Source organism: Cupriavidus gilardii (genome assembly GCF_013314895.1).
Taxonomy (GTDB): Bacteria; Pseudomonadota; Gammaproteobacteria; order Burkholderiales; family Burkholderiaceae; genus Cupriavidus; species Cupriavidus gilardii_C.
Genome location: NZ_JABTYE010000029.1, coordinates 1 through 57,671 on the forward strand (window position 1 = coordinate 1; position 57,671 = coordinate 57,671).

47 protein-coding genes (1 of these 47 running past the window's edge) are annotated in these 57,671 nt (G+C 68.1%); 21 read left to right on the plus strand and 26 right to left on the minus strand.

The features are described from left to right. Positions 1-81: 81 nt before the first annotated feature. Positions 82-1,314, minus strand: coding sequence for a CaiB/BaiF CoA transferase family protein (locus HTY53_RS21795; RefSeq protein ID WP_174108679.1), 1,233 nt, complete (start codon positions 1,312-1,314; stop codon positions 82-84). Positions 1,315-1,351: 37 nt separating this feature from the next. Then, positions 1,352-2,200 (minus strand): enoyl-CoA hydratase/isomerase family protein, encoded by an 849-nt coding sequence (locus HTY53_RS21800; protein ID WP_438820982.1) that lies wholly within the window; start codon positions 2,198-2,200, stop codon positions 1,352-1,354. 120 nt (positions 2,201-2,320) lie between these two features. Here HTY53_RS21800 and HTY53_RS21805 point away from each other — a divergent pair, with 120 nt between their 5' ends. Together HTY53_RS21805 and HTY53_RS21810 are read left to right on the plus strand one after the other, a co-directional pair. Next, positions 2,321-3,145 carry a GntR family transcriptional regulator gene (locus tag HTY53_RS21805; protein ID WP_174108681.1) on the plus strand — a complete coding sequence of 275 codons (825 nt, stop codon included), beginning with the start codon at positions 2,321-2,323 and terminating at the stop codon, positions 3,143-3,145. A gap of 270 nt (positions 3,146-3,415) precedes the next feature. Then, positions 3,416-3,724: a hypothetical protein gene (locus tag HTY53_RS21810; RefSeq protein WP_174108683.1), complete on the plus strand. Its 309-nt coding sequence runs from the start codon at positions 3,416-3,418 to the stop codon at positions 3,722-3,724. Between the two features lie 156 nt (positions 3,725-3,880). Here the strand turns inward: HTY53_RS21810 and HTY53_RS21815 are convergent, their stop codons facing one another. Both HTY53_RS21815 and HTY53_RS21820 read right to left on the minus strand, forming a co-directional pair. After that, the gene (locus HTY53_RS21815; RefSeq protein ID WP_174108685.1) at positions 3,881-4,324 is read right to left on the minus strand and encodes an HU family DNA-binding protein; all 444 of its coding nucleotides are present in this window, start codon (positions 4,322-4,324) and stop codon (positions 3,881-3,883) included. Between the two features lie 217 nt (positions 4,325-4,541). Further along, positions 4,542-5,450 carry a DMT family transporter gene (locus tag HTY53_RS21820; RefSeq protein WP_174108687.1) on the minus strand — a complete coding sequence of 303 codons (909 nt, stop codon included), beginning with the start codon at positions 5,448-5,450 and terminating at the stop codon, positions 4,542-4,544. A 407-nt stretch (positions 5,451-5,857) separates the two neighbouring features. On the opposite strand from HTY53_RS21820, the gene HTY53_RS21825 reads away from it, so the two are divergent. Next, positions 5,858-7,360, plus strand: coding sequence for a sensor histidine kinase (locus tag HTY53_RS21825; RefSeq protein WP_174108689.1), 1,503 nt, complete (start codon positions 5,858-5,860; stop codon positions 7,358-7,360). Between the two features lie 43 nt (positions 7,361-7,403). Here the strand turns inward: HTY53_RS21825 and HTY53_RS21830 are convergent, their stop codons facing one another. Next, the gene (locus HTY53_RS21830; protein ID WP_174108691.1) at positions 7,404-7,901 is read right to left on the minus strand and encodes an acyl-CoA thioesterase; all 498 of its coding nucleotides are present in this window, start codon (positions 7,899-7,901) and stop codon (positions 7,404-7,406) included. A gap of 336 nt (positions 7,902-8,237) precedes the next feature. Here HTY53_RS21830 and HTY53_RS21835 point away from each other — a divergent pair, with 336 nt between their 5' ends. From HTY53_RS21835 to HTY53_RS21860, 6 genes are all read left to right on the plus strand, one after another. Next, complete coding sequence (locus HTY53_RS21835) at positions 8,238-9,005, plus strand: GntR family transcriptional regulator (protein ID WP_174108693.1); 768 nt, start codon at positions 8,238-8,240, stop codon at positions 9,003-9,005. Between the two features lie 73 nt (positions 9,006-9,078). Continuing rightward, a complete protein-coding gene (locus tag HTY53_RS21840) occupies positions 9,079-10,665 on the plus strand; it encodes an acetolactate synthase large subunit (protein WP_174108695.1) in 1,587 nt (528 codons plus the stop codon). A gap of 248 nt (positions 10,666-10,913) precedes the next feature. Further along, entirely contained in the window at positions 10,914-11,321 is a 408-nt protein-coding gene (locus HTY53_RS21845; RefSeq protein WP_174108697.1) for a Zn-ribbon domain-containing OB-fold protein, read from the plus strand. A gap of 4 nt (positions 11,322-11,325) precedes the next feature. Then, a complete protein-coding gene (locus HTY53_RS21850) occupies positions 11,326-12,498 on the plus strand; it encodes a thiolase (protein WP_174108699.1) in 1,173 nt (390 codons plus the stop codon). A 416-nt stretch (positions 12,499-12,914) separates the two neighbouring features. Further along, entirely contained in the window at positions 12,915-13,928 is a 1,014-nt protein-coding gene (locus HTY53_RS21855; protein WP_174108701.1) for a hypothetical protein, read from the plus strand. Positions 13,929-14,211: 283 nt separating this feature from the next. Further along, positions 14,212-15,195, plus strand: coding sequence for a Bug family tripartite tricarboxylate transporter substrate binding protein (locus HTY53_RS21860; RefSeq protein ID WP_438820983.1), 984 nt, complete (start codon positions 14,212-14,214; stop codon positions 15,193-15,195). 158 nt (positions 15,196-15,353) lie between these two features. On the opposite strand, the gene HTY53_RS21865 is transcribed toward HTY53_RS21860, so the two are convergent. From HTY53_RS21865 to HTY53_RS21880, 4 genes are all read right to left on the minus strand, one after another. Further along, positions 15,354-16,238 (minus strand): FAS1-like dehydratase domain-containing protein, encoded by an 885-nt coding sequence (locus HTY53_RS21865; protein WP_238511973.1) that lies wholly within the window; start codon positions 16,236-16,238, stop codon positions 15,354-15,356. 83 nt (positions 16,239-16,321) lie between these two features. Then, positions 16,322-17,701, minus strand: a complete 1,380-nt coding sequence (locus tag HTY53_RS21870; RefSeq protein WP_174108750.1) for an MmgE/PrpD family protein — start codon at positions 17,699-17,701, stop codon at positions 16,322-16,324. Between the two features lie 120 nt (positions 17,702-17,821). Further along, entirely contained in the window at positions 17,822-18,991 is a 1,170-nt protein-coding gene (locus tag HTY53_RS21875; RefSeq protein WP_174108703.1) for an acyl-CoA dehydrogenase family protein, read from the minus strand. 152 nt (positions 18,992-19,143) lie between these two features. Continuing rightward, the gene (locus HTY53_RS21880; protein ID WP_174108705.1) at positions 19,144-20,046 is read right to left on the minus strand and encodes a LysR family transcriptional regulator; all 903 of its coding nucleotides are present in this window, start codon (positions 20,044-20,046) and stop codon (positions 19,144-19,146) included. Positions 20,047-20,194: 148 nt separating this feature from the next. On the opposite strand from HTY53_RS21880, the gene HTY53_RS21885 reads away from it, so the two are divergent. The 4 genes from HTY53_RS21885 (at position 20,195) to HTY53_RS21900 (ending at position 27,256) form a co-directional block, all read left to right on the plus strand. Then, positions 20,195-21,145, plus strand: a complete 951-nt coding sequence (locus HTY53_RS21885) for an SDR family NAD(P)-dependent oxidoreductase (RefSeq protein WP_174108751.1) — start codon at positions 20,195-20,197, stop codon at positions 21,143-21,145. A 1,205-nt stretch (positions 21,146-22,350) separates the two neighbouring features. Next, complete coding sequence (locus HTY53_RS21890; protein ID WP_006576790.1) at positions 22,351-24,273, plus strand: PrkA family serine protein kinase; 1,923 nt, start codon at positions 22,351-22,353, stop codon at positions 24,271-24,273. A 38-nt stretch (positions 24,274-24,311) separates the two neighbouring features. After that, positions 24,312-25,592, plus strand: a complete 1,281-nt coding sequence (locus HTY53_RS21895) for a YeaH/YhbH family protein (RefSeq protein WP_174108707.1) — start codon at positions 24,312-24,314, stop codon at positions 25,590-25,592. Positions 25,593-25,720: 128 nt separating this feature from the next. Beyond that, the gene (locus HTY53_RS21900) at positions 25,721-27,256 is read left to right on the plus strand and encodes a SpoVR family protein (RefSeq protein WP_174108709.1); all 1,536 of its coding nucleotides are present in this window, start codon (positions 25,721-25,723) and stop codon (positions 27,254-27,256) included. A gap of 117 nt (positions 27,257-27,373) precedes the next feature. On the opposite strand, the gene HTY53_RS21905 is transcribed toward HTY53_RS21900, so the two are convergent. Continuing rightward, on the minus strand, positions 27,374-29,671 hold the full coding sequence (locus HTY53_RS21905; protein ID WP_254600066.1) for a mechanosensitive ion channel domain-containing protein: 2,298 nt from the start codon (positions 29,669-29,671) through the stop codon (positions 27,374-27,376). Between the two features lie 265 nt (positions 29,672-29,936). On the opposite strand from HTY53_RS21905, the gene fusA reads away from it, so the two are divergent. Continuing rightward, positions 29,937-32,042, plus strand: a complete 2,106-nt coding sequence (fusA, locus tag HTY53_RS21910) for an elongation factor G (RefSeq protein WP_174108713.1) — start codon at positions 29,937-29,939, stop codon at positions 32,040-32,042. A 16-nt stretch (positions 32,043-32,058) separates the two neighbouring features. Here fusA and HTY53_RS21915 read toward each other — a convergent pair whose 3' ends face one another. Together HTY53_RS21915 and HTY53_RS21920 are read right to left on the minus strand one after the other, a co-directional pair. After that, positions 32,059-32,928, minus strand: a complete 870-nt coding sequence (locus HTY53_RS21915) for a crotonase/enoyl-CoA hydratase family protein (RefSeq protein WP_174108715.1) — start codon at positions 32,926-32,928, stop codon at positions 32,059-32,061. 32 nt (positions 32,929-32,960) lie between these two features. Further along, entirely contained in the window at positions 32,961-33,641 is a 681-nt protein-coding gene (locus HTY53_RS21920; protein WP_174108716.1) for a histidine phosphatase family protein, read from the minus strand. 131 nt (positions 33,642-33,772) lie between these two features. Here HTY53_RS21920 and HTY53_RS21925 point away from each other — a divergent pair, with 131 nt between their 5' ends. Further along, a complete protein-coding gene (locus HTY53_RS21925; protein WP_174108719.1) occupies positions 33,773-35,383 on the plus strand; it encodes a pentapeptide repeat-containing protein in 1,611 nt (536 codons plus the stop codon). Here HTY53_RS21925 and HTY53_RS21930 read toward each other — a convergent pair. From HTY53_RS21930 to HTY53_RS21940, 3 genes are read right to left on the minus strand one after another with little or no spacing between them, the layout of a single operon-like run. Next, positions 35,329-36,333 (minus strand): Bug family tripartite tricarboxylate transporter substrate binding protein, encoded by a 1,005-nt coding sequence (locus HTY53_RS21930; protein WP_174108721.1) that lies wholly within the window; start codon positions 36,331-36,333, stop codon positions 35,329-35,331. The genes HTY53_RS21925 and HTY53_RS21930 overlap by 55 nt on opposite strands. Then, positions 36,320-36,472, minus strand: coding sequence for a hypothetical protein (locus HTY53_RS21935; protein ID WP_174108723.1), 153 nt, complete (start codon positions 36,470-36,472; stop codon positions 36,320-36,322). Before HTY53_RS21935 ends, HTY53_RS21930 begins: the two co-directional genes overlap by 14 nt. Beyond that, positions 36,469-37,146 (minus strand): TetR/AcrR family transcriptional regulator, encoded by a 678-nt coding sequence (locus HTY53_RS21940; protein WP_174108725.1) that lies wholly within the window; start codon positions 37,144-37,146, stop codon positions 36,469-36,471. The genes HTY53_RS21935 and HTY53_RS21940 overlap by 4 nt, the downstream gene beginning before the upstream one ends. Positions 37,147-37,386: 240 nt before the next feature. On the opposite strand from HTY53_RS21940, the gene HTY53_RS21945 reads away from it, so the two are divergent. The 4 genes from HTY53_RS21945 to HTY53_RS21960 all read left to right on the plus strand — a co-directional run bounded on the left by HTY53_RS21945 (position 37,387) and on the right by HTY53_RS21960 (position 42,810). After that, positions 37,387-38,193, plus strand: a complete 807-nt coding sequence (locus tag HTY53_RS21945; protein ID WP_174108727.1) for an IclR family transcriptional regulator — start codon at positions 37,387-37,389, stop codon at positions 38,191-38,193. Positions 38,194-38,292: 99 nt separating this feature from the next. Next, the gene (locus HTY53_RS21950; protein ID WP_174108729.1) at positions 38,293-40,464 is read left to right on the plus strand and encodes an acetate--CoA ligase family protein; all 2,172 of its coding nucleotides are present in this window, start codon (positions 38,293-38,295) and stop codon (positions 40,462-40,464) included. A gap of 20 nt (positions 40,465-40,484) precedes the next feature. Then, complete coding sequence (locus HTY53_RS21955; RefSeq protein ID WP_174108731.1) at positions 40,485-41,798, plus strand: DUF1254 domain-containing protein; 1,314 nt, start codon at positions 40,485-40,487, stop codon at positions 41,796-41,798. A 10-nt stretch (positions 41,799-41,808) separates the two neighbouring features. Continuing rightward, positions 41,809-42,810 (plus strand): Bug family tripartite tricarboxylate transporter substrate binding protein, encoded by a 1,002-nt coding sequence (locus HTY53_RS21960; protein ID WP_174108733.1) that lies wholly within the window; start codon positions 41,809-41,811, stop codon positions 42,808-42,810. Positions 42,811-42,860: 50 nt separating this feature from the next. Here the strand turns inward: HTY53_RS21960 and HTY53_RS21965 are convergent, their stop codons facing one another. Further along, on the minus strand, positions 42,861-43,751 hold the full coding sequence (locus HTY53_RS21965) for a LysR family transcriptional regulator (RefSeq protein WP_174108735.1): 891 nt from the start codon (positions 43,749-43,751) through the stop codon (positions 42,861-42,863). Positions 43,752-43,871: 120 nt separating this feature from the next. On the opposite strand from HTY53_RS21965, the gene HTY53_RS21970 reads away from it, so the two are divergent. Further along, positions 43,872-44,510, plus strand: coding sequence for a glutathione S-transferase family protein (locus tag HTY53_RS21970; RefSeq protein WP_174108737.1), 639 nt, complete (start codon positions 43,872-43,874; stop codon positions 44,508-44,510). A gap of 28 nt (positions 44,511-44,538) precedes the next feature. After that, on the plus strand, positions 44,539-45,531 hold the full coding sequence (locus HTY53_RS21975) for a pyridoxamine 5'-phosphate oxidase family protein (RefSeq protein ID WP_174108738.1): 993 nt from the start codon (positions 44,539-44,541) through the stop codon (positions 45,529-45,531). Here the strand turns inward: HTY53_RS21975 and HTY53_RS21980 are convergent. The 10 genes from HTY53_RS21980 to HTY53_RS22025 form a co-directional block, all read right to left on the minus strand. Next, a complete protein-coding gene (locus HTY53_RS21980) occupies positions 45,522-48,026 on the minus strand; it encodes a TonB-dependent siderophore receptor (RefSeq protein WP_254600068.1) in 2,505 nt (834 codons plus the stop codon). The two genes, HTY53_RS21975 and HTY53_RS21980, sit on opposite strands and share 10 nt — an antisense overlap. Before the next feature lie 222 nt (positions 48,027-48,248). Further along, positions 48,249-49,355 (minus strand): FecR family protein, encoded by a 1,107-nt coding sequence (locus HTY53_RS21985; RefSeq protein WP_174108739.1) that lies wholly within the window; start codon positions 49,353-49,355, stop codon positions 48,249-48,251. Continuing rightward, positions 49,352-49,924: a sigma-70 family RNA polymerase sigma factor gene (locus HTY53_RS21990; protein ID WP_174108740.1), complete on the minus strand. Its 573-nt coding sequence runs from the start codon at positions 49,922-49,924 to the stop codon at positions 49,352-49,354. The genes HTY53_RS21985 and HTY53_RS21990 overlap by 4 nt, the downstream gene beginning before the upstream one ends. A gap of 301 nt (positions 49,925-50,225) precedes the next feature. Then, a complete protein-coding gene (locus HTY53_RS21995) occupies positions 50,226-51,695 on the minus strand; it encodes an amidohydrolase family protein (protein WP_174108741.1) in 1,470 nt (489 codons plus the stop codon). Continuing rightward, a complete protein-coding gene (locus HTY53_RS22000; RefSeq protein WP_174108742.1) occupies positions 51,692-52,486 on the minus strand; it encodes an ABC transporter permease in 795 nt (264 codons plus the stop codon). The genes HTY53_RS21995 and HTY53_RS22000 overlap by 4 nt, the downstream gene beginning before the upstream one ends. A 31-nt stretch (positions 52,487-52,517) precedes the next feature. Continuing rightward, entirely contained in the window at positions 52,518-53,378 is an 861-nt protein-coding gene (locus tag HTY53_RS22005) for an ABC transporter ATP-binding protein (protein ID WP_174108753.1), read from the minus strand. Between the two features lie 108 nt (positions 53,379-53,486). Next, positions 53,487-54,524, minus strand: a complete 1,038-nt coding sequence (locus HTY53_RS22010) for an aromatic ring-hydroxylating dioxygenase subunit alpha (protein ID WP_174108743.1) — start codon at positions 54,522-54,524, stop codon at positions 53,487-53,489. Positions 54,525-54,615: 91 nt separating this feature from the next. Beyond that, positions 54,616-55,659: an ABC transporter substrate-binding protein gene (locus HTY53_RS22015; RefSeq protein ID WP_174108744.1), complete on the minus strand. Its 1,044-nt coding sequence runs from the start codon at positions 55,657-55,659 to the stop codon at positions 54,616-54,618. A 440-nt stretch (positions 55,660-56,099) separates the two neighbouring features. Next, entirely contained in the window at positions 56,100-56,429 is a 330-nt protein-coding gene (locus tag HTY53_RS22020) for a hypothetical protein (protein WP_254600069.1), read from the minus strand. A 253-nt stretch (positions 56,430-56,682) separates the two neighbouring features. Next, positions 56,683-57,671: the 3' portion of a 3'-5' exonuclease family protein gene (locus tag HTY53_RS22025; RefSeq protein WP_174108746.1), read on the minus strand. 616 nt of this gene lie beyond the right edge of the window; 989 of the gene's 1,605 nt are visible here — the last part of the coding sequence; the start codon falls outside the window, past its right edge; the stop codon is at positions 56,683-56,685.

Consider the following 57,671-nt stretch of genomic DNA (forward strand, 5'->3'; position numbering starts at 1 on the left):
CTCCCCCGCTCCTCCCCCGCCCCTCTCCCGCAAGCGGGAGAGGGGCGGGGGAGGAGCGGGGGAGAGGGCAAGCGGCGCTCGCTAACCCTCCGCCCCAGTAACGTCCCGAACCACACCGGCCCGCAGCATCCGGGCAATCTCCGCCTCCCCATACCCGCACTCGGCCAGCAACGCCCGCGTGTCCTCGCCCAGCCGCGGCGACGGTCGCACGTACCGCGCCGGCGTCTCCGACAGCTTGATCGGCAGGCCGATGCTCTTGACCGGCCCGGCCTCGGGATGCTGCTGCTCGACCACCATCTCGCGCGCCAGCGTCTGCGGGTGCGACAGCGCCTCGCCGATCGAATGCACCGGCCCGGCGGGCACCCCGGCCTCGTCGAAAACCGCCAGCCACTCGGCCGACGGCTTCGTGCGCAGGATTTCCGCGATGGCCGGCAGCAGCGTGTCGCGATGGCGCATGCGGTCCGAGTTCCGCCGATAGCGCGGATCGCTCAGCCACTCTGGTTTGCCCAGCACCTGCGCGATCCGTTCCCAGTTCTTCTCGTTGGCGCCGCCGACGATGATGTGCCCGTCCTGCGTCGGAAACGCCTGGTACGGTGTGGCCAACACGTGCGCCGAGCCGCTCGGGCCCGGCGATTCGCCGGTAGCGAAATGGATGGCCGCATGCCAGTACAGCTGCTGCAGCCCGGCCTCGATCAGCGAGGTCTCGACGATCTGGCCGCGCCCGGTCTTCTGCTTGTGCTGATAGGCGGCCAGGATGCCAACCGCGGCCAGGATGCCGGCGTTGATGTCGGCGATCGAGTTGCCGGTGCGCAGCGGCGGACCGCCTTCCTCGCCGGTGATGCTCATCAGCCCGGTATAGCCCTGCGCGATCAGATCGAAGCCGCCCTTGTCGGCGGCCGGGCCGGTGCGGCCATAGCCCGAGATCGCGCAATAGATCAGGCCGGGATTGATTTCCGACAGCACGTCGTAGCCGAGCCCCAGCTTCTCCATCGTGCCCTTGCGGAAGTTCTCGATCAGCACGTCGGCATCGCGCACCATCCGCAACAGCACCTCTCTGCCTTCGGGCGTCTTCAGATCCAGCGCGATTGCGCGCTTGTTGCGGTTCAGAATCAGGAAGGGCGCCGACACGCCGTTGATGCGCGGATCCTGATAGCCGCGCGCATCGTCGCCGCCGTCGGTCTTCTCGATCTTGATTACGTCGGCGCCGAGATCGGCCAGCATCATGCCGCAGGTCGGACCGGCCATGATCTGCGCCAGTTCGAGCACGCGCATGCCGGACAGCGCGCCGGCCTGGGGAGAGCGATCGGAGTGCATGGAAGATGCCATCACCGTCCTTCGAAATGAATGCCGCTCAGCGGCCGTGGAACTCGGGGGTCTGCTTGGCGAGGAAGGCGCGGTAGCCGGTGCGGAAGTCCTCGGTGTCGAAGCAGTCGAAGGCTTCGTCGCGCTCGCGCTCGCCCAGCGGCGTGCCGGCCGCCAGCTGGCGCGCGAACTTCTTGTGCCAGCGCGCCACCAACGGCGCGCCGCTGGCGATGCGCTGCGCGGTCGCGGCCGCTTCGGCGGCGACCTGATCGTCGGGCACCACGCGCGACACCAACCCCATGCCATGCGCCTCGTCGGCGCCGACGATCCTGCCTTCGAACAGCAGCTCCAGCGTCCGCGATTCGCCGATCAGCCGGATCAGCGGGGCCATTTCCGCATGGGCCATCACCAGCCCGAGATTCTTGATCGGCGCGCCGAAACGGCTGCCCTGGCCGCAGATGCGGATATCCGCCATCGCCGCGATCTCGAGTCCACCGCCGACGCAGATGCCATGGATCTGCGCGACCACGGGATGCCGGCAGTCCTGCAGCGCCTGCGCGGTGGCGTGCATCACCTTGCCGTAGGCGGTGGCCTGCGCCTTGTTCGAGCGCGCCTGCGCGAACTCGCCGATATCGTTGCCGGGCGAGAAGGCCCGCTCGCCGGCGCCGCGCACGATCACGCAGCGCACGCTGTCGTCGGCGGAGAGGGTGCGGAAGGACTCGCCCAGTTCCTGCCACATCGACAGCGTCATCGCGTTGAGCTTGGCGGGGCGATTGAGCACCACGGTGGCGATGGCGCCGTCGCGGATCGTCAGCACGGGGCTGTCGTCGGCGCTGTCTTGCTGGGAAGCGAGAGAAGCGGGGGAAGCGGGGGAAGCGGAGGCGGACATCGCGGTCATGGAAGGCGCTCCTGGCGGGTTGGTGGACTCGGCTGCGGGCCGCAGACCGGCCGTCTTGCCTTGGCATTGATTTGGTATACCATATCCCAAATCAATGCCATCACAAAGGACGCATCGCCCATGGTTTACCCGGAAGACCTGCCGGAAATTGCGCCGGAAGACGCGCCGGCTACGCTGGCGCCGGCCCTGCCACCGGCACGCAGCGGCGGCGAACGCGGTCGCCGCACCGGCACCGCCGCGGCGGCAGCCGGCCTGTCGGCGCAGGGTGACGACCCCCTCGCGATCGCCCACCCGACGCTGGCCGCCGTGGTCGCCGAGCGGCTGCGGCAATTGATCATCGACGGCACGCTGGTGCCCGGCGTCTGGCTCAACGAGCGCGATCTGTGCGAGCGGCTGCGCGTCTCGCGCACGCCGCTGCGCGAGGCCTATCGCATCCTGGCCGCCGACGGCCTGGTGATGCTGCTGCCCAAGCGCGGCGCGCAGGTGATCGCAATGTCGGAGAAGGACGTGGCCGACCTGTTCGATGTGCTGGCCGTGCTGGAAGGGCTGACCGGACGGCTCGCCGCGGAGAAGGCCAGCGACGAGGAGCTCGCGCAGATCGGGCGCCTGCATCGCGCGATGCTCGACGCCTATGCCGCGCGCGATCTGCACGCCTACTACGAGGCCAGCATGGGCACCCATCTGGCGATCAGCGCGGCGGCCCATAACCCGACGCTGGCCGACACCCATCGCCGCCTCAATCTGCGCGTGCAGAACCTGCGCTTCCGCTCGAATCAGGACCGGGACGAATGGGCTCACGGGGTGGAAGATCACCAGCGCTTCGTCACCGCCTTGCTGGCGCGCGATGGCGCTACGGTCGAGACGCTGATGCGCGGGCATGCGCTGCAGAAGAAGGCGTTGGCGATGCGCGAAGCGCGCGAACGCGAGGCCGCGGCGGCGCGATAGAACGCAATCAGGTATTTCGGCTGTAACGCCGCATTACGCGGCAAGCACGGCCGTCCGGCCGGCAGCAGGGTGGAAAGGCCGGCATGAAGGCCGCCAGCCTCGCGCCGGCAAGGGCATCCGTGATGGCAGGCACCACGTCGGCACCGATACCGGGCGCGCGATGCTTGTGAGACGGCCTTACAACTGCATCCGTTCGAGACCGCGACGCATCGCTACAGTCGAGCCATGTTCAACGCGCCGCCAAGCCCGGCCGCGCATCAGGAGAAAAACATGACTCGCCAATGGCTGATCGCACTCGGAACCCTTGCCGCCGGCGCGATGTTCGGGCTGGTCTCGCCCGCCCAGGCACATTCGGACCGCCACGATCATCGGCATGGATACGAACGGCACGAGCACTATCGTCCGGCCCATCCGCATGCGCGACATCACTATCGTCATGATCGCTATCGCCACCATGCCCGTCCGCACTATGGCCACGGCCACTACGTGTCCCGCCCGGGACACCGCTATGTGCCCGAGCGCTGGGTCCGGGACTCGCACGGGCATGTGGTGCGCCGGCCGGGGTATTGGACGCGCTAAGACGGTGCGCGGTGTCATCGGCTGGCAGCTTGCGGCCGATGGCCGATAGAAAGCCGCCAATGGAACGCCGCCAATAAAAAACCCTCGTCTCAGTGAGGCGAGGGTTTTTGCATGCCGGCGCGGGATACGCGCCGGGGCAACTGCAAGGGCAGCCTCTTACAGCGCCGCGTCCTTCAGCTTCTTCAGCGCGCGGACCTTGACCTTGACCGACGCCGGCTTGGCAGCGAACCACTGCTCTTCGCCGGTGAACGGGTTCTTGCCGAAACGCTTCTTCGTGGCGGGCACCTGCACGGCGGTGATCTTCAGCAGGCCGGGCAGCGTGAATTCGCCTGCGCCCTTCTTGTTCAGCGCGCCGATCATGGTGCTTTCCAGCTGGGCCAGCACGGTCTTGACCGTCTTCGGATCGAGCTCGGTCTGCGCGACCAGGTGCGACACCAGGCTGGACTTGTTGAAGGTGTCCTTCAGCGGCTTGGGCGTCGGCGCTGCTGCCGGCGCCGCCTTCTTTGCGGCCTTCACCGGAGCGGCGGCCTTCTTGGCGGGCGCCTTGGCGGCGGTCTTGGTTGCTGCAGTCTTCGCGGTCGGTTTAGCTTTGGTGGCCATATCGATGTCGTGAACAGGTTCAATGTTGGAGCGCGGGACCGTCGGAAACCGCCGGGCAGCGCCGCGCACAGAATAGCAAAATGGGCGAAGGGTGCCTATTTTCAAGGGGTTTTCGGCGCGATTTCGCGATTGGGTCGCGCAATCTGTCGCGCGGATGCCACCATCTTGGTGTCCGTCGCCGTGGTCATGATGCAGACGGCGCGATGCCAGGCACCGATCAGCGGCGCTGCGAGACCCAGATGCCGGCCACGATCGCAGCCAGTCCGACGCCGTGATACCAGTTCGGCCACTCGCCCAGCAGCAGCGTGGAGAGGATCGCGGCGAAGGCCGGCGTCAGCGTGACGAAGAACACCGGCAGCTGCGCGCCGGCACGCGCCACCGCGCGATCCCAGGCGAAATACGCCAGCAGCGACGGCACCGTGGCGACGTAGGCCAGGATGCCGACCGTCTTGCCACTCCAGACGATGGTCTGGCCCGCGATGCCCAGTTCCCAGGCGACGAACGGCACGCTGACGATCACGCCGGCGACGATCTGCGCGTACAGCAGCACGATCAGCGGCAGCGCCGGCCGCTGCTTGCGCAGCAGCCACGTATAGCCGCTCCAGGCCAGCGTGGCCGCCAGCATGAACAGATCGCCGGGCACGAAGTCGAGCTGGGCGAGCCGGCCGAGTTCGCCGCGCACCAGCACGAAGGTCACGCCGACCAGGCAAAGCAGCGCGCCGCTGATATGGCTGCGCGTGGCCGGTTCGCGAAAGAAGGTCACGCCGACCGCCAGCAGGAACAGCGGCATCGAGGCGCCGATCAGCGTCACGTTGATCGGCGTCGACGTCGTCAGCGCCAGATATTGCAGCGCGTTATAGCTGGCGATCGACAGCACGCCCAGCGCCAGGATCAGACCTGCATGGCGCCGCAGCGCGGCCGCATGCTGGCGCACGCCGTTCCAGGCCAGCGGCGTCAGCAGCAGGCCGGCCAGCAGCCAGCGCAGGAAGTTCAGCGTGATGGGCGGCACGGCGCCGGCGGCCAGATGGCCGACGATGGCGTTGCCGGCCCAGCTCAGCGGCGGAAAGGCGAGCAGGAAGAGGGTCAGCCAGCCGGCCCGCGAGCCGGCGATCGGAGAGGAGGGCATGCGTCTGGAGTGCGCGAAGGCACGGTCGTCGGTGACGGCGGCGCAGGCGGGGAGCGGACATATCGGCCGGGGCGCAGCGTCGCCAACCGCCGTTGCCGTCGGCGCGGTGGCGTAGCAAGTGGAGCGCGCATTATGCAGTCAACGGCCGCTGCGGATACGCTCGGCCCCGGTTTTGCAGGGGGTATTGCGGGCAGTATTGCCGGGGTGTTGCGGCAGAATTGCAGGCAGTATTGCGGGCGGTATTGCCGACGTCAGGGCCTGCAACCCTACCGGCGTGCTACCCCCGATCGGGGATGGCGTATTCAACCCCGGTTACCGCAGAGTGCAACCGAAATCAGTACGGCGGCGGAGCGTTAGGGCATACCATGTCCGCTTTCCGCCGGTCTGGCAGCTCAAACGGTCCCGCCATGTACGCCATCCTGCCCGCCTTCGTCTCGTCGATCTTTCTCGGTTACGGCCTCTATGTGCTGGTGACGAAGGGCGTCACGCGTCTGACCATCACGTTCTTTCTGATGTGCGCGACCACGTTCGCGTGGCAGGGCACCTGGGCCTTCCTGTTCCAGACGACGCATCCCGACGTGGCGCTGCTGCTGGCCAGGGTCGGCTATCTGTTCATCGTCTTCCTGCCGACCACCTTCTATCACTTCATCACCGAGGTCACCGAGCGCCGCGGCGAGCGGCCGTGGCTGCTGGTGTCGTACGGCGTGTCGCTGCTGCTGGCGGTGGTGCTGCTGACTTCCGATCGGCTGGTTTCCGACTACTACCTCTACAGCTTCGGCAACTACCCGCGCGCGGGCAGCCTGCATCCGCTGCATGTCGTGCAGACCGTGCTGCTGGCGCTGCGCAGCGGCTGGCTGCTGCTCGATGCGCGCCGCACCGCGGTCGGCGAGAAGCGCAAGCGGCTGACGCTGTGCCTGTGGAGCCTGGGCCTGTATTCGCTGGCGGCGATCGACTATGCGGTCAACTACGGGCAGGACTTCTATCCGCCCGGCGTGGTCTTCATCGCCGTGAGCCTGGGCATCATCGCGCTGTCGATCGTGCGCTACGACCTGATGCATCCGTACTCGCTGGCCGCCACCGTGGCCCACGAGGTGCGCACGCCGCTGGCGACGATCCGCATGCAGACGCAGGAACTGGCCGTAGCCTGGCCCACGGTGCTGGACGGCTATCGCCGCGCGGTGGAGCACGGCCTGATCGAGGACCGGTTGCGTCCGGGCCAGCTCGAGCGGCTGCCGATGCTGCTGGGCGCGATCCGCAGCGAGGTCGACGGCACGCAGGCCGTGATCGAGATGGCGCTGGCCTCGATCACGCTGGAGCGGCTCGACCGCGGCAGCTTCGTGCCGCATGGCGTGGCGCAATGCGTCGACTCCGCGCTGGAGCGCTATCCGTTCCGCGCCGGCGAACGCGAGCGCGTGTCGGTGCAGCAGATACCGGCAGGCTGGCGTTTCCGCGGTTCCGATACGCTGCTGGTCTATGTCCTGTTCAATCTGCTGAAGAATGCGCTGCAGGCGATGCGCGCGCAGCAGGGCGAGGCCGGCGGCCGGATCGAGATCTCGGCGCGCGAGTCGGGCGGTTTCTATCAGTTGCGCGTGCGCGATACCGGCCCCGGCATCCCGCCGGATGTGCTGCCGCGCATTTTCGATCCCTTCTTCTCCACCAAGCCGCACGGCAGCGGCGCCGGCATGGGCCTGGCGTTCTGCCGGCGCGTGATGGAGGCCTTCGCCGGCCGCATCGAATGCGAATCGGCACCCGGCCGCCATACCGTCTTCACGCTGCATCTGCCGGCCGCGGTGCTGGCGGACCCGCCGGAGCCGGCGAGTCCCGCCGCCACCATCGGCACGCTGGAAACGCGCGAGCCGATTCAGCCCATCCAGTCGATCCAGCCGCTCGGCCAGGGCACGGCCGCCTGAGACGGCGGCCGTGCCACGGGGGTCGGCCGAGTGGCCGGCCCGGCTAGTTGGCCAGCACCGGCGCGGTCACCTCATACTCCTTGACCCGCTCGACGATCTCCTTCGGGAACCGTGCGATTCGCTTTTCCTTGTCGGCGAACACGATCTGCTGGTAGCCCAGCGAGACCGGCCGCTCGTCGACGCAAAAGCGGAACAGCAGATACGCCGAGCACTGCTTGACCTGGAACGTGTTCAGGTAGCAGTCCACACGCTGGAACGGGAAGGTTTCCTCGACATATTCCTGGTGCGCGCGCTTGGTCACGAAGACGCCGCCCGCGGCCAGCAGATTGCCGTGGATGCATTCGTGGAACCAGCGCTCGCGGCAGATGCCCTGCCACTCGAAATAACGCGCGAAGTAGGTGTTCATGAAGGCGTTGGAGTCCTTCAGATAGATGTCGATCGTGTGGTGGAACGTCTTGCGGGGAGGGGTCTCGACCCGATCCTGCGCGAGCGGGTTGGTGCCGCGGTTCAGGATGTGGGGGATCACGTCTCGCATCAGCATGGAAATAACTCCTGGATGGGTGGCTGCGAGCGGCAGCCGCGCTTGCCCCGGGGGAGAGGGGGCATGCCGCATTCTGGCCGCAGACCCCGCACGGACGTCACCCAACCTTTGCGGGTAGACGCGGGCCGGCGCACGTAAGCAGAACTTGCCATTGGGGCCCGTCGCTGACTGCGGGATGGCGCACCAACCCGCGGTAAACCCTAGTGGTATAGGTAACTAGACCTTATTACAGTGGCAGTTCGCCGAGCCCCCTTTCGGGGGGCGCCCGGCGTTCGTTTGTCTCGCGTCCATCCGCGGCCTGGCGCCGCACACCGGCCCCTTCGTCTGCCGCCTTCGATGCCTGATTCCCTGTCCTCGACCGAACTGCTGTCGCGCAGCCGCGAACCGGTCTATCTGCAACTGGCGACCATCTTTCGCCGCCGCATCGAGAGCGGCGTCTGGCGTCCGGGCGAACGTATCCCGTCGCTGGAGGATCTGTGCCGCCAGTACGGGGTCGCGCGCATGACGATGCATCACGCGCTGACGGTGCTGGACGACGAAGGACTGGTCGCGCGCTCGCGCGGGCGCGGCACCTTCGTCAAGGGCGGTGGCAAGCGGCGCCGGCCGGTGTCGCTGCCGGTCACATGGGGCCAGGCGGTCGAGGTCGGCGAACAGCTCGGCACCGAGGCGCTGGTCGAGTCGTCGGGCAGCGTGCCGTTGCCGGACGAACTCGGCATGCCATGCGAAGCCGAGCGCGCGCCCGCCTACCATTTCCTGCGCCGCCTGCACCGGCTCGACGGCCGTCCCTTTGCGCTGGGCGAGGTCTATATCGAGGAAACGCTGTTCGCGCGCAATCCGCGCGCGTTCCGGCAGGGCGCCTCGATGCCGGTGCTGGACCGCTTTCCCGGGCTGCGGGTATCGAGTGCGCGCCAGCGCCTGTCGATCATCGCCGCCGGCGCGGAATCGGCCGCGGCTCTCGCACTGCCCGTCGGCGCGCCGGTGGCCGAACTGCGGCGCCATGCCTGCGCCGACGGCGTGATCGTCTATTACGCCCGCATCGAATTTCCGACCGAATACGTTTGCCTCGACTTCGACCTGCTCGATCCGGGCGGCGTGGCGGGCTGAGGCCGAACGCATGCAACACCCGATCCCCACCTGATTTCGAATCGACCGACCTGAGAACAAGGAAGCGCGCAATATGGACACGAACCGATCCCAGCAACCCGGGCAGACGCTCAACGGCGCCGAAAGCCTGGTCAAGACCCTGCTCGCCTGCGGCGTCGATACCTGCTTCGCCAACCCGGGCACCAGCGAAATGCATTTCGTCGCGGCGCTCGACCGCATTCCCGGCATGCGCTGCGTGCTGGGTTTGTTCGAAGGCGTGGTGACGGGCGCGGCCGACGGCTATGCCCGCATGGCGGACAAACCGGCGGCGACGCTGCTGCATTGCGGACCGGGCCTGGCCAACGGCCTGGCCAATCTGCACAACGCGCGGCGCGCGCAGACGCCGATCGTCAATATCATCGGCGACCAGGCGACCTACCACCGTCCGCTCGATGCGCCGCTGACCGCGGACACCGAGGGCTGGGCGCGTCCCGTCTCGGTGTGGACCCGTACTGCGCAGCGCGCCGATCAGGTCGGCGCCGATGCCGCCGCCGCGGTGCAGGCGGCCTGCGCCGCGCCCGGTGGCGTGGCCAGCCTGATCCTGCCGTCCGATGTCTGCTGGGACGAGGGCGGCCAGGTGGCCGCGCCGATGCCGCCGCTGGCCGCGCCCAAGGTTTCGCCCGACGCGATCGAGCAGGCCGCGCGCTGGCTGCGCTCGGGCCGGCCGACGCTGCTGGTGCTGGCCGGCACGGCGCTGCGCGAGGCGCCGCTGGCCGATGCGCATCGCATTGCTGCCGCCACCGACGCGCGCCTGATCACGCCGATGTCCAACGCGCGCGTGTCGCGCGGGCGCGGCCGTCTTGCGGTGGAGCGCGTGCCCTATTCGGGCGACGTGGCGCGCGGGAAGCTGGCCGGCATCCAACAGGTGATCCTGGTCGGCGCGCCGCCGCCGGTGACGTTCTTTGCCTACCCGGGCAAGTCGCCGCGCCCCTATCCCGAGGACGCGCAAATCCATGTGCTCGCGCGCCCTGAGCAGGACCTGGCCGATGCGCTCGCCCGCCTGGCGGACGCACTCGGCGCGCCGGCGGTGCCGGTGCCCGATGGCGCCACCCCGGCCGCCACCCCGGCCGGCATTGCCAAGGGCGCGGTGACCTCGGAAGCCGTCGCACAGACGCTGAGTGCGCTGCTGCCCGAGCAGGCGGTGGTGGTCGAGGAAAGCGTCAGCTTCGGCCGCGCGTTCTATCCCGGCACGGTGCATGCCGCCCCGCACGACTGGCTGCAGCTGACCGGCGGCGCGATCGGCGCGGGGCTGCCGCTGGCGGTCGGTGCCGCGGTGGCGGTGCCCGATCGGCGCGTGGTCGCGCTGCAGGCCGATGGCTCCGGCATGTACACCGTGCAGTCGCTGTGGACGATGGCGCGCGAGCAGCTCGATGTCACGGTGGTGGTGCTGGCCAATCGCAAGTACGCGATCCTGCTGGGCGAACTGGCCGGCGTCGGCGCGAACCCGGGCAAGACTGCGCTCGACATGCTCGATATCGGCAATCCCGATCTCGACTGGGTCAAGCTCGCCGCCGGCATGGGCGTCGAGGGTGCGCGTGCGGTCGATATGGAAAGCTTTGCCGATCTGTTTGCGATGGCGAACAAGCGCAAGGGACCGTTTTTGATCGAGCTGGTGATTTGACTGTAGCGGTGGCGCGGGGCTTGCCCTCTCCCCCGGCCCCTCTCCCGCAAGCGGGAGAGGGGAGCAAACCGCCGCGCTGACGAACGGCCGACGGTGTTCTCCCTCTCCCGCTTGCGGGAGAGGGCCGGGGAGAGGGTAAGGGCGCCCCCCTTCGCGACGAAATAATCCAGCCTTCCGGACAAGCGAATTGCACAAGCGCCAATGACTGCGGCAAGCTGCCCGCGGAAGGCATCGAGCCAGGAGACAGCATGACAACACCAACGAGCGCGGCGGAGCCCGATCAGGGGCCCGACCGGGTCTACGCCGCCCTGTTGAACGAAGGGCGCTTTCGCATTCAGCACTGTCGCGACTGCGACCGTCACGTGTTCTATCCGCGCAATATCTGCCCGCACTGCGGCGGCGAGGCGCTGGACTGGACCGAGCCGAAGGGCACCGGCACCGTCTATTCGACCAGCGTCGTGCGCCGCAAGCCGGAAGCCGGCGGCGACTACAACGTGGCGCTGATCGATCTGGACGAAGGCGTGCGCATGATGAGCCGGGTGGAAGGCGTGGCGCCGCAGGCGGTACGCATCGGCATGCGCGTCAAGGCGCGCGTGGCGCCCGCGGCGGGCGATGGCGTCCCGGCCATGGTGGTGTTCGATCCGATGGAGGGCTGACGCGATGCCAGCACAATCGTTGCGCGGTGGCGTCGCCATCGTGGGCGTGGGACAGGCCGGACTGGGCGAGGCCTACGGCAAGACCGAAATGGAAATCCTGGTGGAAGCGGCCAAGGCCGCGGTCAAGGATGCCGGCATGTCGATGCGCGAGATCGACGGCATTGCCACCGCCAGCGTCGGCGCCACCATGTGGGTGATGCCAGTGGCCGAATATCTCGGCATCCATCCGAAGTTCGTCGACAGTACGATGATCGGCGGCTCCAGCTTCGTCGCCCATATGCTGCCCGCCATGCTGGCGCTGGAGGCCGGCCTGTGCGATGCGGTGCTGGTCTGCTACGGCAGCAATCAGCGCACCTCGACGGTCGGCCGCGCCGGCATCGCCAAGGTGCGCTCGGTGCTGGATCCGCAGCCGTACGAGAACCCTTACCAGCCGATGCAGCCGATCACCTCGTACGCCCTGGCGGCGGCGCGGCATATGCACCAGTACGGCACCACGCGCGAGCATCTGGCCGAGGTCGCGGTGGCCGCGCGCCAGTGGGCGCAGATGAATCCCGATGCGCTGATGCGCGATCCGCTGAGCATCGACGACGTGCTGAACGCGCGCATGGTGTCGGACCCGCTGTCGGTGCGCGACTGTTGCCTCGTCACCGACGGCGCCGGCGCCTATGTGATGGTGCGCGCCGAACGCGCGAAGGATCTCGCCAAGCCGCCGGTCTATGTGCTCGGCAACGCCACCGCGACCTGGCACCGGCAGATCTCCAGCATGCCGGACCTGACCGTCAGCGCGGCGAAGGAATCGGGCGAGCGCGCCTTCGCAATGGCGGGCGTCAGGCCGGCCGATGTCGACGTGCTCGAACTGTACGACGCGTTCACCATCAACACGCTGCTGTTCCTCGAAGACCTCGGCTTCTGTGCCAAGGGGGAGGGCGGGCCGTTCGTCAGCGGCGGCGCCATCGCCCCCGGCGGCCGGCTGCCGGTCAATACCAACGGTGGCGGGCTGTCGTGCGTGCACCCGGGCATGTACGGCATGTTCATCACCATCGAGGCGGTGCGGCAGTTGCGCGGCGAATGCGGCCAGCGCCAGGTCGCCGGTGCGGAGATTGCGCTGGTGCATGGCAACGGCGGCACCTTGTCGAGCCAGTCGACCGCAATCCTGGGGACTGCGGCGGCGCTGTAACGGGGCCGGCATCGAACCGGTGCTGCGACGGCATGCCGCGGCAGGCGGCAAGCAGGAAAGCGGACACGCAAGGCAATGCGGACGAACGTCTTAACGCGTTCGTCCGCATTTTTTGTTTGGCGACACCAAACGGGCCAAAGCCTCGCGAAACCGGCCGCTACCGTCAACTCGCGCGCTGCGCCATTCGTCTAGAGACTGTGGTGGCGATCCGCAGACCGGCAAGGTGGTGTTTCCCGGCGGTGGGTCGTCCACGCGCCCTTGCCTTGCCCTTCGAGTCTGTCCGCACCATGACGCTTACCGCCCGCGCGACCCCTTCGCTTCTTCCCGCAGCGCCGCGTATTCACGATCCACGATCCCGCTCGGGGCAGCCGCCGCTGCGGCCGCGCAACGCCGCGCAGGTGGCGCGCACCGCGACCATGCTGTTCCTCGGCGCGGGCAGCATCGAAGTGCGATTGGCGGCCGATTCCGGCCGGCGCTTGCGGTCGATCTTCGCCGACCTTGCACGCGAGTACCGCTTCGGCCAACGCCGCTGCGACCGCGCCCCCGATCCCATGGCAGCACATGCCGCGCTGGAGACCGAGATGGGCATCAAGGTACTGATGCGGCTGAGCGATTGCCTTGGCGCCCTGTTTGGCCTACATGGCGCTGTGGACGATGGCCCACGAAACCGCGATGCTGCCAGGCGCGCCGCGCTGATGGAGTGCGCCGCCGCGATCGCCGACGAGGCGCTGGTTTGCCGCGACGAGCGCTCGGTGAAGGCCGGCGCCCCACCGGTGCAGCGCAGCCTGACGATTGCCGCGGACGCCGCCGGCAACATCCACCTGCACAAGTTCTCTCGCTGGCAGGCGGCCTCCATTCGAGAGAACGCCGCGGGGGCCGACCGCGCCGAAATCGCGGCCGACAGCGGCGGGCCGGGAGGACAGGATAGTGCGGCCGCACCCGCAACGGAGGTCAGCGCGTCCCTGGCCTTCCGGATCGAGCCCTGGCGCCGGACCGCGCGTCCGCATGGCGGCGACCCGCAGCGCGTACTGCTGCGCTGCCGGATGCGGCCGGTGCGCGTGGGCGACGCGCGGCGCATGCACGAGGCGGTGCCGTTACCCGGCCCTGGCGTGCGCGACAGGCTCGCGGCCGGCGACTGGCGCGGTGCGCTGCTGGGCCTGCTGATCCGGCTGTTTCGTCCGTCGATGCTGCCATGTCGCGGCGAGATCGCGGGCAGGGCTCAGCTGAAGGTCTATCCGATGCCGCGCGACGGGCGCGCGCCGGTGATCGTGCGCGTCGGCAACCATTGGCCGCGCCGGGAAGGGCATCGGGCGGCGATCCACGGCGTCGAAGCGCTCACACGCGAACTGGAAGCAAAGCGGCGTCTTCTGTTGCCGGCTCCGACAGCGGCGCCGGCATGGCCCGACGACGATGGGGTGCGCTGCTATTGAGCGGCGTGGTGTAGCCGGTACGAAGGCCGCCGATTTGCCGCGGCGCACCCACGGCCAGGCGAAAGGCCGCCTTAGCCAAATCCAAATGGCGAGCGTTCCGGCGCGCCCACACACTGCGGTGATGGCGTAGGCAGGAGCGCCGGGCTTCCGTCGCCCGCGCGTCCCTCTATATGTATACGGACAAAGCGTGCGCAAAACAGAAAATGTGCGCCGGCCGCGCCAGACCGTTGATCACAGGAGGAGACGCATGGCAACGAAGCAAACACGATGGCGGCCGGCCGGCATGCTGGCGACCGTGCTTGGCGCGCTGGTTCCACTGGCCTGCGTGGCCTCGCTGGCTGCGAGCGCAGGCGCCACGGCCGCAGAGCCGTATCCGTCGCGGCCGATCAAGCTGATCGTTGGCTATACGCCAGGCGGCCCGGTCGATACCGCGGCGCGGGTCTATGCCGATTACCTCGGACGGGTGCTGAAACAACCGGTAGTCGTCGACAACCGGGCCGGCGCCAGCGGCGCGATCGCCGCCGAGCTGACCGCCAAGGCCCCGCCGGACGGCTATACGCTGTACTTCGTCGCCAGTCCGACCATGACGATGACGCCGCTGATCCAGAAGGCGGTCAACTTCGATCCGACCCGGGACTTCAGCTACATCGGGCTGATCACCGACTACACCAACGTGCTGCTGATCAACAAGGACTTCCCGGCCCGCAATGTGGGCGAACTGGTCGAGTACGCCCGCAAGCACCCGCAGGGGGTGGCGTTCGGCTCGGCCGGCGTTGGTGCGTCCAACCATCTGTCGGCCGAGCTGCTGGCGCAGATGAGCGGTGTCAAGATGCTGCACGTGCCGTACAAGGGCAATTCGCCGGCGATGACCGACGTGATCAGCGGCAAGATCGCCTTCATGTTCGACATCACCGGCACCGCGATCGGCCATATCCAGGGCGGCAAGGTGCGGCCGTTGGCGGTGACGTCGAAGGAGCGCAATGCCGCGCTGCCCAATGTCCCGACGATGGTCGAGTCCGGGCTGAAGGACTATGCGGTGACCGGCTGGTACGCGCTGATCGGGCCGCCCAAACTGCCGGCAGAGGTGGTCGACACGCTGGTCAAGGCGCAGCGGACCGTGGGCGACGATCCAGCCTTCCGCCAGCGGATGACGCAGGGCGGCTACGACCTGAACATCACCGGACCGAAGCCGCTGGCGGAGCGGATCGAGCGCGAGCTGAAGCTGTGGGGCGGGGTGGTGAAGACGGCGAAGATCGAGGTGGAGTGAGCGCGCCGTCGAAGAGGGAGAGAACCGATGTATCGTTCCTGCGCAGGCGGGAACCCAGCGTCTTCGAAAGCCGCTGCGTCCCCGCTTTCGCGGGGACGTCGACTTCCCGAGCGACGAATGCGCGGTTGAGCGCCCGGAGGAGCGCGCGGTTGACCGTTTTACTCCTCCACCACCGCCCATCCTTCCATCGCCTGCCCGCCCGCATCGTCGCCGGTCCACAGCAGCACGCGCCCGGGCTGCTGCGCATCGCGGCGGCCGCCGACCGTGACGAGGTCGTGGTCGAACAGCGGCGCCATGCCGCGAAAGCCGAAGCGCCTGACGTTCGCGCGCGGCAGCTCGCGCACCAGCAGGTCCACCATCAGCACCGCCTGCAGCGGACCGTGGACGACCAGGCCGGGATAGCCTTCGACATCGCGCACGTAGTCGTGGTCGTAGTGGATCCGGTGGCCGTTGAAGGTCAGCGCCGAGAAGCGGAACAACATCACCGGATCGGCATGCAGCTGGCGCTGCCATTGCGGTTGGTGGGGCAGCCGCGGGCGCGGCGGCTGGGCCTGACCCGGCTGCGGCATTTCGCGATAGACGATGTCGTGGCGCTCGCTCAGCGCGGTCTCGCCGCCGACGGTCAGCACGTGGCGGACCGAGACGAACCACAGCTCGCCGCTGCGCCCGGTTTTCTGCTGCACGTCCTCGATGGTCGAAGTGCGCGTCACGGTGTCGCCGACCCGCAGCGGACGCTGAAACTCCAGCTCGCTGCCGGCCCACATCCGGCGCGGCAGCGGTACCGGCGGCAGGAAGCCGCCCAGCACCGCGTGGCCGTCGCGGCCAAGCTTGCGCTGCGGCGCGCGCGGCAGGAAATAGAGCCAGTGCCACAGCGGCGGCAGCGGGCCGCGCGCAATCGCGTCGCCGTCCAGGTCGAGCGTGGCGGCGAGCCCGAGCACGGGCTCCGGCGCCAGCGTTTCGGTGCGGCTTTCGCTGCGGCCGATCCATTGGCGCAGCGCTTCCAGGCTGGTATCGGCCGGATTGGCAGTAGGTTGTTGGGCCACGGTTGGGATGTCCTCTTGTCTCTTGTGTTGTGGGGAACGGCGAGGCTGGCAGTCGAGAGCGCCGTCCATGCGAGCGTAGGAGCTCAGGCGGCGGCCGGCAACCAGTCGGCCACGCTGTCCATGTGGTCCAGCGACCAGACCCGCGCGATGATCGCGCGCATCTCCGTTTCGCTGGCGCCCTGGCGGAAGGCCGCCAGCTGCAGTGCCTTGGCTTCGAGCTCCGGCCGGCTCAGCGTATTGTCCGGATCGCCCTTGGGCACGTCGACGCGCGCCTCCAGCGAGCGGCTATCGGTGGTCGTCACGGTCACGCGGCCGATCCACTGGCGCGGATAGGCGGCGTTGATCTCCGGGTCCAGCGCCATCGCGACCTTGCCGCGAAAGGCCGCCACGCGCGCATCGCGCAGCGCGTGCTGCTCGAATTCGCCCAGGCCGGCGTGGCCATGCCAGGCGACCAGCCCGAGCACCGTGCCCATCGAGAACTTCGCTTGATGGATCGTCACCGGATCGACCACGGGCCCCAGTACGTCGATCGCGCCCTGGTGCACGTGCGCGGTCACGCTGGCGATCTGCTCGGCGGCCAGGCCCTCGCGCTGCATCAGCGCCTTCAGCGCGTCGGCAGCCGGGTGGGTGTGCCGGCACGAGGCGAAGAACTTGAACGAGGTCTCGGCGGTGGCCCAGCGCGTGCCGAGGCCATCGGTCAGCCGCGCCGGATCGGCGTCGCTCGACATGCCGGCCGCCATCCCTTGCGCGCCTTCGAGAATGCGGCGGGCGCCGGTGAAGCCGGCCCGCGCCAGATGGGCCGACATCAGCCCGTCCGCGGCGGCCTTGGCGGTATGCAGCTGCTTGGAATCGGCGGCATCGCGCAGGAATTCCCACAGCCCGGCCGCTTGCGTGCCGGCCGAGCCGAGCGCCTGGTTGATGCCCTCGGCATCGAGCCCGTACAGCTTGGCCACCGCGGCCGCGGCCGCCAGCGTGCCGACCGTGCCGGTGGTATGGAACACGCGATAGTGCGAGCGGCCCATGAATTCGCCGATGCGGACGCCGGCCTCGTAGCCGGCGATCGCCGCGGTCAGCAGCTGTGCGCCGCTGTTGCCCTCGGCCTGGGCCGCGGCCAGCACGGCGGGAAACACCACCGCGGCCGGATGCAGCACCGAGCCGTTGTGCACGTCGTCCTGCTCGACCACATGCGAGGCGGCGGCATTGACCAGCGCGGCAAACCACGGCGAGGTGCGGCGACGGTCGACCAGCACCTCGGCCGGGCCCTGCTGCGGGCCCATCGCCACGGCGAATTCCTGCAGCCGGCGGATCGCCGGGGCGTCCTTGCCGGCGATCGCCGAGGCGATCCAGTCGAGGAACAGATCCTTGGTGCGCTCGACGACCGGCGGCGGCACGTCGGACAGCGTGAAGCCGGCAAGGAACTCGCAGAGTTCGCGGGTGGGATAGGAGCTTGAGGAGCTGGGCATCGGCTTGGCGTGGATCGGCTGGGTGTGGATCGGCTCGTTGCGCAACGGCTGGGCGCCGAGAACGGTGGAGGCGGTGGAGGTAGTGGAGGCGGTGGAGGCAGACAGGGTCGGCACGACCGGCTAGAACGAGCGCGGCAGCCCCAGCACGTGCTCGGCCACATACGACAGGATCAGATTGGTCGAGATCGGTGCCACCTGGTACAGACGCGTCTCGCGGAACTTGCGCTCGATGTCGTATTCCGCGGCGAAGCCGAACCCGCCATGGGTCTGCAGGCAGACGTTGGCCGCTTCCCACGAAGCATCGGCGGCCAGCAGCTTGGCCATGTTGGCCTCCTTGCCGCAGGGCTGGCCCGCGTCGAACAGTTCGGCGGCCTTGTAGCGCATCAGGCTGGCGGCCTCGACATTGACGTAGGAGCGGGCGATCGGGAACTGGATGCCCTGGTTCTGGCCGATCGGCCGGTCGAACACCACGCGTTCGCGCGCGTAGCCGCTGGCGCGCTCGACGAACCAGTAGCCGTCGCCGATACATTCGGCGGCGATCAGGATCCGCTCGGCGTTCAGCCCGTCGAGGATGTACTTCAGGCCCTTGCCTTCCTCGCCGATCAGGTTTTCGGCCGGGATTTCCAGGTTGTCGAAGAACAGTTCGTTGGTCTCGTGATTGACCATGTTGCGGATCGGCTGGACCGTCAGGCCGTTACCGATCGCCTCGCGCAGGTCGACCACGAACACCGACAGGCCTTCCGACTTGCGCTTGACCTGGTCCAGCGGCGTGGTGCGCGCCAGCAGCAGCATCAGGTCCGAATGCTGCACGCGCGAGATCCAGACCTTCTGGCCGTTGACGACATAGCGGTCGCCCTGGCGCACCGCGGTGGTCTTGAGCTTGGTGGTGTCGGTGCCGGTGGTTGGCTCGGTCACCGCCATCGACTGCATGCGCAGCTCGCCGGCGGCGATCCCCGGCAGCCAGCGCTGTTTTTGCGCCTCGGAGCCGTGCCGCAGCAGGCAGCCCATCACGTACATCTGCCCATGGCAGGCGCCGGAATTGCCGCCGCTGCGGTTGATCTCCTCCATGATCACGGAGGCGGCCGTCAGCGGCAGGCCCGAGCCGCCATAGCTTTCCGGGATCAGCGCCGACAGCCAGCCGGCCTGCGTCAACGCCTGGACGAACTGCTCGGGAAAGGCGTTCTGCTCCTCGACGCGCTGCCAGTAGGCGGAATCGAAGCCGGCGCACAGGTCGCGCACGGCCTCGCGGATTTCGGGGTAATGCGCATCGCGCGCTTGATCGATGGTCATCGGGGTGCCCTTCGCAGGGGAATCACGGGAATGCGGCCATTATTCCCGAGCCCGCCGCGCACCGACATTCGCATTTGCCAAAGAGCGGCTTAGGGCGCGCCTTACCTCGGCCGGACCGTGCCGCGGCCGCCGGGGAAGGGGCGTGCGGCGGCTCAGACCGGCTCGCGCGCCGCGTCGATCAGGTAGTGCACCAGGGTCTCGGCGAACTGCGGCAGCTCGCGGCCGGGCCGGCGCACCAGGCGCAGCTCGCGCTTGGCCCAGTCGTCCTCGAGCGTGATGAAGCGCAGCACCTTGCGGCTGGCGTAGCGGCGCGCGCAGCTGTTGGGCACGATCGCGATGCCGGCGCCGGCCTCGACCATGCGGCAGACCGCGTCGAAGCTGCCGACCTGGATGCGCAGGCTGATGCGCTTGCCCATGCCGCTGGCGATGCGGTCCAGAAACGACTGGATCGCGCTGAACTGGTTCAGGCCGACGAAGCGGCAGGTATCGAGCAGATCGGCGAAATGCAGCCGCTTGAACTGCGGCAGCGGGTGGTTGACCGGCGCGATCACGATCAGCTCGTCGCTGCACAGCTGCATCACGTCCAGGTCCTCGGTGGCGACCTCGCCGGCGACGATGCCCAGGTCCGCCGCCCCCGCGCCGATGGCCGAGACGATCTCCTGCGACAGGTGTTCCTCCAGCTCGATGTCGACGTCCGGGTTCTCCGACAGGAAGCGCGACAGCGCGCTGGCGAGAAAGGAATTGGTGGCGGTGGTGTTGGCGAGCAGCCGGACCTTGCCCTTGACGCCCTTGGCGTAGGGGCGCAGATCGGCATGCAGGCATTCGAGCTCGCGAAACACCTCGCGCGCGTGCCGCAGCAGCGCGTCGCCGGCCGGCGTCAGGCGCACCCCCTTGACCTGGCGGATCAGCAGCTGGGTCTGGAACGCTTCCTCCAGCTGCTTGATGCGGGTGCTCGCCGCCGGCAGCGACAGGAAGCTGCGTTCGGCCGCGCGCGTCAGGTTATGGGTTTCCCCTACGTTCAGAAACAGGCGCAGGTCGGTCAGATCGTAATGCATCGCGTCATGATGGGTTTGGCGGGATAGAACGGAGGGTTTCGGCAGGCGGAAGGCGTCTTTTGGGATTGGCGAATTCCACTTTCGCTGCCGGCAATTTATCGTATATGCCGCTTCAATAGAACCTCGAAGGTGGGACAGGAGACCGATGATGACGGCGAAGGTGGAAGGATCGGCCGCAGGCAAGACGGCAGGCACGATGGCTGGCAAGGTCGCGGTAGTGACCGGCGCGGGAGGCGGTATCGGCCGCGGCATCGCGCTGGCGCTGGGCGCCGCGGGTGCGCGCGTGGTGGTCAACGATATCGGCGTGTCGCTGAGCGGCGAGGGCGGCGATCCCGGGCCGGCGCAGCGCGTAGTCGACGAGATTCAGGCGGCGGGCGGCGAGGCGGTGGCCAACACCGACAGCGTGTCGACCTGGCAGGGCGCCAACGCGATCGTCCAGTGCGCGCTCGACCGGTTCGGCCGCATCGACGCCGTGATCAACAACGCGGGCAATCTGCGCGACCGCATGTTCTTCAAGATGAACGAGGAGGAATGGCGCGCCGTGATCGACGTGCATCTGCACGGCACCTTCTTCGTCAGCCGCGCGGCCGCCCCCTACTTCAAGGACCAGCAGAGCGGGGCCTATGTCCATATGACGTCGACCTCGGGTCTGATCGGCAATTTCGGCCAGGCCAACTACGCCGCCGCCAAGCTCGGCATTGCGGCGCTGTCCAAATCGATCGCGCTGGACATGGCGCGCTTCAACGTGCGCTCGAACTGCATCGCGCCGTTCGCCTGGAGCCGGATGACCAGCTCGATCCCGTCGGAGACGCCCGAGGAGCAGGCGCGCGTGGCCAAGCTGCAGAAGATGGAGGCGGGCAAGGTCGCGCCGATGGCGGTGTTCCTCGCCAGCGATGCGGCGCGCGAAGTCAACGCGCAGATCTTCGCGGTGCGCGCCAACGAGATCATGCTGATGAGCCAGCCGCGGCCGGTGCGATCGGTGCATGCCAGCGAAGGATGGACGCCGGAGACGATCGCCGAGATCGCGATCCCGGCGATGCGCAACAGCTTCTATCCGCTCGAGCGCTCGCCCGACGTCATCAACTGGGACCCGATCTGACGATCGGACGATCGGACCATCGGATACTCCCCGCTGCCGGCAGCGCGCTGGCAGCACGACGTGCCGGGTGCTGACGTCCGGCGCTTCGACCGGGCAGCGCGTGGTCGCGGCCCTTCGACGGCGCATGTATCGCTGTCTCGCTTGCCTTCCTCCCGTTCCTTCCCCCGCGTCTCTCTTCGACTCTCTCCTCGATCTTCTTCTCGACTTTCTCCTCGACTTTTTTCGTCCCGCTTCTACCGGTTCATTCGATCGATTTTCGTCGACGCGTACGCCGTCGCGCATTGCGGTTTCCCCTCATCGTTGCTGCCAGCGCGGGCGGCTGCCGACCGCATCGGCCCAGTCGCCGGATGTGGCCCGCAACTTGCTGGTGTACCGACAACGGTGGCCGACGATTGCCGCCGCGCGGGCAACCGCGACAGGGACGCAGCGCCGCGTTGGACACGATCGATACGCTCGATGCGGTGGAACCTGTAGCGGTTTCGGCATTCCAATGGGCACGCACCCGCACGGTGCGCGCCACGATTCCAGAAGGGGAGACGCGATTGCCTGGACGGTGCATGGAGTCAACCGGCGAACGATGCTTCGCCACACCCGGGCCGACAGCAGGCCAAGGCCCGGGCCGATGGGTTAACCCTGCTTTTTTGCAGCGCGACGCGCGATGTCGCGGCGCTCCGTTTTCATCTCGCTTCGATCCCCACTTCGATCCCGGTCTCGCGCACGGCGAACACGACAGCAGCGTGTCGTCGAACGTTGCGCGCGAGGCCTTCGCAGCAGCAGCGATGCAGGATGTGCCAACGTACGACCCCACCCGTTCCAAGGTTTTGCAGTCCCGGTATGTCGACGATGCTCGTCGGAAGCAATCGTTACAAACAGGGCAGTGCAGCACCAAAGGGAAAGGTGTAAGGTGTGTCCGGGAACATGGTCGCACCGCCCAGTGCGAACCGGTCAGCGTGCCGCTCAGTCGCACGCAGCCAGGACGCAGTTTTCACGAGCAGGACAGCGCCGTTGCGAGTGCGCAATGCGCGTCAACAAGCTCTCCCCACTGGGCGTTATTTGACTATGATGAAGTAAAGACTTCGCAACATGGTCAGTCTTCCGCCAAGCCGGGGTGGCGGTATTCAAAGGCTGATACGTGGAATGAGGCAGGGTACCTACCTGCAGACGGACTGCGTTCGCCTCGGACGAGACTCTGACGGGAGTGAGGTATGGACATTTTCGGCCACTACGCCACGCGCTTCGAAGCTCGCAAGGAAGAGGAATACAGCATCCAGGAGTATCTGGAGATCTGTAAGAAGGACCCTACTGCCTATGCGACCGCGGCCGAGCGCATGCTCGCCGCGATCGGGCAGCCAGAGCTGGTAGACACGCACCACGACCCGCGACTGTCGCGCCTGTTCTTCAACAAGGTCATCAAGATCTATCCGGCCTTCCGCGAGTTCTACGGCATGGAGGACACGATCGAACAGATCGTCTCGTTCTTCAAGCATGCCGCGCAGGGTCTCGAGGAACGCAAGCAGATCCTCTATCTGCTCGGGCCTCCCGGCGGCGGCAAGTCCTCGCTCGCCGAGAAGCTCAAGTCGCTGATGGAGCAGATCCCCATCTATGCGCTCAAGGGCTCGCCGATCCATGAATCGCCGCTCGGACTGTTCTCGCCCGAGGAGGACGGCAAGATTCTGGAGGAGGACTACGGCATCCCGGTCCGCTATCTGAACACGATCGCCTCGCCATGGGCGGTCAAGCGCCTGCACGAGTTCAACGGCGACATCACGCGCTTCCGCGTGGTCAAGCTGCGGCCCTCGGTGCTGTCGCAGATCGCGATCGCGAAGACCGAGCCGGGCGACGAGAACAACCAGGACATCTCCTCGCTGGTCGGCAAGGTCGATATCCGCAAGCTCGAGGACTATCCGCAGGACGACCCGGACGCGTACTCGTACTCCGGCGGGCTGTGCCTGGCCAACCGCGGCCTGCTCGAGTTCGTCGAGATGTTCAAGGCCCCGATCAAGGTCCTGCACCCGCTGCTGACCGCGACGCAGGAAGGCAACTACAAGGGGACCGAAGGCTTCGGCGCCATTCCGTTCGACGGCGTGATCCTGGCCCACTCGAACGAGGCGGAATGGCAATCGTTCAAGGCCGACAAGAACAACGAGGCCTTCCTCGACCGGATCTACATCGTCAAGGTGCCGTACTGCCTGCGCGTGTCGGACGAGGTCAAGATCTACGACAAGCTGCTGCGCAGCAGCTCGCTGTCGGCTGCGCCATGCGCGCCGAACACGCTGAAGATGATGGCGCAGTTCGCGGTGCTGACGCGGATCAAGGAACCCGAGAACTCGAACATCTTCTCGAAGATGCGGGTCTACGACGGCGAAAGCCTGAAGGACGTCGACCCGAAGGCCAAGTCGTACCAGGAGTACCGCGACTACGCCGGCATCGACGAGGGCATGAGCGGGCTGTCGACGCGCTTCGCGTTCAAGGTGCTGTCCAAGGTCTTCAACTTCGACAACACCGAGGTCGCGGCCAATCCGGTGCACCTGCTGTACGTGCTCGAACAACAGATCGAGCGCGAACAGTTCCCGCCGGAGCAGGAAGCGAAGCTGCTGTCGTACATCAAGGAATACCTGACGACGCCCTTCGTCGAGTTCATCGGCAAGGAGATCCAGACCGCGTACCTGGAGTCGTATTCCGAATATGGTCAGAACATCTTCGACCGCTACGTGGTGTTCGCCGACCTGTGGATCCAGGACCAGGAGTACCGCGATCCGAATACCGGCGAGATCCTCGACCGCAACGCGTTGAACGACGAGCTGGAAAAGGTGGAAAAGCCTGCGGGTATCTCGAACCCGAAGGACTTCCGCAACGAGATCGTCAACTTCGTGCTGCGTGCGCGGGCCAACAACGGCGGCAAGAACCCGAACTGGACCAGCTACGAGAAGCTGCGCATGGTGATCGAAAAGCGGATGTTCTCGACGACCGAGGACCTGTTGCCGGTCATTTCCTTCAATGCCAAGTCCTCGCGCGAGGATCAGGAGAAACACGAGAACTTCGTCAACCGCATGGTCGAGAAGGGCTATACGCCCAAGCAGGTCCGGCTGCTGGTGGAGTGGTACTTGCGCGTTCGAAAATCATCGTAACGGCGCCTGCACGGGGCCTCTGAACGAGGGCAACCAATATGGCCACGGTCATCGATCGGCGGGAGAATGGCGGCAACAAGAGCGCGGTCAACAAGCAACGTTTCATCAAGCGTTACCGCGAGCAGATTCGGCAAGCCGTAGCGAAGGCGGTGTCCGGCCGGAAGATCATGGACATCGAACAGAGCGGGCAGGTGTCCATTCCGGTCAAGGACATCTCCGAGCCGATATTCCACCATGGCCAGGGTGGCAAGCGCGAGTGGATCCACCCCGGCAACAAGAAGTTCGTCCGCGGAGACAGTTTCGACCGCCAGCAGCAGGGGGCAGGCGGAACCGGCTCCCGGGCGAGCGACTCGGGCGAGGGCGAGGACGATTTCGTCTTCACGCTCTCGCGCGAGGATTTCCTCAATTTCTTTTTCGAGGACATGGCGCTGCCGGACATGGCCAAGCGCCATCTGGCCAAGATCGCGGAGGTCCGCAAGGTGCGCGCGGGCTTCTCGATCGACGGCACGCCCTCGAATCTGTCGGTGCTGCGCACCATGCGCAGTTCGCTTGGCCGGCGCATCGCGCTGTCCGGGCCGTATCAGCGGCGCCTGCATGCGCTGGAGCAGGAGTACAGCGAGGTCCTGGAACAGGAAGGCCCCTACACGGCGCGCGCGCAGGAGATGATGAAGGAGATGCGCCATCTGCGCGCCTGCATCGACCGCGTGCCCTTCATCGAGAAGCTGGATCTGCGCTACAACAACCGCGTGCTGAAGAAGCGCCCTCAGGCGCAGGCGGTGATGTTCTGCCTGATGGACGTGTCCGGTTCGATGGACGAAAGCCGCAAGGACCTGGCCAAGCGTTTCTTCATGCTGCTGTATCTGTTCCTGAAGCGGAACTACGAACGCATCGACGTCGTGTTCATTCGCCACCATACGGTCGCCAAGGAAGTCGACGAGGAAGATTTCTTCCACTCGCGCGAATCGGGCGGCACGGTGGTCTCCAGCGCGCTGAAGCTGATGGTCGACGTGATCCACAATCGCTATCCGGCCAGCCAGTGGAACATCTACTGCGCGCAGGCATCGGACGGCGACAACTGGGCCGGCGACTCGGAACTCTGCGGCCGGCTGCTGCGCGATTCGATCCTGCCGCTGGTGCAGTACTACGCCTATGTCGAGGTCGCGTCGGAAGAGCCGCAGAATCTGTGGGAAGAGTACATGACGGTCAAGAGCGCGCACGAGAACTTCGCGATGCAGCGGATCATCGGCGCGGACGAGATTTATCCGGTGCTGCACGACCTGTTTCAGAAGAAGGCAGCCTGGCCGAGCGCAGGGCGCTGACGCATCGCTGCGCCGCTGCGCGGACCTGGACCTTGCTGCGGTGAAGCCGCGCAAGATGCCGCATCGAAAGACAGGCCTTGGCTAACCGGCGGAGACGCGATGGCGATCCGCCGACATGGGGGTGGGAAATGGCATACCTCTCTACCGGTTCGGAGTGGACCTTCGAACTGATCCAGCGGTACGACCGTGAGATCGCACGCATCGCGGCGGATTTCGGCCTCGATACCTATCCCAACCAGATCGAGATCATTACCGCCGAGCAGATGCTCGACGCCTATGCGTCCGCCGGTCTGCCGGTCGGCTACAGCCACTGGTCCTACGGCAAGCACTTCCTGGCGTCCGAGCGCAGCTACCAGCGCGGCCATATGGGCCTGGCCTACGAGATCGTGATCAACTCCAATCCCTGCATCGCCTATCTGATGGAGGAGAACACGATGCCGATGCAGGCGCTGACGATCGCGCACGCCTGCTACGGACACAACTCGTTCTTCAAGGGCAATTACCTGTTCCGCACCTGGACCAACGCAGACGCCATCGTCGACTATCTGCTGTTCGCCAAGAACTACATCGCCGAATGCGAGCAGCGCTATGGCGAACAGGAGGTCGAACTGCTGCTCGACTCCTGCCATGCGCTGCAGAACTACGGGGTGGACCGCTACAAGCGGCCGAAGAAGCTGTCGATCACCGAGGAGCAGGCGCGCCAGGCCGAGCGCGAGAACTATCTGCAGATGCAGGTCAACGATCTGTGGCGCACGTTGCCGAAGCACCGCTCGCATGCGCTGGTGACCGAAGACGAACCGCCCGAGACCGAGGCGACCTTCCCGCCTGAGCCGCAGGAGAACCTGCTGTACTTCATCGAGAAGAACGCCCCCAAGCTGCAGCCGTGGCAGCGCGAGATCGTCCGCATCGTGCGCAAGATCGCGCAGTACTTCTACCCGCAGCGGCAGACCAAGGTGATGAACGAGGGCTGGGCCACGTTCTGGCACTACACCATCCTGCATGAACTGTACGAGCAGGGGCTGGTCAACGACGCCTTCATGATGGAGCTGCTGCAAGCGCATACCAACGTTATCTACCAGCCGCCGTACCATAGCCCTTATTACAGCGGGCTCAATCCTTACACGCTGGGCTTCCTGATGTTCCAGGACCTGCGCCGCATGTGCGAGCGCCCCGACGAGGAGGATTATCGGTGGGCGCCGGAGATCGCCGGCACCGACTGGCGCAAGACGCTGGACTTCGCCATGCGCAACTTCAAGGACGAGAGCTTCCTGCTGCAGTTCCTGTCGCCGCGCGTGATTCGCGAGCTCAAGCTGTTCTCGGTGCTCGACGACGACCGCGAAAGCAAGCTGCGCGTGACCGCGATCCACGACGACGAAGGCTATCGCCGCATCCGCCAACTGCTGGCCAGCCAGTACGATCTGTCCAATATCGAGCCGAATATCCAGGTGACCAACGTCGATGTCGGCGGCGACCGCTCGCTGACGCTGCGCCATCTGCAGAGCGATCGCCGGCCGCTGGCGCAGAACTTCGAAGAGGTGATCCGCCATGTCACGCGGCTATGGGGCTTCACCGTGCGGCTCGAGGTGGTCTACGAGGACGGCCGGCACGAGATCAAGTACGAATGCCGGCCGGAGCGCAAGCACCATCACCGCAAGGCCGCGTGAGCCGACGGCAACGGCGCGATAGCGGCCGGACGACCGAAGCGAGGTAAGGCAGGAGCGGAGATTTCAGCGCTGAAATCCCCGCTCGTTTCGTCTGGGGCAGGCGCCCGACGCGGGCACTTACGCCGTCCCGGCGCTCCCCTCGATCAGCGGCTTGACCTGCGCCGCGCCGCCGCCATCGAGCTGCAGCGTCATATATGGCGAGGCCATGCGGATGCCCGCCGCGTCGAACTTCTGCTTCAGCGTTGCGTTGAACGCCCGCGTGATCTCGAATTGAGCCAGCGGCAGCGTCTTGAACTGGGCCAGCACCACAGGGCCCGAAGGATCGAAGCGGTCCAGCCCCAGGATGTCCAGCCCCGACAGCAGCCGATGCGTGAAACGGATGTCCTGCGCGATCTCGTCGCCGGCCTCGCGGATCAGCGCCAGCGCGCGGTCCAGGTCGCTGTCGTAGCGCAGGCCGATATTGAACACCGCGAACGCATGGCCGCGCGACAGGTTCTTGATCGCCTTGATCTGGCTGTACGGCAGCACATGCAGCGCGCCCTTGCCGTCGCGCAGCTTGATGGTGCGGATCGTCATGCCTTCGACGGTGCCGCTGTGGTCGGGCAGTTCGACCACGTCGCCGATCGCGATCGAGTCCTCGAGCACGATGAACAACCCGGTGATCAGGTCCTGCACCAGCGTCTGCGCGCCGAAGCCGATGGCCAGGCCCACCACGCCGGCGCCGGCGATCAGCGGCGTCACGTTGACGCCGAGGTTGGCCAGCACCGCGATCAGCGCCATCACCAGCAGGGCGACGAAGACCGCGTTGCGCAGCAGCGGCAGGATGGTGCGGGCCCGCATGCTGGGCGGCTGCCCGCGCCCATGCCCCGGCGCCAGCGCCTGCGTGATGGCGGTATCGATCACCAGCCAGAACAGCCACGACAGCAGCACCGCGGCCAGCGCGCCGAATACCGCGTCGGCGAAGCGGCGGCCCAGCGCCGTCGAATGCATCAGATGCAGCAGCGAATTGCCCCAGACGCGGCTGGCCAGTTCAAAAAAGCCCAGCCAGATCACCAGGCGCAGCAGCGTGACCGCGAAGCGGGCGAAGCGCGCCAGATAGGCCGAGCGCCGCTGCCAGCGCTGCGGATGGTCGCGCTGGTGGGCCTGCGGCGAGCGCCCGGTCACCACCGTCAGCGCCAGCGCGGCGACCAGCAGCGCGACCGTCAGGATGGTGCGGCCAAGATAGTCGTCGGCGTGGCCGGCCGCCAGCAGCGTACCGACCACCGAGGCGAACACCACCGCCATCACCGGCAGATGCCAGGTGCCGCCCGCCAGCCGCAGCACATCGGTGATGGCCGGATGGGCCTGGCGGAACGCCAGCGGCCGGTTGGCGATCAGATGGCCGATCTGCCGGCGAAAACGCAGGCAGAACCAGGCCATCAACAGCGCTGCGGCAATGTTCGACAGATTGGCCGTTACGGCGGACAGGTTGATGCCGAGCGCGGCGACCACGCGGGCATTGGTCGCGGCGTCGCCCAGCGCTGCCAGCGAGCCGATCGCGAACAGCACCGGGCGCGAGTGCTGATGCAGGTCGTGGACGGCGTGCCGCCGGTGGGCGGTATTGAAGACCGCAAACAGCGTCTGCGATACCGCCGACAACACCGCGCCGGCGATCAGCGCATAGGCCATCGTCAGCGCTGCGACCCCGGCCGGCACCAGATGCAGCGACAGGCTGCGCACGATCCAGATCGCTACGCCGAAGGCGACCGCCCACGGGCCGACCCGGCGCAGCATGAAGATGCCGACGTCGGTCCAGGAGGGCACGGTGGGCAGCCGGACACGATCGACGGGCCGCATCAGCCGTCCGCGCACGCGCCGGGCGACTTCGTGCAGCAGCCAGCCGCCGACGGCCCAGCCGATCAGCACCGCGGCGAACAGCTGTGCCGATCGCAATGCGCTGCCGCGGCCGCGATCGGTCAGCGCCTGTTGCCATTCCTCGCCGGCAAAGCGCAGACGCCAGCTCCAATAGCGCCACGGTCCCTGGTCCTTGCCGAGCCGGTCGTCGACCTGCTCGACCGCCTCGGCCAGCGCCCCGACCAGTCCGCCGGCCTCGGCCTCCGACGCTGGCGCGACGGCCACGGCTGACGCACCGAGGCCGTCGCGGACGGCCCGCAGCTGACCGACCAGCGCGGCGCGCTGCTGGTCGTTCTGCAGCGTTTCGATGACCTGGTCCAGCGATTGCGCCAGCGGCGCGCTGGCCGCGGCCTCCGACGCCGGCGCGGACGCGGCGGTAGAAGTGCCGCCGGCAGGCTTGCCCAAGGGCGCCGCCGCGCCCGCGACCGGCATCGCGCCGATCGCGCATAGCCAGATCAGCGCCAGCCATAGCAGATGACATCGCCATTTCATCGTCGCGGGAGCCTCGTCGAAAGCGGTCATCGGCCCCGGGGCTGGGGCCGCCATGGGCGCACTGTAACCGATGCCCAGGCCGGCCACGACCCGTCTCCGTCTGACGCCACAGGGAGGGGGCCCCCCGGTCGCCATGGCGGCACCGTCGGCGCACTATCGGCGCCCCATCGGCGCCCATCAACGCACCAAAAGCGGCGCCGCACGCAACTTGGCCGATAGTGCTACTCTAATTCCCCTCTTTTCTCCGACCCCTTTTCGTCAGGTTCTACTCAGGCCCCTAACTCAGGAGATTGTCGTGGCCCGCAAAACTCCCATCGAGCGCTATCGCAACATCGGCATCAGTGCGCATATCGACGCCGGCAAGACGACCACGACCGAACGCATCCTGTTCTACACGGGCGTCAGCCACAAGCTGGGCGAGGTGCACGAAGGCGCCGCCACCATGGACTGGATGGAGCAGGAGCAGGAGCGCGGCATCACCATCACGTCGGCCGCCACCACCGTGTTCTGGAAGGGCATGGCCGGCAAGTATCCCGAGCACCGGATCAACATCATCGATACCCCCGGGCACGTCGACTTCACCATCGAGGTCGAGCGTTCTATGCGCGTGCTCGACGGCGCTGTGATGGTCTACGACGCGGTCGGCGGCGTGCAGCCGCAATCGGAGACGGTCTGGCGCCAGGCCAACAAGTACGGCGTGCCGCGGCTGGCCTTCGTCAACAAGATGGACCGCGTCGGCGCGGACTTCTTCCGCGTGCGCGAGCAGATCGCCGAGCGTCTGAAGGGCGTGGCCGTGCCGGTGCAGATTCCGATCGGCGCCGAGGACCACTTCCAGGGCGTGGTCGACCTGGTGCGCATGCAGGCCATCGTCTGGGACGAGGCCAGCCAGGGCGTGCGTTTCGAATACCGCGAGATTCCGGCCGAGCTGGTCGACACCGCGCAGCTGTGGCGCGAGCGGATGGTCGAGGCCGCGGCTGAGGCCAACGAGTCGCTGCTGGAGAAATACCTCGGCGGCGAGGCGCTCAGCGAGGACGAGATCAAGGCCGGCCTGCGCCAGCGCACCATCGCCAACGAGATCGTGCCGATGCTGTGCGGCAGCGCGTTCAAGAACAAGGGCGTGCAGGCGATGCTCGACGCGGTGGTCGACTATCTGCCGTCGCCCGCCGACGTGCCGGCGATTCGCGGCCATACCGAGGACGACCGCGACGCCGAGCGCCATCCGAGCGACGACGAGCCGTTCTCCGCGCTGGCCTTCAAGATCATGACGGACCCGTTCGTCGGCCAGCTGATCTTCTTCCGCGTGTACTCCGGCGTGGTGAACTCGGGCGACACCGTCTACAACCCGGTCAAGGGCAAGCGCGAGCGCCTGGGCCGGATCCTGCAGATGCATGCCAACACCCGCAACGAGATCAAGGAAGTGCGGGCCGGCGATATCGCCGCGGCGGTGGGCCTGAAAGAGGCGACCACTGGCGACACGCTGTGCGACCCGGCCAACGTGATCATCCTCGAGCGGATGACCTTCCCCGATCCGGTGATCTCTCAGGCGGTCGAGCCCAGGACCAAGGCCGACCAGGAGAAGATGGGCGTCGCGCTGAACCGCCTGGCGCAGGAAGACCCGTCGTTCCGCGTCCGGACCGACGAGGAGTCGGGCCAGACCATCATCTCCGGCATGGGCGAGCTGCATCTCGAAATCCTGGTCGACCGGATGAAGCGCGAGTTCGGCGTCGAGGCGACCGTCGGCAAGCCGCAGGTCGCGTATCGCGAAACCATCCGCCAGGCGATCAAGGGCGTCGAGGGCAAGTTCGTCAAGCAATCGGGCGGCCGCGGGCAGTATGGCCATGTGGTGATCGACCTCGAGCCGCAACCCCAGGGCAAGGGCTACGAGTTCGTCGATGCGATCAAGGGCGGCGTGATCCCGCGCGAGTTCATTCCGGCCGTCGACAAGGGCATTCAGGAGACGCTGAACGCCGGCGTGCTGGCCGGCTTCCCGGTGGTGGACGTCAAGGTCACGCTGGTGTTCGGCTCGTACCACGAGGTCGATTCCAACGAGAACGCCTACCGGATGGCCGGCTCGATGGCCTTCAAGGACGGCATGCGGCGCGCCCGTCCGGTGCTGCTCGAGCCGATGATGGCGGTCGAGGTCGAGACGCCGGAGGAGTTCACCGGCAACGTGATGGGCGATCTGTCGTCGCGGCGCGGCATCGTGCACGGCATGGACGAGATCGCCGGCGGCGGCGGCAAGCTGGTGCGCGCCGAGGTGCCGCTGGCGGAGATGTTCGGCTACTCGACCTCGCTGCGTTCGCTGACCCAGGGCCGCGCGACCTACACGATGGAGTTCAAGCACTACGCCGAGGCGCCGGCCAACGTCGCCGACGGTGTCGTCAACGCGCGCCGGCAGTAAGGCCGCCAGTCAGCCCTCAAACGAAGGGCGGCTCTGCCTGCCAGTCGAAGAAGTCGGGCATGTCGCGCGACACGGTCTGCGGGAACGCGGCCGGCCGCTTTTGCAGGAAGGCCTCGACGCCTTCCTTCGCATCGGGCGAACGACCGCGCGACTGGATCGCGCGGCTGTCCAGCTTGTGCGCCTCCATCGGATGCGCGGCGCCGGCCATCCGCCAGATCATCTGCCGCGAGATCGCAACCGACACCGGCGCGGCGTTGTCGGCGATTTCTCTGGCCAGCGCATAGGCCGCCGGCAGCAGTTCATCGGGCGCATGCAGTGACCGCACCAGTCCGCGGTCCAGCGCCTCCTGGGCCGGGAACACGCGCCCGGTATAGCACCATTCGAGCGCGGTCGAGATGCCGACCACGCGCGACAGGAACCAGGATGACGCGGCTTCCGGCGTGATGCCGCGGCGCGAGAACACGAAGCCGAACTTGGCCCCGGTCGAGGCCAGCCGGATATCCATCGGCAGCTGCATCGTCACGCCGATGCCTACCGCGGCACCGTTGATCGCACCGATCACCGGCTTCAGGCTGCGGAAGATCCGCAGCGCGACACGTCCGCCGCCGTCGCGATGCGGCGCGTCGGCCGGCGCCCCATAGCGCTTCTCGAAATCGAAGGTCGAGCCGCCCGAGGACAGATCGGCGCCGGCGCAGAACGCGCGTCCGGCGCCGGTGACCACCACGGCCCGTACCGCGTCATCGGCGTCGGTGGCATCGAAGGCCGCGATCAGCTCCTGCATCATCTGCGCATTGAACGTATTCATCTGTTCCGGCCGATGCAGCGTGATGGTGGCGATGCCGTCGGCGACGGCGTAGCGCAGCGTTTCGAACTGGGATGGGTTCATGGGGGCTCCGAGTTTGCCGAGGAATGCCGCGCTCAGGCGAAGGTGATCGCGCCGCGCCGGTCCGCGCGTTCCAGATGCGGCACGTTGTTGAAGCTGAGCAGACGCTGCGTATTGCGCCCGCAGATGATTTCGCAGAAGGCGGTATTGCGGAACTGCAGGTTCAGTTCGATCGCGGTCTGCGCCGGCGCGTTCAGCATGTCGGCCACCGCCCGGCCGATCGCACCGCCCGAGCTGACCACCAGGATCGCATCCTCGCGTGTCGCGCCCTCGGCGCCGTGCGCCAGCCCGGCCGCGATGCGCTTGCCGAATTCCTCCCAGCTCTCGGGCATGCCGGTCAGCGTGCCGGCGGTCCAGGCGGCGAAGGCCGCGCGGAACGTGCGCCAGTAGTCCGCGTAATCGCCGTTCTGATGCGCGCGATGGTCGGCGCCCCCGGTGTGGGCGCAATACAGCGCCTCGCCGTCGTACTCGTTGAAGCCCGGGTGCGTTTCGATGGTCAGCCCGGCACCGGCTTCCCCCATGGCGGCCAGGATCTCGCTGGCGGTGTCCTGCTGGCGCACCAGCGAGCCGGCGATGACACGGCGAAAGCGCACGCCGCGCTCGACGAAATACTCGCCGAGCCAGCGCGATTGCTGCCGGCCCTGCGCCGACAGGCAGTCGTAATTGGCCGCGCCGAAGGAGGCCTGGCCGTGGCGCACGAGAAATAGCGTTGCCATAGAGAGGTACGGATGGTTGGGAGAAAGCCGGCCCGCAGGTCTGGCCTTCCAGCCGACGGTGGGTCGTCGCGCTCGATTGTAGGGCGCGCCCCGAGTGCCGGCCAGCAAGGGTGACACGCTGCATACCGGTCATGGCCGCGCTGCATTGTCTTGCCTGCGCGCCTCCCGAGGCTCAAATTTCAAAAGGCGGCAACACGTTACGCAAATGGCGCCGCCATACGCGGTTACCGTGGCGGGCCGCCCGGAGGAGGGCGTTTCCATTGCGTGAAAAGGGAGAGGTCGAGACGATGCGGACGTATCACAGGCTGGTTTTTCGCGATTGCACCGCCTTCAGCGCGGCGCTCGAATCGTCGCATTGCGGCGCGGGGGTGCGGGCGGCGCTGGCTCGCGGCGAGGTCATCGAAGTGCAGGGGCATCGGTTCCGACTGTGCCGCTCGGAGTCCGGCTGGAAGATCAGGACCGCGCCGTTCTGGCAGATGACCCACCGCCAGCGTTTCGCGCGGTTGATGCGGCATCTGTGCCTGGGCGGCGACGAAGTGCTGTGGGAAGCGAGGGTACGCCGCTTCGTCAAGCGCTGCGCGATACGCGTGGAGACCCAAGGCAGCGGCGACGGCGCACGGCCGCGTGTGCTGCCCCTCTATCTGAAGGGTTGGCTGCCGCCGCCCGTGGAGCAAGGCGGCACGTCAGCCATCAGCCGCGAGGCCGGTCTCCAGCGGCGCGCCGAGCTGCTGCGATACGGCACGCCGCCAGCAGCGAGAGGCGATCGCGCATCCGAAGGGACAAGCCCGGTGTCGCCGCCCCGGCGGCCCGTCATCCCGGCCGGCATCGACCTGCGCCGCCTGTGCCCCGACGTCGCGGCCACGTTGTTCGGCCAGGGCGCGGATCTGCAAGGACGCAATCTGCGCGACAGCGATCTGGGCTCGCTGGATCTGAAGGGAGCCAATCTTCGCGACGCGGTGCTGCTCAGGTGCCGGGCGCGCGAGGCCGTGCTCAGCGAGGCGGATCTGCAGGGGGCCGACCTTCGCTTTGCCGATCTGCGCGGCGCCAGGCTCGACGGAGCCAAACTGCAGCGTGCGCAGCTTGCGGGGGCCCGGCTGCAGAACGCCAGGCTCGACGGTGCCGATCTTCGCGGGCAGAGCCTCGACGTCGCGGCGCTGGCCGGTGCGACGCTGCGCGATGCCATGCTGGACGGCGCCGAGCTGGTGCTGGCCGACGATGTGTTCTGCAGCAGCGCACGCACCGCCTTGCTCAAACCGCTGGATCAGCCCGACGGCAACCTGTTGTGGACGCTGTCTTCCCTGCCGACGCAGGCGCAACGGCGCAACCTGATGATCCGCATCGTTCAGGCACTGTCCGAGGCCATGAGGCTGAACCACAACGTAGCGGATACCCATGCCGCGGTCGCCCAGGTACTGCTGCGCCATGCACCGGACTACTGGAGCGATCCGCGCGACCCCAATGCGAAGCTGTCCATCAACGTCTGGATGCAGGCCATCGCCAGGCACCAGTGCCGGCAACTGACCGGCGCAGTACCCGATGCGTGCGTCAGCGCCGTGGCCGACCTGGCGAAGCGATATCTCGCGATGTTCGGCGCGTTGAGCGGTGGACAGTGCCGATGGAGCTTTCAGCCCCCGGAGCGCTTGCTGGAGCATCTATCTTCAACCGAATCCCGCTCGCAGCCTCAGCCTCAGTCGAGCCTGACGCCGGTGTCTTCGGTCAATTTGAGCACCACAGGCAGATAGGCCCGATACGCGCGGCCCGCATCGGCCGGCAGATTGCCGACCGGCTCGGCGCCCATCTCGTCGATCCGGCGTGCCAGCGGGCCGCTGCGGACCAGCGCGCTGACCTCGCGCGCGAGCCGTTCGACGATGGCCGGCGGCGTCTTCGCCGGGGCCAGCAGCGTGGTCGGCCCGACGATCTCGTAGGCAGCATCGCGATAGCCGGCCTCGGCGAAGGTCGGCACATCCGGCAGACCGACCGCCCGACGCGTGCCGATCACCGCCAGCGGGCGCAGCTTGCCGGCGGCGATATGCTGCTTCAGCGCGGTCACCGAGCCCACCGTCATATTGACCTGGCCCGATAGCAGATCGGACACCATCGGCCCTTCGCCGCGATAGGGCACATGCAGGATGTCCAGCCCTTTTGTCCTGGCCAGATACGACTGGATCGTATGCGGCTGGGTGCCCGGTCCCCACGATCCCATCCGCAAGGCGCCGGGATGGGCCTTGGCATAGGCGAGCAGTTCGTCCACGGTCCTGACCGGCACCGTGCTGTTGACCACCAGCACGGTACGCATTGTCGCGATATCGGAGACCGGCTGCAGATCGGTTCGCGGATCGTAGGGCAGCTTCTTGTACAAGGCCAGATTGGCCGTGATCGGCCCCGGCACCGTCATCAGCAGCGTGTAGCCGTCGGGCGCGGACTTGGCAACATGATCCGTGCCGATGATGCCGCCCGCGCCGCCCTTGTTCTCGACCACCACCGGCTGGCCCAGCCGCTGGCTCAGCGTGTCGCCCAGCGTGCGGGCCAGCGTGTCCGTCGAACCGCCGGCCGGATAGGGCACGATGACGCGGATCGGCTTGTTGGGGTAAGGGGCTTCGGCATGCAGCGGCAGGGCCGCCAGCGTCAGCATCGCGAGGGCCGCGGCGCGCAGCGTGGCCTTGCGCGCGGCCGCCAGGCTAGGTGAATTCATCGCTGGTCTCCTGATCGTGGTGGTGAGGATGGTGATTGCGATGGCGATAGCGATAGCGATAGCGATGGCGATGGCGATGGCGATGGCGATGGCGATGGCGATGGCGATGGCGATGGCGATCGCTTGTCGCGATACTCACCCGGACGTCAGGTAGCCCTCGATCAGGCGCGCCATCTGCACAGGCAGTTCGTCGTCGTCCAGCCGCAACGGAGACGGGTCGTGCCACAGCGCATTGACCAGCATGCCGAACGCCGCCTGCATGGCGAAGCGCACCTTCGGCTCGGCCCGCGTGCCATCGTGGAGCCGCGGCACCAGCAGCGCCACCATCCGGTCCGCGAAGGCCGTTGCACAGTCCCGATGCGGCTGCCAGACCTGCGGTCTTGCGGCCGCCTGCTGCAGCGCGGCGCGCAGCAGACCGCGCTGGGCGCGGCATCCGCGCACCAGCAGGCGCATCGCCTTGTCCAGCAGCACCGAGGTCGGCACCGCCGCGCAGCGATGCGGTGCGAGATGGCGCTGCAGCGCTTGCTCCGCCTCGCGCACCGCCTCTGTCTGCAGCGCTTCGAAAAAGGCCGCCTTGTCGCGGAAGCGCCCGTAGAAGGCGCCAACCGACAGTTCGCAGGCCGCGACGATCTGCGCGACCGACATCGCTTCGAAATCCCGCGTTGCCAGCAGCGCGCGGCCTGCCGCCAGCAACGATTGCTCGGTATCGCGGGCGCGCTGGCGCTTGGGCGCATGCAGCAGCGATCGGGCCTCGAGCGCGGGGAAGGCGCTGCGCGCGGTGCCTGGCTGCGGGAACGGGGAGGCAGGGGTCATGGCGGCTTCCGGAGTGGGTGACGCGCATTTGTGACGCGGAATGGGTGACGGACAGCGATACGGCCTCGGACCGGCGCAACGCCGATTGGCTCGGCGATCCGTTCGATGCCGTGTCCGCTCACGTTAGGGATCCCTTCGGGCAGCGTCAACGACCGCCTCCTTATTTCCAATATCTGGAAATCCGTTCCATCATTTGACGGTCGTCGCCGCGACCGCCCACACTGGATTTCAGGAGACAACATGAACACGCCGGTCGAACAATTCATCGCCGAGCGCCGCCGCGACGATCCGTCGTTCGGCGGACTGCTGGCCAAGGGCTTTGCCTTGCTGCGCTGCTTCATCGACGAGCCGCAGCCGATGGGCAACGGCGAGCTGTCGCGCCGGCTGCAACTGCCGCGGGCGACCGTGTCGCGCATCTGCAAGACCTTGTACGAGCTCGGCTATCTGGACTGGGACCCGAAGCTCGACAAGTATTTCGTCAGCGCGCAAGTGCTCGCGCTCGGCTACCCCTACCTGACCGGTCTGCCGATGCGGCATACCGCGCGGCCGCTGATGCAGGCGCTGGCCGACCGCATCGAAGGCGCGGTGTCGATGGGCGTGGCGCACCGGCTCGACGTGACGTATCTGCTCACCTGCACGCACAACGAGGGCACGCCGGCGCGACCCGGCGTCGGCGCGGTGCGGTCGGTGCTGACCACGGGCATGGGCCGCGCCTTCCTGTGCACGCTGTCGAAGGTCGAGTTCCAGAAGCTGATGGACGCCGCGCGGCGCGAGCGTTCCGACGAATACGCCGCCAGCTACGACCGCATCTGCCACAACGTCGCCCACTATCCCAAGCGCGGGTACGCGATCAACGAGGGCGAAGCCGGCATCGGCGTGCATGGCGTCGGCATCTACTCGCGCATCGTCTATCTGAACCGGCCGCTGCTGTTCAACTGCGCGATCGCCGGCAGCAAGCTTCGCCGCGGCATGCTGGAAAAGCGCGTGGCGCCGATGCTGGCCGAGATGGTTCGCAGCATCGAGCAGGCGGCGGGCGTCGGGCGATAGGTCCGCCAATCGCGCCGCGCCGCAGCGCAGGGCCCGACAACGAGACACCACGATGCCGCTCCGACGCGCCATCGACTGACGACAACAACGGAGACATCGATGCCAGACCCGACCCCTGACCTGTCCGCCTTGCTGCGCCCCCGCTCGATCGCCGTGATCGGCGCCTCGTCTCAACCGGAGAAGGTCGGCGGCATGCCGATTCGCCTGCTGCGCGAGCTCGGGTATCGCGGCCGCGTGCATCCGGTCAACACGGCGGCAGCCGAGATCCAGGGCCTGCCCGCCACACCGTCGATGGATGCGCTCGGGGAGCCGGTCGACCTCGCGATCGTCGCCGTGCCGGCACTGGCCAGCGCCGACGTGATGGCCCAGCTGGCGGCCAATGGCACGCGCGCGGCGGTGTTCTTTACGTCCGGCTTCGCCGAGGTCGGCGAGGCGGGCACCCGGATGCAGCAGGCGCTGGCCGACCAGGCGCGGCATCACGGCATCACGCTGCTGGGGCCCAATTGCCTGGGCGCGATGAATCTGCGCGAGCGCATGTTCGCGACCTTCTCGCCGATTCCGTTGAGCGGCCTGCCGCCGCTGGGCGATGTGGGACTCGTCAGCCAGAGCGGGGCCTTCGGCGCCTATGCCTTTGCGCTGGCACGCGAGGCCGGTCTGGGCCTGAGCCACTGGGTCACCACCGGGAACGAGGCCGGGCTGCAGGTCGCCGACGTGATCGAATGGCTGGCGCACGACGACGACACGCGCGTGATCCTGACCTATATGGAAGGCTGCCGCGATGGCGATCGTTTGCGCCGCGCGCTGGCCGCCGCGCGCGCGGCCGGCAAGCCGGTGGTGGTGGCCAAGGTCGGCGTCACCGAGGCCGGCGCACGTTCGGCGCAATCGCATACCGCCAGCCTGGCGGGCGAGGACGCGGTCTACCAGGCGGTGTTCGACGAATACGGCGTGCATCGCGCCGAATCGCTGGAAGCGTTCTTCCGGCTGGGCTATGTGCTGTCGCGCGGCCGCCGGCCGTCACGTTGGCACAGCGGCAGCGGCCTGGCCGCCGATGCGGTGGCGCCGGTGGCGATCGTCACCGTGTCCGGCGGCGTCGGCATCATGATGGCCGATCGTGCCGAACAGCTGGGTTTGCCGATGCCGCCGATGCCGGCCGCCCCCGCCGAGGCGCTGCGCCGCGCAATTCCATTTGCCAGCACTGCCAATCCGATCGACGTCACCGGCCAGATCGTGGCGCAGCCGCGCGTGTTGCTGGATGCGCTGCGCGACGTCGCCGCATGCGGGCAATACGGCAGCGTGGTGACCTTTCTCGCCGCCGGCGCCAATGCGCCCGCGCTGTGGCCCGAGCTGCAGCGCACCGTGGCGGCGCTGCACGAAACCGCCGACAGCGCGCCGCTGCTGCTGTGCGGGCTGGTCGCCGACGATCGCCGCGCCTGGCTGGAACAGCACGGTTGCCTGGTGTTCCGCGAGCCGGCGCATGCGATCGAAGCGGTGGCGGTGCTGGCCAGGGCGGCGGCGCAGCGCGCGAGCCGCATTGGAGGCGACGCACCTTTGCCGGAGCGCTTGCCGACATTGCCTCGAATCGCAGCCGAGGCCAACGCGCTGTCCGAACACGAGGCGATGCAACTGCTGGCCGAAGCCGGCGTACCGGTGGCCCCGCACGGCCTGGCGCGCGATGCCGACGAGGCGGTGCGCCTGGCCGAACGGCTCGGCTATCCGGTCGCGGTCAAGCTGTGCTCGCGCGAGATCCTGCACAAGAGCGATGTCGGCGGCGTGGCGCTGAACCTGCACGATGCCGACGCGGTGCGCGCGGCGTTTGCGCGCGTGCGCAATGCGGTCGGCCGTCATGCGGCTGACCATGGCGGCGCGCCGGTGCCGTTCGAGGGCGTGGTGGTCGCGTGCATGCTGCGGGGTTGGGGCGAGCTGATGGTCGGCCTCCGGCGCGATCCCGTGTTCGGACTCGTCGCGCTGGCCGGCATCGGCGGCACCGCGGTCGAGGTGTTCCGGCAGATGGCATTCGGCCTGGCGCCGCTGTCGATGCCGCGTGCGCTGGCGATGCTGCGCGACAGCCGGGCCGAGGCGCTGTTCGCCGGCCATCGCGGCAATCCCGCCGTGCCGCTGGAACAGGTGGCCGAGGTGCTGGTGCGCGTATCGCAGGCCGCTGCCGCGATCGGGCCGCGGCTCGACACGCTGGAGATCAATCCCTTCATCGTCACGGCCGAGGGCCCGGTGGCGGCCGATGCCGTCATCACGCTGCGGCAGGACGCGCCTTGAAACCCGAGCGAGCACCCGCAATGAACCATCCCGCCAGCCCCGTCTTCTCCGCCCCCGTCTACGACAATCCCCAGCAGGCCCTGGCCGCCGCCGCGGCGCTGCCGCTGGTGATCTACGGCTACCCGCTGATCGAAACGCTGCGCACCTGCCGCCTGCAGACCTCGGTCGAGGCTGCCACCGGCTACGGCCGGGCGCCGGTCAATGTGCTGTCGGCGAGCACGCGCCAATGGACGCACGAGGACCGCGACATCGTCACGCCGGCCAACGACCTGCTGTACTTCTGCGGCTGGGTCGATCTGACCGATGGTCCGGTGACGCTGCACGTGCCACCGCTGACCGAGCCGGATCGCTACTACGTGGTCGAGCTGCTCGACGCGCATACCAACAACTTCGCGAACCTCGGGCCGCGCAACGTGCCCGCGGACGGCGCGGCGGTGCAACTCCTCGGCCCGGGCCAGCGGGCCAGCGCTGCCCACGCCGTGGCCTGCCCGACCTCGCTGGTCTGGCTGCTCGGCCGCGTGCTGGTGCAGGGCGAGCGGGACCTGCCGGCCGCGCATGCGTTCGAGCGGGGTTTCCGGCTCGATGCGCCGGCGATCGGCCGGCAGCCGCAATGCGTGCGGCTGTGGCGCGACACCGGCGATGCCGCGCTCGACTTCTTTCACAACCTGTTCCAGGCGCTGCGCGAATTTCCGCCGTCGGCCGAGGGACGGGGACTGCTGACGCTGCTGCGGCGCCTCGGTGTCCGGCTCGAGGACGACGTCGAGATCGCCGCGCTGCGCCCGGCGGTGCAGGACGGGCTTGTCAGCGCGTATCGCCAGGGCATGCAGCTGATCGAGGCGCATACGCGCAGCCAGGGACGCAAGAGCTGGGGGTACAGCCTGAAGCTGGGGCTGTACGGCGACGACTGGCTGCTGCGCGCCACCACCGCGATGAAGGGGCTCGGTGCGCTGCGCGCCGACGAGGCCGTCTATGCGATGGCCGATTTCGATGCCGACGGTCAGCCGCTGACCGGCGCCGGCACCTACGAGCTGCGCTTCCCGGCCGGCCATCTGCCGCCGGCGCAGGCGTTCTGGTCGGTGTCGCTGTACGGCGAGGACCGCTTCTTCACCGCCAACGCCATCGGCCGCTATGCGATCGGCGACCGCACGCCGGGGCTGCGCTACGAGGCCGACGGCAGCCTGGCGATCGCGATCTCGCATGCGCGTCCCGCTTCGATCGACAACTGGCTGCCGGCGCCGGCCGGACCGTTCTATCTGATCCTGCGGCTCTATCATCCGAGCCCCGCCTTCATGGCGGGCCAGTATGTCATTCCGCCCGTGCGGCGGATTCCCTGAGGAGGCCGCCATGATGCGCTCCACCTTCTTTCGCGGCGGCCGGCTCGCCAGGCACTGGCTGATGTGGGTGCTGGCCGCCGTCGGCCTGGCGGTCGGCCCGCTGGCCCATGCCGACAGCTATCCTTCGCGTCCCGTCAAGCTGATCTCGCCCTATGGCGCCGGCGGTTCCAACGACACCTCGGCGCGTGTGCTGGCCGACGCGCTGAGCCACAAGTATGGCCAGCAGTTCGTGGTCGAGAACCGGCCCGGCGCCGGCACGCGCGTCGCCAACGAGCTGGTCGCGCATGCCGCGCCCGACGGCTACACGCTGCTGTGGGCGGCCGCGCCGTTCGCGATCAATACCGCGGCGGGGCTGAAGCAGCGCTACGACGTCGCCAGGGACTTCAAGCCGATTGGCCCGCGCGTGGTCGGGCCCATCTTCCTGATCGTCAATGCATCGTCACCGGCGCGCACGCTGGCGGACTTCGTCAAGCTCGCGCGCGAGAAGAAGGACGGCATCACCCTGGCGTCGCCCGGCATCGGCTCCGGCCCGCATCTGACCGGCGAGCTGTTCGCCGCGCAGGCCGGCTTCAAGGCGCTGACCGTGCATTACAAGGGCGACGCGACCGCCTATACCGAGCTGCTGGCGGGGCGCGTCGATGCGACGCTGACTGCGATCACCTCGGCGCTGCCGTTCATCAAGGCCGGCAAGCTGCGCGTGCTGGCGGTCGCGTCGGAGCAGCGCAGCGCGGTGTATCCGGAGGCGCCGACCTTCGCCGAGCAAGGCCACGCCGGCGTGGTCGGCTACGGCTGGTTCGGCCTGGTGGCGCCGGCGGGCACGCCGGACGCAATCGTGCGTCAGCTCAATCGCGATGCCGGCGCGGTGTTTGCCGACCCCGCCGTTCGCGCGAAGCTGCACGGGCTCGGCCTGCAGCCCGAGCCGATGGACAGCGCGGCCTTCGGCCAGTTCATCGACGGCGAGGTGCGCAAATGGGGCGAGCTGATCCGGCGGACCGGATTGGTGCTGGAGTAGCGATCGACTGACGATCGATCACCACCACCCCTTGAGCAGCGGCGGAGCGCCTACGGAAAGCGCGGCGCCAGGTCGGCCTTGAGCCAGTCGATCAGCGCGCGCGTCCGCGCCGGCAGCATCCGCGCATGCGGATAGAGCACCGACAGCGGCCACGGTGCCAGCTCGTAGTCCTCCAGCACGATGCGCAGCTTTTTCTCGGCGACCAGTGGCGCGACCTGATAGGACAGAAAGTGCCCGAAGCCGGCGCCGGCCGCGCAGGCCGCGACCGCCGGGGCGGTCTGGTTGAATTCCAGATTGCCGGTGACCGGCACCTGGAACACGCGGCCGTCGTCCTGGAAGGTCCACCAGTGCGGGTTGCCATTGCTGAAGCGCAGGCAGGGCTGCTGCGTCAGGTCCTCCGGATGGCGCGGCACGCCGTGCTTGCGCAGGAAGGCCGGTGTGGCGACCACCACGCGGCGGATCCGGCCAACCGGCTGCGCGATCAGCGTCGAATCGCGCAAGGGCCCGATCCGCACGCCGACATCGACGCCTTCCTCGAGCAGGTCGACCACGCGATCGGCGAAGTTCAGCGAGCAATGCACCGCAGGATAGCGCTGCACGAAGCGCGTGACCGCGGGCGCCACATACATCTGGCCGAACAGCATCGGCGCGGTCACGGTCAGGTGGCCGGCGAGCTCCACCTGGCGCGTCGTCAACCCGGCCTCGACCTCGTCGATCGTGGCGAGGATGCGGCGGCAGCTGTCCAGGTAGCTGCGGCCGTCTTCCGTCAGCGCCAGCCGGCGCGTGGTGCGGTTCAGCAAACGCACCTGCAGATGGGCCTCCAGCGTGGCCAACGTGCGTACCACCGCCGGCAGCGAGGTGCCGAGCGATGCCGCGGCGGCGGTCAGGCTGCCCTTGTCGACGATCCGGACGAAGGTTTGCATCGCGCGAAGTTTGTCCATCGCGCGACATTACTCCATTTATTGGAGTAGTCAAATACCTTCGGCGATCTTTATTGCGGACCTGTCGCGGACCACAATGCGGGCATTCGCAACCCCTCCTGCAATGAACCGGAGCCGACCATGTCCGCTGCATCTTCCCGTCCCGCCACCCCGCTGGTGCTGTATCACGTGCCGATGTCGGGCCATTGCCATCGTGTCGAACTGATGCTGTCGCTGCTCGATCTGCCTTACCGCTGCGAACTGGTCAATGTCCGCGGCGGCGAGCACAAGCGCGAGCCTTTTCTGCGCCTGAACCCGTTCGGGCAGATTCCGGTGCTCGACGACAACGGCACCGTGATCGCCGACTCCAACGCCATCCTGGTGTATCTGGCGCTGCGCTATGACGAAGACGGGCGGTGGCTGCCGCGCGATCCGGTCAAGGCCGCCGCGGTGCAGCGCTGGCTGTCGGTCGCCGCCGGCGAAATCGCCTTCGGCCCGGCCCGGGCACGGCTCGCGGGCGTGTTCGGCATGGACGTGCCGCTCGACGATGCCCGCCGGCAGGCCGAACGGCTGTTCGCGGCGATGGAGCCGCTGCTGGCCGCCTCGGCCTTCCTGGTGGGCCAGCAGGCCACGCTGGCGGATGTCGCTGCCTACGCCTATATCGCTCGAGCCGAAGAGGGCGGCATCAGCCTGGCCCCGTATCCCGCGATCCGCGCCTGGCTGGCCCGCGTCGAAGCGCTGCCGCGCTTCGTGCCGATGCCCGTGGCCCAGGCCGCCTGAGCCAAACCTGCCCTTGCGGAGCGCGATCATGGAACTGCCGACCTGGCCCCACGAGGGCTCTCCTTTCCACAGCGGCGAACGGCTGGCGCAGCAGCGCGCCGGCAAGCGCGAGCAGATGGAAGGAGTGGGACGCCGCATCGTACGCGGCGAAATGCTGGAGCAGCATCGGCTGTTCTTCGCGCAGCTGCCGTTCATGCTGGCCGGCGCGCGTACCGGCGATGGCGGCGTCTGGGCGACCATGCTGGCCGGCGAGCCGGGCTTTGCCCACGCGCTGGATCCGCTCCAGCTGCGCCTGGATGCGCTGCCGCTGCCCGGCGATCCGCTCGATGGCGCGCTGCGCGACGGCGCGGAGCTTGGCCTGCTGGGCATCGAATTGCCGACGCGCCGGCGCAACCGCCTCAATGGCGTGATCACGCAGCGCGACGCGGGCGGCTTTACCGTGCGGGTGCGGCAGAGCTTCGGCAACTGCCCGCGCTACATCCAGCAGCGCGAACTGCTGCCGGTGCACTCGCCGTCAGCGGATGGGGGTGTCGCCGCGCCCCAGCTGCTGGACCGGCTCGACGACGAGGCAATCGCGTTCGTGCGGCGCGCCGACACGCTGTTCATCGCCACCCATCACAGCGATCCGGACGCGCCGCACAGCGGCGGCGCCGATGTGTCCCATCGCGGCGGCAAGCCCGGCTTCGTGCGCGTGGATGGCGACGGGACGCTGACGATGCCTGACTTCAACGGCAACGCCTATTTCAATACCATCGGCAACCTCGTCGCCAATCCCCGCGCCGGCCTGCTGTTCGTCGATTGGGAGAGCGGCACGCTGCTGCATGTGGCAGTGCGCGCCGAGATCGTCTGGGAAGGTCCGGAGGTGCAGGCCTATGCCGGCGCCGAGCGGCTGGTGCGGATGCGGGTCGAGCGGGTGGTCCGGCGCCCCGGCGTGCTGCCGCTGCGCGGCCGGCTCGTCAGCGTGTCGCCGGTGCTGGCGCAGACCGGAGAATGGCCTGCGCCGGCGGCCGATCACCACTGATAGGTGAGCGTCGCCATCACGTTGCGCGCTTCGCCGTAGTAGCAGTTCAGCAGCCCGGCGCACGAAGACACATAGGTCTTGTCGAACAGATTGGTGGCGGCGACACGCAATCCCGTGCCCTTCAGCGACGGGCTGATGCGGCTCAGGTCCAGCCGCATCATCAGGTCGACCAGCGTGGTCGACGGCACCTTCAGCGAGTTCTCGTTGTCGGCCCAGCTGGTGCCGACATAGCGCACGCCGGCGCCCACGGTGAGGCCGGGGAACACCAGATAATCGGCCCATACCGAGGCCATATGCTGCGGCGCCTGGTACGGCGTGTTGCCGACCACGCCCTCGGGCGACTCGACGTAGCGCATATGCGTGTAGGTGTAGCTGGCCAGCAGCGACAGCTTGTCGGTCACGCGCGAGCGCGCCTCCAGCTCGAGCCCGCGCGAACGGACCTTGCCGGCGGGCTGGTAGTACGGGGTCGACAGCACGCGCGCGGCGACCTTGTCCTGCGTCAGGTCGTACAGCGAGGCCGACAGCAGCGTGCTGCTGCGCGGCGGCTGGTATCGCACGCCGATCTCGACCTGCCGGCTCTCCGTCGGCGGCAGCAGGCTGCCGTCGCGGGCGGTGCTGCCGCTCGGGTTGAAGCCCTCGCTATAGCCGGCATACGGCGCGATGCCGTTGTCGAACAGATAGACCAGGCCTGCGCGCTTGGTGAACTTCGAGCCGTCCCATTCCGAACGCGAGGCGGCGCCGAAGCCAAGGTTCGATACCTTGGCCATGTCCTGGCGGCCGCCCAGCACCAGGCGCCAGCGATCCCAGGCGATCTGGTCCTGCAGATAGAGGCCGGTCTGCTCGAGCTTGCGGTCGATATTGGCGCGGAACAGGCCGGACAGCCCGGCGTTGCCGTAGACCGGATCGAACGCGTCGATCGGCGCGGCGCTGCCCGATTCCCACCACCCGTCGACGTGGCGATGCTGGTAGTCGACCCCGAACAGCAGCGTGTGCTTGAGCGGGCCGGTATCGAATTGCCCCTGCAGCTGGTTGTCGACGATAAAGGCGTCCAGGCTTTCGTCGGCACCCGAGTAGTAGCGCGTCAGCGTGTTGGGGCCGGCCCAGCCATAGCCATAGACCTGCTGCAGCGTGACGTCGGACGACAGATAGCGGAAGTTCTGCCGGAACTGCCAGCGGTCGTTGAACGCATGTTCGAACTGGTAGCCGACCATGCGCTGCGTGCGCGTGAATTCGTTGTGCCCCGGCTCGCCGTCGAAGAAGCTGCGCAGGATGCGGCGGCCGTTGTGCGCGGCGGTGATGGTGGCGTCCGACGGAATCGCGCCGTGATAGCCGCCATGCGGGTCGCGCTGCAGATAGGCCTGCAGCAGCAGGCGCGTGTCCGGGCTGATGTTGAGCAGCAGCGACGGCGCGATGGCGAAGCGCTCTTCCTCGACATGGCGGTACTGCGTGTCCATCGAGCGGCCGATCGCGGTGATCCGATAGGCGGCGACGCCGTTGTCGTCGATCGGGCCGGTCAGGTCGAAGCCCACCTCGTAGCGGTTGCGGTTGCCTGCGGTGACCTGGGCCTCGCCGGCGCGCTCGAACTGCGGCCGCTTGCTGGTCAGCGCGACCACGCCGCCGGGCGAGGCGCGCCCGTACAGCACCGAGGCAGGGCCGCGAATCACGTCGATGCGCTCCAGGAAATACGGATCGACCTGCATCGAGCTGTAGCTGCCGGGATCGCCCAGCACCTTCAGGCCGTCGAGCAGCGAGTTGTCGACGCTGCTGTCGATGAAGCCGCGCAGCGCGACGTAGTCGTAGCGGTTGGTCGCGCCGACCAGCGCGGTGAAGGCGCCGGGCGTGTAGTTCAGCGCCTCGGACACGCTGCGCGGCTTCTGGTCTTCGAGCTGCTGGCGCGTGACCACCGAGATCGACTGGGGCGTCTCGGCGAGCGGCGTGTCGGTCTTGGTGCCGGCGGCGCTGCGTTTGGCGACGAAGCCAATGCCGGGACTCAGCGCGGTTTCCTGGTTGCCGGTGACCGTCACGGCGGGGAGCATCGCGGCATCGGCCGGTGCCGCGTTGGCCTGCGGCGCCGGCGTGGCGGCCGGCACGAGCAGATAGCCGGCCGGGGTCCTGCCGATCGCGTAGCCGCTGCCGCGCAGCAGCACGCCAAAGCCCTCGTCGATGCCATAGCGGCCGCGCAGGCCCTGCGTGCGCAAGCCGCGCAGCTTGTCGGCGTCGACCGTGATGGCGACGCCGGCCTGCTGAGCAAAGCGCGTCAGCGCCTCGGCCAGCGGGCCGGCGGGGATGTCGTACTGGGTCTGGGTTTGCGTCTGCGTCTGCGTTTGCGTTTGCGTTTGCGTTTGCGTTTGCGTTTGCGTTTGCGCGTGGGCGCGCGCGGGCAGCGCCATCGCGCTCGCCAGCGCGGTGCCGACGGCCAGTGGCATCGCCAGCCGGACGGCAAGCGCGCGCGAGTTCAGGCGAGGCCGTACGGGCCCGGAATGGGTGTGGCTCATGATTTCGCGGTTTCCGTGCTTTTGTTGTTGTTGTGTTTGACGGATGAGGCAGGCGGATCGGAACCGGGCCATGGTTGGTAGCGCTGGTTTTTCTTCCCTCTCCCGCGGGAGAGGGGCGGGTGAGAGGGCGACGGCGTTTGCCATGCCATCGCCGCTGGACACCACCCGCCCAACCCTCTCACCCTTTGCAGGGGAGAGGGAGAACACCAGGGGACCCCCGATCTACTCCCCTGCCGCCGCGTCCACCCACACAAGATACGGCGTCAACTGCCGCACCCGCACCGCCGGCAGCGCATTGGCCAGCAATTGCAGCGCCTGCTCGGTGTCGTCCAGCGGCAGCACCGCGAACACCCGCACGTCCGCGATCTGCTTGCGGTCGTAGCCGATCCAGCCCGGACGATGCCGATTCAGCGCGTCCAGCAGCTCGGGCAGCGGCTGCCCGTGCGCGATCAGCTGGCGGCGTTGCCAGGCCTGCTCGATGCTGTCCGCATGCACCCGCTCGATGGGCCCAAGCCCGGCCGCGGTCACCGCGACGCGTTCGCCGGCGGACACCACCGCCTGGCGCGGCTCGCTGTGCGCGCCGGTGGCGCGGGCCCGGACCTTCGACTCCAGCATCGTCAGCACGGTCCGGCCGTCGTCGCGGCCGACGCTGAAACGCGTGCCGAGCGCCTCGATGTCGGCCTGCGCGGTGCGGACGACGAAGGGCCGCGCCGGATCGCGCGCGACATCGATCAGCACCTCGCCGCGGATCAACTCGATCAGGCGGTGCCGTTCGTCGTAGCGCAGATCCACCGCGCTGCCGCTGTTCAGGGTGAGGCGAGTGCCGTCGGGCAGCGTGTGGGTTTGCCATTGGCCGGTGCCGGTACGCAGATCGGCCAGCAGATACGCCGGCGGCCAGGCATGCAGCGACAGTGCGAGGACGGCGGCTGTTACGAGCGCGGCGGCCAGGGCGCCGAGATGCCTTGTGGTGCGGCGGCGGCGCGTCGGTTTGCCGCCCCGCATGCCATCCCGTACGCTGTCACGCGGTCCGGCATGCCGCCCGTCATCCCGTGGGTCATGCCGCCGGTCATGTCGTCCATCCTCGAAGGCGGCGCGCAACGCCGCGCGTGCAGGGCGGACATCGCCACCGGCATGCTGACGCAGGTCTTGCAGGCGCTCGAGCAGGGATTCCACGCGAGCGGCGGCGCGTGCGTGCCGCGGGTCGGCGGCCTTCCAGCGTGCGAATTCGATCTGCGCGGTGGCGCGCTCGTCGGGATCGTCGGCGGTCAGGCGTGCAATCCAGTCGGCGGCCTGCGCGACCGGATCGCTGTCGGTCGTGTACGCGCTCATTGCGCGCACGACGCTGCAGCCGTGACGCCGTGATCGGGCTCGACCGCATCCACGCCGTCCTCCGCCAACGCGCAATGCGCCAGCGCCTGCACCAGATATTTATGGATCATTCGCGTCGACACGCCCAGATGCGCGGCGATGCTGGCATGCGTCTGCCCGTCGAGGTAGTGCATCAGGAAGGCCTCGCGCGGCTTCGGCGGCAGGCCGTCGAGGGCGGCGCTGATCTGCGCCAGCGCCTGCAGCGCGGCCACGGTCTGCTCCGGCGACGGAAACCCGTCCAGCGAGGCCGCGGCCTGTTCCAGCTCGGCCAGATAGGCCTGCTCCAGCTTGTGCCGCCGCGCGCGATCGACGATCAGCCGCTTCGCGGTGGTGGTCAGATACGCGCGCGGCTCGCGCACGACGGCCAGCGCATCGCGCGAGGCCAGGATCCGCACGAAGGTGTCGTGCGCCACGTCGGCCGCGTCATGCGGGCAGGACAGCTTCTTGCGCAACCAGCCGAACAGCCACGAATGATGGTCGCTGTACAGGGCATCGATCGGCTGCGACGGCAGGGGCTCGGCGGCGGACATGGGGGCTCCGGCCATGGCGCAGGGCCTGGTCCGGGGAATGCTGGGAAATGAGAACGATTCGCATTTTATGAATGTGAGTGGGATTTGGCAACGGCTATTGGCGCGTTATTGGCGGCTTATTGGCGGCTTATTGGCGGGCTATCGGCGGGTGGGGAGTTATCGGCGGATCGCAGTCCGTCTTTCCATGGCGCGCTCGGCGCGAGCGAGCCATGGCGGACCATGGCGGAGATCGTCTGCACACCGACGAGACCATCGAGTCCGACAGCAAGCCCCCTCGGTTCTCTCTCATCTACCTGTGCCCTCATGCCCCTGGGGCCTCGCCCCGTTGTTTCAGGCGGCGCACCGCCGCGCGCGCCTGCGCGCCCAGTTCGGCGAGATCCACGCCCGGAATCGCGTCGTGTTCGGCGACCACGCGGCCGGCCACGATCAGCGCGCGCAGCGCCGGCCGGCCGCCGCTGGCGACCGGCGCGATGGCCGGATCGTGCAGGCCGAAGCAGCGCGGATCGTCGAGCCGGTAGATCGCCAGATCGGCGGCCATGCCGGGCCGCAGCGCGCCCACTGCGTCGAGACCCAACACGGCGGCACCGCCCGCCGTGCCCCAGCGCACCACGTCCTCGACGCTGGCGGCATCCGCCCCGCCTTCGAAGCGTCCGCCCTCGAACACCGGGCGCGCGGCGTGGCCGCGCCGGGCCCGCTGCAGCAGCCAGGCGGCATGGGCCTCGCTGATCATGTCCGCGGCCTCGTTCGATGCCGCACCATCGACGCCGAGCGAGACCGGCACGCCGGCCGCCTCCAGCGCCGGCAGATCGGCGATGCCGCTGCCGAGCCGGCCATTGCTTTGCGGGCAATGCGCGATGCCGGTCTTCGTTGCACCGAGCATGCGGATCTCATCGCGATCGAGCTTGACCAGATGGGCGAACCAGACGTCGGGGCCCAGCCATTCGACCTCGGCGCAGAAGGCGACCGGGGTGGTGCCGTGCATCGCGCGCGCGGCATTCTGGTATTCGGCCGTTTCGGACAGATGGCTGTGCAGCCGGATGCCGAGCCGGCGTGCGGTGCGTGCACAGGTGCGCAGCTCGTCGGGCGACATCGAGTACAGCGGCGTGGTCGGCGCCATCACCACGCGCCGCATCGCCGTGCCGGCGCCATCGTGGTAGCGCGCGGTCAGGCGTTCGCAATCGGCGAGGAAGCCGTCCAGCGCTTCGGGCCGCAGCGCCTGCGGCAGTTCGCTTTCGAGCTGGCGTGTCCGCGTCGCGCCGCCGCGGCACAGCACGAAGCGCAGGCCCAGCGCCTGCGCTTCCTCGAACAGGATCGCCGAGCTGTCGAACGGCATGCCGGGGTAGTACAGATAGTTGTGGTCGGCGACCGTGCCGCAGCCGCTGCGCAGCAGTTCGACCAGGCCGATGCGCGCCGCCAGGCGGAAGGTCGCTTCGTCGAAGGCCGCGCGAAAGCGATACGGCGTGGCGCCGAGCCAGGGGGTCAGCGTCAGGTTCAGCCCGGCCGGATCGCCCTTGAGCAGCGACTGGAACAGATGGTGATGCGTATTGACCCAGGCCGGATAGACCACGCAATCGGTGGCGTCGATCACGGTGTCGTCAGGCTCCTGCGACAGCGTGCCGATCGCTTCGATCAGGCCGCCACGCAGCCGGATGTCCGGACCGGGATGGCGCGCCGCGTCGCCGGCGAGGCCGGTCAGGATCGCAGCGGCGTTGCGGATCAGCAGCGAAGGGGCGCGGCTGGCGGCGTCGAGGGGAGAGAAGTTCGATGTCATGCCAGCTCGCTTTCATGCCAATGCGACAGCGCCAGCCGCGACAGCATCACCATCGCGCCGAACAGCAGCACGCCGGTCACCGTGATCAGCACCAGCGCGGCGAACAGGCGCGGGATATTCAGCGCGAAGCCGGCCTGCAGGATCTGATAGGCGAGCCCCGCGCCGGTACCGCCGGTGCCGGCGACGAACTCGGCCACCACCGCGCCGATCAGCGCCAGGCCGCAGCTGATGCGCAGCCCGCCGAAGAAATATGGCAGCGCGCTCGGTACGCGCAGTCGGCGCAGCGTGTCCCAGCGAGTGGCGCGGTTGATGCGGAACAGGTTCAGCAGGCCGGGATTGACGCTGCGCAGGCCAAGCACGGTGTTCGAGATGATCGGGAAGATCGCGACCATGGTGGCGCAGATCACCAGCGCCAGCATGGGTTCCTTGACCCAGATGATGATCAGCGGCGCGATAGCAACCACCGGCGTGACCTGCAGCAGGATCGCGTAGGGAAACAGGCTGGCTTCGAGCAGCCGGCTCTGCACGAACACGAAGGCCGCTGCGGTGCCCAGCACGACGGCGAGCGCAAACGCCAGCATCGTGATGCGCAGCGTCACCCACAGCGAGCCCGACAGCAGCGACCAGTCCTCGACCAGCGTGCGGGCGATTGCCGTCGGCGTCGGCACCAGATACGGCGGCACGTCGAGCCAGACGCAGACGGCCTGCCAGGCCAGCAGCATGAGCGCGCCCACGGCCAGCGGCGCGGCAATGCGCTGTACGGCGGGACGGGACAGCAGGGGGGATGACATGATTGGACTCCTTCGATGCGCCTGGATTCGGTTACGCGCGATCGGCCGGTGCGACGCCGGTATTGGCCTGCGTCAGCAGCGCCGACAGCCGCGCGCAGTGCTGGATGAATGCCGGGGAAACCCGGTAGGCCTCGTCGCGTACCGTGGGACCGTCGATCGCCACGTCGGCGATCACGCGGCCCGGCCGCGCCGCCATCACCACCACGCGGCTCGACAGATAGACCGCCTCGTAGATGCTGTGCGTGACGAACACCACGGTCAGGCCGCGCTCTGCCCATAGCGCCCGCAGGTCGGCGTCGAGCCGGTTGCGGGTGAATTCGTCGAGCGCGCCGAAAGGCTCGTCCATCAGCAAAAGATCCGGCTCGGTTGCCAGCGCCCGCGCGATGGACACGCGCATCTGCATGCCGCCCGACAGCTCGCGCGGATAGACCTGGCCGAACTGGGAAAGGCCGACGAGAGCAAGCGCGCGCCGTGCGCGCTCGTCGGCCTGCTCGCGCGGCATGCGCGCGAGATCGAGCGGGAGCCGCACGTTGTCGGCGACCTTCGCCCACGGCATCAGCGTCGCCTCCTGGAACACCATCGCCAGCGTGCGGCGCGCGCCGGCGTCCGCCGCGGCAGCGGGCTTCGCGCCCGGCAGCGCGCCTTCGCCCCACCAGCGCAGATGACCGGCCGACGGTGCTTCCAGCCCGGCAAACAGCTTCAGCAGCGTGCTCTTGCCGCAGCCGGACGGACCCAGCAGCGAGACGAATTCGCCGGGCCGGATCGACAGCCTGATGCGCTCGAGCGCCACGGTGCCGTTGGGGTAGGTCTTCTCGACCTGGTTGGCGAACAGGATCGGCGCGTCGACGGCGCGGGCGTCGATGGGTCCTGCCGTTGCGGAACCGATCGGCATGGCGATGCCGGCGTGTTCGGACGATGGGGTGCCGGGACGAACGCGAAACAGGGCGGACATGGAGGTCTCCGGTGGTCTGCGGTAGGGCGTGGCTGCGTGCCGAGGCGTTCAGCCGCTGACGACGGGCACGCGGAACACTTCCGTCTCGCCGTGCTGCTCCAGCAGATCCAGCAGCATCCTGCGCATCAGCAGCCCCGGCTTGTCCGACTCCATATGGAACTCGACGCGGCGGCGCGTATCGATGCAGGCGTCGTAGTCGGTCGCCTCCAGAATCTCGCGATCCTCGGCGACGATGGGCGCGTCCCAGGCGATCAACTCCTCGGTCGAGCAGTCTTCCTCGCGGTCGTTGCGATAGAGCCACTGCGACAGCATCACGGTCCTGTCGTCGATCGGCGTCGCGCAGTTGTAGATGATGTGATGGCGTCCGCTGGCCGGATAGATGCAGCCGAAGCGGCGCGTGAACGGCATGTCCCAGCGGTTGAACATATGCCGGTAGGTGATCGGCTCCGTGGTGCCCGTCACGCGATGGCCTGCTTCGATATTGCGGATCGGTACCAGCGTCTCGGCCTCGAAACCCCATTCGCGCTGCTTCAGCTCGTATTTCTCGGGCCTCGGTTGGTCGGCGAGACCGAAGTTGGCGCGATGGACGAAGCTGAAGTGCGAGTTGTCGAACGCGTTTTCCATCACGCGCAGCGGACTCGTATTCCATTGCTCGTAGTACTGCAGGATGCGGCGATAGGCCGGGTCGCCCTCTTCGGGGAAGTCGGGAATCGGCTGCAGCGGTTCGTCCAGCGCGACCCACACGTAGCCGTATTTCTGCTCGGCGCGATAGGCCGGCACGCGCGCGCCCGCCGGCACCCGGCTGTCCGGCGCCTGCGGAATCCGCACGCAGGCGCCGGAGCAGTCGTACTCCCAGCCGTGATAGCCGCAGACGATGTCGCCGCGCTCGTTGACCCAGCCCTTGGACAGCTTCGCGGTGCGGTGGCAGCAGCGGTCCTGCAACGCGGCCACGGAACCGTCGGGGCGTTTCCACAGCACCAGGTTCTCGCCGAGCAGCGTGAAGGGCCTGGGGCCGTCGTCGAGCATCGAGACCGGCATCAGCGCGTACCAGAAGCGGCGCAGCACGGGTTGTCGGGTGACCAGCATGGTGATTCCTCGGAATGCGAACGACGCGGATGGCGCCGGGGTTCGGGTTGATCGGTGGTGGCGAAGGCGTTCGATGGCGTGCGTGCGCGGCTCAGGGCATGACCTTCAGATCCCTGACGAACTGCGTGGTGTAGGCCTGCTTCCAGTCGGTCTCGGCCTTCAGCAAGCCGGCGCCGACCATGAAGTCGCGCGTCTTCTGCCAGCGGGCGTCGGTCATCACGCCGATGCCGTGGCGGGCCGCGTCGCCGCCGTCGACCAGCCGGTATTCCTTCAGCCTGGCCAGGCCCCAGGCCAGCTGGTCGTCCTTCATGTTGGGGTTGTCCCGCTTGATCAGCGCGTTGGCCGGGGCAGGATCGGCGAGATAGCTCCTCCAGCCCTCCATCGACGCACGAACGAAGCGCGCGACCAGATCGGGCTTGTCCTTGACGGTCTTCTGCATCGTCACGATGGTGGTGCCGTAGGGCGGATAGCCATCGTTGGCGAACAGGAAGAAGCGCGTTTTGACGCCGGCCTTTTCGGCGGCGAACACCTCCGACGAGGCGTAGGCCTGCTGTGCGGTGTTGCGGTCGGCGAAGAACGGCTGCAGGTTGAAGGTGTAGACGCGCGACTGCGCTTCGTCGAGCTGGTACTTTGCCTTCAGCCACGGCCACCAGGTGGTGCGCCCGGAGGTGGAGACCAGCACGGTACGGGTCTTCAGATCGGCGAGACCATTGACGTCGTCGTGCGTCATCATCCCTTGCAGATCGCTCTGGAAGGAGGCGCCGACCGTGGTTACCGGCACGCCGTGCTCGACGCTCTTGAGCACCTGCAGGTCGTAGCCCATCAGGAAGTCGGCCTGGCCGCTGGTCAGGATCTGCATGCCGTTGACCTGCGGTCCGCCCATGCGGATGGTCACGTCGAGGCCATGCTTCTTGTAGATGCCCTCGGCCACCGCCTGATAGAAGCCGCCGTGCTCGGCCTGCGCATACCAGGACGTCAGGAAGGTGACCTTGTCGGCGGCGAGAGCAGCCAGCGGCGCGATGGTCAGCGCGACGGCTGCCAGTGCGCTGGCCAGCAGGCGTCGGCGTGAACGGTGAAGGGCGATGGCCGATGCGTCCTCGGCCGTCAGTGCGGGAGCGGGGTGCGACGTGTTCATGGGGTCGGTGGTGTCGTCGTCAAAGGAAAGGGGCGAACGTGGGCGGCACCGGCGCTCAGGGCGGGCGCGGCACGGCTCGGCGATGGGACGGGAAGGCATGGCAGGGACGGGACATCGTGTGCGCTCTCTCTCGTTCGCGGCCGTGGCGGCCGGGTTCAACACGCGGCGCGCGCATGGCGCTGCCGGTGACGACCGGTGGTCGTGAGAGCAATGTCCCGCGCCGGGGGCATCGGCCTGCGATGGCGATGCGTCGGCGCTAACCGCTTCTACTCGGTAGGGGATCTCGCAAGAGGCATGCCACGCGAGATCGGCGTACGAGGCGGCCTGGATCAGGCCCGGTGCGCCAACTGTGGGCGCCGGGGTTTGAATCGGATCGCGGCTTTGGTGCAGCGTGATGCGATCCGGTGCGGGTCAACGTTCGGGGCCGGATCCTTCGAGGCTCAACGTTTCGGCTGGCGATTGAGCAGCGCCGCGCAACGGCCGAAGGCGGTGGTCAGGCAACAGCTGTCGCCGCTCCAGTCGCCGCCCAGGACGATGCCATCGGCGCCGGCAATCAAGCGGCGCTGGCAGCGGCCTATCGTGGCGGGCGCGGGGTCGGTCGGCGCCCGGGCTTCGCGCGGTCCGCTGCCGGGCGCTTGCGCGCGCGGAAATTCGTCGGTCCATACGTAGGCGGTGCCATTGGCAAGCGGCTGCACGGCGGTCGGCGGGCCCCATTGCGTCCTGGCTCGATCGATCGAGGTCGCACGCCACGAGTCGATGATCGACTGCATCGCGCCGGTCGGCGGGCCGGCGCATCCGAACAACGATGCGGCGGCAATTGCCGTTGTGGCCAGCCAGGCAAGACGCCATCGCGGGCGCGGGGCCGTTGCGTGGGCCCGGGATGAGGCACGAATCGAAGGCATGGCGGCTCCGCTGCGGATGTTCCGTTACGAGGCAGGCTATGCGACCGGCCACGCATTGCCAAGACGGGAGTGTGCGCTGGCGTACAGACGATCGCGGCCGGTGTGATGGAACGGCCGGCGTTCACAACTCGAATAGGGGCAGCGGTGTCTGCGCGGCAGGGACACGTCTGGCTCGTGCCGGTACGGCCGCGCTGTCCCGTCGCGCGGCAAAGACCGGCTCGCACGGGCGCAGCTCGAAGGTGGACGGACGAGGCAGCACGACGGCCTCGGCAAGCAGCCGCTCGCGATGCGGCGCCAGGATCTGATAGCTGTCCAGATCGAAGCGGGCCGGCTCGCCCAGCAGCGTCGCCGCCTCTGCCAGCGAGGCAACCGAACCGAGATAGCACCAGTTTTCGATGACATGCCATTGGGCGCGCGCATGGTCCTGTTCGCGCCAGGCGATCGGGCCGGCAAACGGCCACGGCGCGATCGCCAGCGGACGCAGCGCGTCGGCCAGCCGCTCCCGATGGGCGCGCAGCGGCTCGACGCCAACGCAGGCGCCGGCGCATCGATGAAGCTGCCGCGCAAAACACGGGGTTCCGATCCGGCCGCGTTGTTCCAGCGTCAGCGTCGCCTGACAGAGGCCGTGCTGCTCGGCAAGCTCGCGCAGGCGGGCGTACGCGCCGGCGCGGCTCGCGGCGACGGCGAACAGCGCGCGATGCCGGCTGAAATCGGTATCGCGGTCCGAACGCAAGCGCGGTGCCATCAGGCCGTCCGGCAGTTCCCACGCGAACAGCGGCCCCTTGCGCCGCAGCAGCGTGTTGTGCACCGGCTCCAGCTGCTTGACCAGCAGCGCCTCCTGCAATAGCGCGCCGATCTCGCCGCCGGTCTCGCGCCATTCCACCCGCCGCACCGCGCGCGACAGCCGCAGGTCCTTCGCATAGCGATAGTCGCCGGAGAAATGCGCGCCGATTCGCTGTCGCAGGTTGACGCTCTTGCCGACATAGAGCGGCGCGCCGTTGTCGCCATGGAACAGATAGACGCCGGGCGCCTGCGGGACATCGTCGAGTGCGGTCTCCTCGAGGCCCGCCGGCAGACTCGCGCGCTTGACCAGCGAGGCGATCGCCGACT

Coding starts and splice junctions, on each gene's coding strand:
- HTY53_RS21795 (WP_174108679.1), bottom strand. CDS start 1,314: ATGCACTCCGATCGCTCTCCCCAGGCCGGCGCGCTGTCCGGCATGCGC.
- HTY53_RS21800 (WP_438820982.1), bottom strand. CDS start 2,200: ATGACCGCGATGTCCGCCTCCGCTTCCCCCGCTTCCCCCGCTTCTCTC.
- HTY53_RS21805 (WP_174108681.1), top strand. CDS start 2,321: ATGGTTTACCCGGAAGACCTGCCGGAAATTGCGCCGGAAGACGCGCCG.
- HTY53_RS21810 (WP_174108683.1), top strand. CDS start 3,416: ATGACTCGCCAATGGCTGATCGCACTCGGAACCCTTGCCGCCGGCGCG.
- HTY53_RS21815 (WP_174108685.1), bottom strand. CDS start 4,324: ATGGCCACCAAAGCTAAACCGACCGCGAAGACTGCAGCAACCAAGACC.
- HTY53_RS21820 (WP_174108687.1), bottom strand. CDS start 5,450: ATGCCCTCCTCTCCGATCGCCGGCTCGCGGGCCGGCTGGCTGACCCTC.
- HTY53_RS21825 (WP_174108689.1), top strand. CDS start 5,858: ATGTACGCCATCCTGCCCGCCTTCGTCTCGTCGATCTTTCTCGGTTAC.
- HTY53_RS21830 (WP_174108691.1), bottom strand. CDS start 7,901: ATGCTGATGCGAGACGTGATCCCCCACATCCTGAACCGCGGCACCAAC.
- HTY53_RS21835 (WP_174108693.1), top strand. CDS start 8,238: ATGCCTGATTCCCTGTCCTCGACCGAACTGCTGTCGCGCAGCCGCGAA.
- HTY53_RS21840 (WP_174108695.1), top strand. CDS start 9,079: ATGGACACGAACCGATCCCAGCAACCCGGGCAGACGCTCAACGGCGCC.
- HTY53_RS21845 (WP_174108697.1), top strand. CDS start 10,914: ATGACAACACCAACGAGCGCGGCGGAGCCCGATCAGGGGCCCGACCGG.
- HTY53_RS21850 (WP_174108699.1), top strand. CDS start 11,326: ATGCCAGCACAATCGTTGCGCGGTGGCGTCGCCATCGTGGGCGTGGGA.
- HTY53_RS21855 (WP_174108701.1), top strand. CDS start 12,915: ATGCTGTTCCTCGGCGCGGGCAGCATCGAAGTGCGATTGGCGGCCGAT.
- HTY53_RS21860 (WP_438820983.1), top strand. CDS start 14,212: ATGCTGGCGACCGTGCTTGGCGCGCTGGTTCCACTGGCCTGCGTGGCC.
- HTY53_RS21870 (WP_174108750.1), bottom strand. CDS start 17,701: ATGCCCAGCTCCTCAAGCTCCTATCCCACCCGCGAACTCTGCGAGTTC.
- HTY53_RS21875 (WP_174108703.1), bottom strand. CDS start 18,991: ATGACCATCGATCAAGCGCGCGATGCGCATTACCCCGAAATCCGCGAG.
- HTY53_RS21880 (WP_174108705.1), bottom strand. CDS start 20,046: ATGCATTACGATCTGACCGACCTGCGCCTGTTTCTGAACGTAGGGGAA.
- HTY53_RS21885 (WP_174108751.1), top strand. CDS start 20,195: ATGACGGCGAAGGTGGAAGGATCGGCCGCAGGCAAGACGGCAGGCACG.
- HTY53_RS21890 (WP_006576790.1), top strand. CDS start 22,351: ATGGACATTTTCGGCCACTACGCCACGCGCTTCGAAGCTCGCAAGGAA.
- HTY53_RS21895 (WP_174108707.1), top strand. CDS start 24,312: ATGGCCACGGTCATCGATCGGCGGGAGAATGGCGGCAACAAGAGCGCG.
- HTY53_RS21900 (WP_174108709.1), top strand. CDS start 25,721: ATGGCATACCTCTCTACCGGTTCGGAGTGGACCTTCGAACTGATCCAG.
- HTY53_RS21905 (WP_254600066.1), bottom strand. CDS start 29,671: ATGACCGCTTTCGACGAGGCTCCCGCGACGATGAAATGGCGATGTCAT.
- HTY53_RS21915 (WP_174108715.1), bottom strand. CDS start 32,928: ATGAACCCATCCCAGTTCGAAACGCTGCGCTACGCCGTCGCCGACGGC.
- HTY53_RS21920 (WP_174108716.1), bottom strand. CDS start 33,641: ATGGCAACGCTATTTCTCGTGCGCCACGGCCAGGCCTCCTTCGGCGCG.
- HTY53_RS21925 (WP_174108719.1), top strand. CDS start 33,773: ATGGCCGCGCTGCATTGTCTTGCCTGCGCGCCTCCCGAGGCTCAAATT.
- HTY53_RS21930 (WP_174108721.1), bottom strand. CDS start 36,333: ATGAATTCACCTAGCCTGGCGGCCGCGCGCAAGGCCACGCTGCGCGCC.
- HTY53_RS21940 (WP_174108725.1), bottom strand. CDS start 37,146: ATGACCCCTGCCTCCCCGTTCCCGCAGCCAGGCACCGCGCGCAGCGCC.
- HTY53_RS21945 (WP_174108727.1), top strand. CDS start 37,387: ATGAACACGCCGGTCGAACAATTCATCGCCGAGCGCCGCCGCGACGAT.
- HTY53_RS21950 (WP_174108729.1), top strand. CDS start 38,293: ATGCCAGACCCGACCCCTGACCTGTCCGCCTTGCTGCGCCCCCGCTCG.
- HTY53_RS21955 (WP_174108731.1), top strand. CDS start 40,485: ATGAACCATCCCGCCAGCCCCGTCTTCTCCGCCCCCGTCTACGACAAT.
- HTY53_RS21960 (WP_174108733.1), top strand. CDS start 41,809: ATGATGCGCTCCACCTTCTTTCGCGGCGGCCGGCTCGCCAGGCACTGG.
- HTY53_RS21965 (WP_174108735.1), bottom strand. CDS start 43,751: ATGGACAAACTTCGCGCGATGCAAACCTTCGTCCGGATCGTCGACAAG.
- HTY53_RS21970 (WP_174108737.1), top strand. CDS start 43,872: ATGTCCGCTGCATCTTCCCGTCCCGCCACCCCGCTGGTGCTGTATCAC.
- HTY53_RS21975 (WP_174108738.1), top strand. CDS start 44,539: ATGGAACTGCCGACCTGGCCCCACGAGGGCTCTCCTTTCCACAGCGGC.
- HTY53_RS21980 (WP_254600068.1), bottom strand. CDS start 48,026: ATGAGCCACACCCATTCCGGGCCCGTACGGCCTCGCCTGAACTCGCGC.
- HTY53_RS21985 (WP_174108739.1), bottom strand. CDS start 49,355: ATGAGCGCGTACACGACCGACAGCGATCCGGTCGCGCAGGCCGCCGAC.
- HTY53_RS21990 (WP_174108740.1), bottom strand. CDS start 49,924: ATGTCCGCCGCCGAGCCCCTGCCGTCGCAGCCGATCGATGCCCTGTAC.
- HTY53_RS21995 (WP_174108741.1), bottom strand. CDS start 51,695: ATGACATCGAACTTCTCTCCCCTCGACGCCGCCAGCCGCGCCCCTTCG.
- HTY53_RS22000 (WP_174108742.1), bottom strand. CDS start 52,486: ATGTCATCCCCCCTGCTGTCCCGTCCCGCCGTACAGCGCATTGCCGCG.
- HTY53_RS22005 (WP_174108753.1), bottom strand. CDS start 53,378: ATGCCGATCGGTTCCGCAACGGCAGGACCCATCGACGCCCGCGCCGTC.
- HTY53_RS22010 (WP_174108743.1), bottom strand. CDS start 54,524: ATGCTGGTCACCCGACAACCCGTGCTGCGCCGCTTCTGGTACGCGCTG.
- HTY53_RS22015 (WP_174108744.1), bottom strand. CDS start 55,659: ATGAACACGTCGCACCCCGCTCCCGCACTGACGGCCGAGGACGCATCG.
- HTY53_RS22020 (WP_254600069.1), bottom strand. CDS start 56,429: ATGCAGTCGATCATCGACTCGTGGCGTGCGACCTCGATCGATCGAGCC.